The 57,671-nt window shown below is 43.7% G+C and carries 49 protein-coding genes and 5 pseudogenes (1 of these 54 only partly in view); 47 read left to right on the top strand and 7 right to left on the bottom strand.

The window, feature by feature from the left end; translation table 11 throughout:
• Positions 1 to 160 precede the first annotated feature (160 nt).
• The 6 genes from G9U52_RS23810 (at position 161) to ggt (ending at position 7,258) form a co-directional block, all read left to right on the top strand.
• Positions 161 to 1,729: an ABC transporter substrate-binding protein gene (locus G9U52_RS23810; RefSeq protein WP_166153138.1), complete on the top strand. Its 1,569-nt coding sequence runs from the start codon at positions 161 to 163 to the stop codon at positions 1,727 to 1,729.
• A gap of 19 nt (positions 1,730 to 1,748) precedes the next feature.
• Complete coding sequence (locus G9U52_RS23805) at positions 1,749 to 2,702, top strand: ABC transporter permease (RefSeq protein ID WP_166153137.1); 954 nt, start codon at positions 1,749 to 1,751, stop codon at positions 2,700 to 2,702.
• Between the two features lies 1 nt (position 2,703).
• Positions 2,704 to 3,615, top strand: a complete 912-nt coding sequence (locus tag G9U52_RS23800; protein WP_243767517.1) for an ABC transporter permease — start codon at positions 2,704 to 2,706, stop codon at positions 3,613 to 3,615.
• 29 nt (positions 3,616 to 3,644) lie between these two features.
• Positions 3,645 to 4,652, top strand: a complete 1,008-nt coding sequence (locus G9U52_RS23795) for an ABC transporter ATP-binding protein (protein WP_311764912.1) — start codon at positions 3,645 to 3,647, stop codon at positions 4,650 to 4,652.
• A complete protein-coding gene (locus G9U52_RS23790) occupies positions 4,636 to 5,598 on the top strand; it encodes an ABC transporter ATP-binding protein (RefSeq protein ID WP_166153136.1) in 963 nt (320 codons plus the stop codon). The genes G9U52_RS23795 and G9U52_RS23790 overlap by 17 nt, the downstream gene beginning before the upstream one ends.
• Positions 5,599 to 5,704: 106 nt before the next feature.
• Positions 5,705 to 7,258: a gamma-glutamyltransferase gene (ggt, locus tag G9U52_RS23785; protein ID WP_166153183.1), complete on the top strand. Its 1,554-nt coding sequence runs from the start codon at positions 5,705 to 5,707 to the stop codon at positions 7,256 to 7,258.
• A 195-nt stretch (positions 7,259 to 7,453) separates the two neighbouring features.
• Here the strand turns inward: ggt and G9U52_RS23780 are convergent, their stop codons facing one another.
• Positions 7,454 to 8,305, bottom strand: coding sequence for an aldo/keto reductase (locus G9U52_RS23780; protein WP_166153135.1), 852 nt, complete (start codon positions 8,303 to 8,305; stop codon positions 7,454 to 7,456).
• Between the two features lie 410 nt (positions 8,306 to 8,715).
• Complete coding sequence (locus G9U52_RS23775; protein WP_166153134.1) at positions 8,716 to 9,633, bottom strand: AraC family transcriptional regulator; 918 nt, start codon at positions 9,631 to 9,633, stop codon at positions 8,716 to 8,718.
• A 174-nt stretch (positions 9,634 to 9,807) separates the two neighbouring features.
• Here G9U52_RS23775 and G9U52_RS23770 point away from each other — a divergent pair, with 174 nt between their 5' ends.
• Positions 9,808 to 10,809, top strand: coding sequence for an aldo/keto reductase (locus G9U52_RS23770; RefSeq protein ID WP_166153133.1), 1,002 nt, complete (start codon positions 9,808 to 9,810; stop codon positions 10,807 to 10,809).
• A gap of 185 nt (positions 10,810 to 10,994) precedes the next feature.
• Entirely contained in the window at positions 10,995 to 11,975 is a 981-nt protein-coding gene (locus tag G9U52_RS23765; protein WP_166153132.1) for an aldo/keto reductase, read from the top strand.
• Positions 11,976 to 12,592: 617 nt separating this feature from the next.
• Here G9U52_RS23765 and G9U52_RS23760 read toward each other — a convergent pair.
• Positions 12,593 to 13,150, bottom strand: coding sequence for a TetR/AcrR family transcriptional regulator (locus G9U52_RS23760; protein WP_166153131.1), 558 nt, complete (start codon positions 13,148 to 13,150; stop codon positions 12,593 to 12,595).
• Positions 13,151 to 13,358: 208 nt separating this feature from the next.
• On the opposite strand from G9U52_RS23760, the gene G9U52_RS23755 reads away from it, so the two are divergent.
• From G9U52_RS23755 to G9U52_RS41445, 6 genes and pseudogenes are all read left to right on the top strand, one after another.
• Entirely contained in the window at positions 13,359 to 14,045 is a 687-nt protein-coding gene (locus G9U52_RS23755) for an NAD(P)-dependent oxidoreductase (protein WP_166153130.1), read from the top strand.
• Between the two features lie 665 nt (positions 14,046 to 14,710).
• Complete coding sequence (locus G9U52_RS23750) at positions 14,711 to 15,199, top strand: DinB family protein (protein ID WP_166153129.1); 489 nt, start codon at positions 14,711 to 14,713, stop codon at positions 15,197 to 15,199.
• Between the two features lie 33 nt (positions 15,200 to 15,232).
• Positions 15,233 to 15,310: pseudogene (locus tag G9U52_RS41785) on the top strand (hypothetical protein); the annotation flags it as partial.
• A gap of 234 nt (positions 15,311 to 15,544) precedes the next feature.
• The gene (locus G9U52_RS23740; protein WP_166153128.1) at positions 15,545 to 17,329 is read left to right on the top strand and encodes an RNA polymerase sigma factor; all 1,785 of its coding nucleotides are present in this window, start codon (positions 15,545 to 15,547) and stop codon (positions 17,327 to 17,329) included.
• Complete coding sequence (locus G9U52_RS23735; RefSeq protein WP_166153127.1) at positions 17,326 to 18,459, top strand: extracellular solute-binding protein; 1,134 nt, start codon at positions 17,326 to 17,328, stop codon at positions 18,457 to 18,459. Before G9U52_RS23740 ends, G9U52_RS23735 begins: the two co-directional genes overlap by 4 nt.
• A gap of 628 nt (positions 18,460 to 19,087) precedes the next feature.
• Positions 19,088 to 19,198 (top strand): annotated as a pseudogene (locus tag G9U52_RS41445) (MBL fold metallo-hydrolase); the annotation flags it as partial.
• Between the two features lie 15 nt (positions 19,199 to 19,213).
• Here the strand turns inward: G9U52_RS41445 and G9U52_RS23725 are convergent.
• Positions 19,214 to 19,555, bottom strand: a complete 342-nt coding sequence (locus tag G9U52_RS23725; RefSeq protein WP_375790279.1) for a winged helix-turn-helix transcriptional regulator — start codon at positions 19,553 to 19,555, stop codon at positions 19,214 to 19,216.
• 947 nt (positions 19,556 to 20,502) lie between these two features.
• Between G9U52_RS23725 and G9U52_RS23720 the strand changes: the two genes are divergently transcribed.
• The 16 genes and pseudogenes from G9U52_RS23720 (at position 20,503) to G9U52_RS23655 (ending at position 32,492) form a co-directional block, all read left to right on the top strand.
• Positions 20,503 to 21,024, top strand: a complete 522-nt coding sequence (locus G9U52_RS23720) for a nuclear transport factor 2 family protein (RefSeq protein WP_166153125.1) — start codon at positions 20,503 to 20,505, stop codon at positions 21,022 to 21,024.
• A 139-nt stretch (positions 21,025 to 21,163) separates the two neighbouring features.
• The gene (locus G9U52_RS23715) at positions 21,164 to 21,889 is read left to right on the top strand and encodes a DsbA family oxidoreductase (protein WP_166153124.1); all 726 of its coding nucleotides are present in this window, start codon (positions 21,164 to 21,166) and stop codon (positions 21,887 to 21,889) included.
• 174 nt (positions 21,890 to 22,063) lie between these two features.
• Positions 22,064 to 22,723, top strand: a complete 660-nt coding sequence (locus G9U52_RS23710; RefSeq protein WP_166153123.1) for an NAD(P)H-dependent oxidoreductase — start codon at positions 22,064 to 22,066, stop codon at positions 22,721 to 22,723.
• 132 nt (positions 22,724 to 22,855) lie between these two features.
• Positions 22,856 to 23,125, top strand: a complete 270-nt coding sequence (locus G9U52_RS40195) for an SDR family NAD(P)-dependent oxidoreductase (RefSeq protein ID WP_243767516.1) — start codon at positions 22,856 to 22,858, stop codon at positions 23,123 to 23,125.
• A gap of 974 nt (positions 23,126 to 24,099) precedes the next feature.
• The gene (locus G9U52_RS23700) at positions 24,100 to 24,750 is read left to right on the top strand and encodes an HAD family hydrolase (protein WP_166153121.1); all 651 of its coding nucleotides are present in this window, start codon (positions 24,100 to 24,102) and stop codon (positions 24,748 to 24,750) included.
• 209 nt (positions 24,751 to 24,959) lie between these two features.
• Positions 24,960 to 25,589, top strand: a complete 630-nt coding sequence (gene yqeK, locus G9U52_RS23695) for a bis(5'-nucleosyl)-tetraphosphatase (symmetrical) YqeK (protein ID WP_166153120.1) — start codon at positions 24,960 to 24,962, stop codon at positions 25,587 to 25,589.
• A gap of 332 nt (positions 25,590 to 25,921) precedes the next feature.
• Positions 25,922 to 26,143, top strand: coding sequence for a glycosyltransferase family 2 protein (locus G9U52_RS23690; protein ID WP_166153119.1), 222 nt, complete (start codon positions 25,922 to 25,924; stop codon positions 26,141 to 26,143).
• A 17-nt stretch (positions 26,144 to 26,160) separates the two neighbouring features.
• The gene (locus tag G9U52_RS23685) at positions 26,161 to 26,721 is read left to right on the top strand and encodes a glycosyltransferase family 2 protein (RefSeq protein WP_166153118.1); all 561 of its coding nucleotides are present in this window, start codon (positions 26,161 to 26,163) and stop codon (positions 26,719 to 26,721) included.
• A gap of 34 nt (positions 26,722 to 26,755) precedes the next feature.
• Positions 26,756 to 27,391, top strand: a pseudogene (locus tag G9U52_RS40190) (glycosyltransferase); the annotation flags it as partial.
• Between the two features lie 141 nt (positions 27,392 to 27,532).
• Positions 27,533 to 28,585: a glycosyltransferase family 2 protein gene (locus G9U52_RS40185; RefSeq protein WP_243767525.1), complete on the top strand. Its 1,053-nt coding sequence runs from the start codon at positions 27,533 to 27,535 to the stop codon at positions 28,583 to 28,585.
• A pseudogene (locus G9U52_RS41780) lies at positions 28,585 to 28,707 on the top strand (hypothetical protein); the annotation flags it as partial. The gene G9U52_RS40185 and the pseudogene G9U52_RS41780, both read left to right, overlap by 1 nt.
• Before the next feature lie 17 nt (positions 28,708 to 28,724).
• On the top strand, positions 28,725 to 28,886 hold the full coding sequence (locus G9U52_RS23675) for a hypothetical protein (protein ID WP_166153116.1): 162 nt from the start codon (positions 28,725 to 28,727) through the stop codon (positions 28,884 to 28,886).
• 444 nt (positions 28,887 to 29,330) lie between these two features.
• Positions 29,331 to 30,953, top strand: a complete 1,623-nt coding sequence (locus tag G9U52_RS23670) for a sensor histidine kinase (RefSeq protein ID WP_207953160.1) — start codon at positions 29,331 to 29,333, stop codon at positions 30,951 to 30,953.
• A 340-nt stretch (positions 30,954 to 31,293) separates the two neighbouring features.
• Complete coding sequence (locus tag G9U52_RS23665) at positions 31,294 to 31,746, top strand: GNAT family N-acetyltransferase (RefSeq protein WP_166153114.1); 453 nt, start codon at positions 31,294 to 31,296, stop codon at positions 31,744 to 31,746.
• A 25-nt stretch (positions 31,747 to 31,771) separates the two neighbouring features.
• A complete protein-coding gene (locus G9U52_RS23660; protein WP_166153113.1) occupies positions 31,772 to 31,918 on the top strand; it encodes a hypothetical protein in 147 nt (48 codons plus the stop codon).
• Positions 31,919 to 31,940: 22 nt separating this feature from the next.
• Positions 31,941 to 32,492 carry a 2'-5' RNA ligase family protein gene (locus G9U52_RS23655; protein WP_166153112.1) on the top strand — a complete coding sequence of 184 codons (552 nt, stop codon included), beginning with the start codon at positions 31,941 to 31,943 and terminating at the stop codon, positions 32,490 to 32,492.
• A 470-nt stretch (positions 32,493 to 32,962) separates the two neighbouring features.
• On the opposite strand, the gene G9U52_RS23650 is transcribed toward G9U52_RS23655, so the two are convergent.
• From G9U52_RS23650 to G9U52_RS23640, 3 genes are all read right to left on the bottom strand, one after another.
• A complete protein-coding gene (locus G9U52_RS23650; RefSeq protein ID WP_166153111.1) occupies positions 32,963 to 34,339 on the bottom strand; it encodes a sensor histidine kinase in 1,377 nt (458 codons plus the stop codon).
• On the bottom strand, positions 34,332 to 34,997 hold the full coding sequence (locus G9U52_RS23645) for a response regulator transcription factor (protein ID WP_166153110.1): 666 nt from the start codon (positions 34,995 to 34,997) through the stop codon (positions 34,332 to 34,334). Before G9U52_RS23645 ends, G9U52_RS23650 begins: the two co-directional genes overlap by 8 nt.
• Before the next feature lie 147 nt (positions 34,998 to 35,144).
• Positions 35,145 to 36,032, bottom strand: coding sequence for a hypothetical protein (locus G9U52_RS23640; protein ID WP_166153109.1), 888 nt, complete (start codon positions 36,030 to 36,032; stop codon positions 35,145 to 35,147).
• A 343-nt stretch (positions 36,033 to 36,375) separates the two neighbouring features.
• Between G9U52_RS23640 and G9U52_RS23635 the strand changes: the two genes are divergently transcribed.
• The 17 genes and pseudogenes from G9U52_RS23635 to ppsA all read left to right on the top strand — a co-directional run.
• Positions 36,376 to 36,579: a hypothetical protein gene (locus tag G9U52_RS23635; RefSeq protein ID WP_166153108.1), complete on the top strand. Its 204-nt coding sequence runs from the start codon at positions 36,376 to 36,378 to the stop codon at positions 36,577 to 36,579.
• Between the two features lie 243 nt (positions 36,580 to 36,822).
• On the top strand, positions 36,823 to 37,011 hold the full coding sequence (locus tag G9U52_RS23630; RefSeq protein WP_166153107.1) for a transposase: 189 nt from the start codon (positions 36,823 to 36,825) through the stop codon (positions 37,009 to 37,011).
• Positions 37,012 to 37,130: 119 nt separating this feature from the next.
• Positions 37,131 to 38,870 (top strand): ABC-F family ATP-binding cassette domain-containing protein, encoded by a 1,740-nt coding sequence (locus tag G9U52_RS23625; RefSeq protein WP_166153106.1) that lies wholly within the window; start codon positions 37,131 to 37,133, stop codon positions 38,868 to 38,870.
• A 21-nt stretch (positions 38,871 to 38,891) separates the two neighbouring features.
• Positions 38,892 to 39,909 (top strand): annotated as a pseudogene (locus G9U52_RS23620) (transposase).
• Positions 39,910 to 40,592: 683 nt separating this feature from the next.
• Positions 40,593 to 41,051, top strand: coding sequence for a chemotaxis protein CheW (locus G9U52_RS23615; RefSeq protein WP_243767515.1), 459 nt, complete (start codon positions 40,593 to 40,595; stop codon positions 41,049 to 41,051).
• The gene (locus G9U52_RS23610) at positions 41,048 to 43,048 is read left to right on the top strand and encodes a chemotaxis protein CheA (protein ID WP_166153105.1); all 2,001 of its coding nucleotides are present in this window, start codon (positions 41,048 to 41,050) and stop codon (positions 43,046 to 43,048) included. Before G9U52_RS23615 ends, G9U52_RS23610 begins: the two co-directional genes overlap by 4 nt.
• A gap of 13 nt (positions 43,049 to 43,061) precedes the next feature.
• Positions 43,062 to 43,520 (top strand): chemotaxis protein CheW, encoded by a 459-nt coding sequence (locus tag G9U52_RS23605; RefSeq protein ID WP_166153104.1) that lies wholly within the window; start codon positions 43,062 to 43,064, stop codon positions 43,518 to 43,520.
• Between the two features lie 24 nt (positions 43,521 to 43,544).
• A complete protein-coding gene (locus G9U52_RS23600) occupies positions 43,545 to 46,964 on the top strand; it encodes a methyl-accepting chemotaxis protein (protein WP_243767514.1) in 3,420 nt (1,139 codons plus the stop codon).
• A 22-nt stretch (positions 46,965 to 46,986) separates the two neighbouring features.
• Positions 46,987 to 47,835 carry a CheR family methyltransferase gene (locus G9U52_RS23595; RefSeq protein ID WP_243767513.1) on the top strand — a complete coding sequence of 283 codons (849 nt, stop codon included), beginning with the start codon at positions 46,987 to 46,989 and terminating at the stop codon, positions 47,833 to 47,835.
• Positions 47,832 to 48,872: a protein-glutamate methylesterase/protein-glutamine glutaminase gene (locus tag G9U52_RS23590; RefSeq protein WP_166153103.1), complete on the top strand. Its 1,041-nt coding sequence runs from the start codon at positions 47,832 to 47,834 to the stop codon at positions 48,870 to 48,872. The genes G9U52_RS23595 and G9U52_RS23590 overlap by 4 nt, the downstream gene beginning before the upstream one ends.
• A 17-nt stretch (positions 48,873 to 48,889) precedes the next feature.
• Complete coding sequence (locus tag G9U52_RS23585) at positions 48,890 to 50,539, top strand: sensor domain-containing protein (protein WP_166153102.1); 1,650 nt, start codon at positions 48,890 to 48,892, stop codon at positions 50,537 to 50,539.
• Positions 50,532 to 50,891 carry a response regulator gene (locus G9U52_RS23580; protein WP_166153101.1) on the top strand — a complete coding sequence of 120 codons (360 nt, stop codon included), beginning with the start codon at positions 50,532 to 50,534 and terminating at the stop codon, positions 50,889 to 50,891. Before G9U52_RS23585 ends, G9U52_RS23580 begins: the two co-directional genes overlap by 8 nt.
• A gap of 177 nt (positions 50,892 to 51,068) precedes the next feature.
• Positions 51,069 to 52,904 (top strand): sensor histidine kinase, encoded by a 1,836-nt coding sequence (locus G9U52_RS23575; RefSeq protein WP_166153100.1) that lies wholly within the window; start codon positions 51,069 to 51,071, stop codon positions 52,902 to 52,904.
• Positions 52,889 to 53,554: a response regulator transcription factor gene (locus tag G9U52_RS23570; protein ID WP_166153099.1), complete on the top strand. Its 666-nt coding sequence runs from the start codon at positions 52,889 to 52,891 to the stop codon at positions 53,552 to 53,554. Before G9U52_RS23575 ends, G9U52_RS23570 begins: the two co-directional genes overlap by 16 nt.
• 631 nt (positions 53,555 to 54,185) lie before the next feature.
• A complete protein-coding gene (locus tag G9U52_RS23565) occupies positions 54,186 to 54,947 on the top strand; it encodes a 3-oxoacyl-ACP reductase family protein (RefSeq protein ID WP_207953159.1) in 762 nt (253 codons plus the stop codon).
• 199 nt (positions 54,948 to 55,146) lie between these two features.
• The gene (locus tag G9U52_RS23560) at positions 55,147 to 55,743 is read left to right on the top strand and encodes a TetR/AcrR family transcriptional regulator (RefSeq protein WP_166153098.1); all 597 of its coding nucleotides are present in this window, start codon (positions 55,147 to 55,149) and stop codon (positions 55,741 to 55,743) included.
• A 544-nt stretch (positions 55,744 to 56,287) separates the two neighbouring features.
• A protein-coding gene (gene ppsA, locus G9U52_RS23555) for a phosphoenolpyruvate synthase (RefSeq protein ID WP_166153097.1) crosses the window boundary here: on the top strand, positions 56,288 to 57,671 show its 5' portion. Its footprint extends 1,235 nt past the window's final position; 1,384 of the gene's 2,619 nt are visible here — the first part of the coding sequence; the start codon lies at positions 56,288 to 56,290; the stop codon falls past the right edge of the window.

The following is a 57,671-nucleotide window of genomic DNA, read 5'->3' as shown; positions in this document are numbered from 1 at the left end:
ACTAGTTAGATAATGTAACATGTTAATCGTATTGGATAGTATGGACCTGCAGGCCATTTGATTTTACTGAAATGAAGGTAATACAGCATCAGTAGTGGTTATGATGTTATATCGACATGATCTATATTCATTAGGGAACAAGAAAAATGGAGGAATGAACATGAGAAAAAAGCCAATGGCAGTTAGTTTAACACTTCTTTTGACTGGATGCATGCTGCTTGCCGGATGTAAAACCGCGGACCAGCCTTCTGCGGGTGGAACTCCAGCTCCAGCTCCAGCTCCAGCCCAGGCTCCAGCAGTCTCCAAAGCAGGAGGAACGGTGAATATCGCCATATTCGCTTATCCAACGAAGCTCGATCCCAAGTATTCACTGACGATCCAGGAGAAAAACGTCTACCAAAGCTTGTATGACAAGCTGTTGGATATTGATGCAACAGGCAGCCTAGTCCCGATGCTCGCAGAGAAATGGGAAATATCGAACGACAAGAAGGAGTATACCTTCCACCTGCGTCAAGGTGTTAAATTTCATGACGGAACCGATTTTAACGCAGAGGCAGTCAAATTCAACTTCGAGCGCAATATGGAGGAGGATTCTCTAAGACGAAATGAGATCAAGGATGTTGAGAGCCTGACGGTTGTGGATGCCAATACGATTAAAATCGCACTGAAGCAGCCGTTCTCGCCCTTCTTATCCGTATTGACGGAAAAGTCCGGAATGATGGTATCCCCCGATGCAGCTAAGAAAGCCGGCAAGGATTTTGTCAATAAACCTGTAGGTACGGGTCCTTATATGTTCAAGGAAACCTTGAAAGGATCTTCCCTTACACTCGATAAAAATCCGAACTACTGGAAAAAAGATCTTCCTAAAGTAGACAAGCTTGTCTACAAGGTGATAGAGGATTCGAACGTCGCCTTGGTTAACCTGAAAAGTGGTGACGTCGACATCACGGACAAGGTTCCATTCAAGGAGTTGGAAGGACTCGCCAATGACAGCAAAGTCAAACTGGTCAACGATGTGTCTTTCGGAACGAGCTATGTATATTTGAACACTTCAAAGCCTCCGTTTGACAAAAAAGAATTCCGCCAGGCTGTGGATCTGATGATTGACAGGGACGCCTTGGTGAAAATCGCCATCAATGGAGCGGGCACACCGGCGCATTCGCCATTCTCCTCCAGAAACTTTGCTCATGGCAATAATGATCAATATGAAAAACCGAATCTTGACAAAGCCAAAGAGCTTATGAAAAAGGCTGGTATGGACAGCGCCTCATTCTCGCTCAAGGTCGGTACCCTCCCTAAGGACCAGCAGGTCGGACAAATGATTCAGAACATGCTGAAGCCGCTCGGTGTTGAGGTAAAGCTGGAGAAGTTGGAGTATGGCAGTCTAGATGAGCAAATTATCAGCGGTAATTATGATATGGGACTCACAGCCTGGAGCGGCCGCCAAGATCCAGACCAGAGCATCTATGACTGGTTTATTACCAAGGGACCGAGAAACTTCGCGCGTTACACCAATCCGGAACTGGACAAGCTGTTGAATTCCGGTCGTACAGAAGTCGATCAAGACAAAAGGAAGCTAGTTTACGATCAAATTATGAATATCCTGCATGAGGATGTACCTGTCGTATACCTGTACCATGAGAATATTGTCTTCGGCATGTCCAAGTCGATTCAAGGATTTGAATATGTGCCTGATTTCATCATTCATACCGCTAATCTGGGCAAGTAAGTAAAGAGGTGGTTTTTTTATGGCGACAATTGTTAGACGGTTGTTATTGACCTTACCGGTCGTAGTATTGGTCACTTTGATGGTATTTTCATTGTTGCATATGCTGCCCGGAGATCCAGCTTCCGTGATTCTGGGCCAGGAAGCGACACCTGAAGCGATCGCCAACATGAGGGAGACACTTGGTTTAAACAAACCGATCGTGATGCAGTATTTCGATTGGCTGCTGGGTGTGCTGCAAGGAGACCTGGGCCATTCCCTGGTTGACGGTTCTCCGGTATCCGGGTTAATTGCACAATCCTTGCCGGTTACGCTGGAATTAACGGCTGGCACCTTTCTGATCGTTCTTCTGATTGCTATTCCTGCTGGTATTCTGGCAGCTTCCCGCCCTCGTGGCTGGATCGATTACTTGTGTACCATCTTTGCGCTCGGAGGCATGTCGATTCCCCATTTTTGGCTCGGTATGATGTTTATTGTCCTATTCGCCATGAATTTGGGGTGGCTGCCCGCTTCAGGCTATATACCTTTCAGTGAAGATCCATTAGGCAATATAGCGGCTATGATCATGCCGATGGTGGCAACAGGCCTGCGTGAGGCGGCGGTGCTGATGCGTATGATGCGCAGCAGCCTGCTGGAGGTCATGGGTGCGGATTACATCCGCACCGCATACTCCAAAGGATTAAAGGAAAAAAGCGTGATTGTCAGCCATGCGCTGAAAAATGCGCTAGTGCCTGTCATCACAACCAGCGGTCTGATGATAGCCGGCTTGCTGGGCGGGCTCGTCATTACCGAAACGATATTTTCGATTCCCGGCTTTGGCAAGCTGATCGTATCGTCCATCTACAAACGGGATTTTGTGACTGTACAGGGAGCGATTCTTGTATCCGCGCTGTTGGTTGTATTGATAAATCTTGTCGTTGATCTATTGTATGTGATCGTTGATCCGCGGATCAAGCTAGGAAAGGGGACAGGTTGATTTGAGCCAGACTTCCGGCATGACTACGGGCTTGAACTCGCAGCAGCTTCACGATATGGAGAAAAAAGAAAACAGATGGCTGGGCTTTCTACGTGACTTTTCCAAAAACAAGCTGGCCATGGCTGGCGCCCTGATCATTCTGCTGCTGTTGGTGCTCGCTATTTTTGCACCGCTTTTGGCTACACATGATCCGATAACCGATCAAGACTATTCGGCCACCTTGCAAAAGCCGATGGCCGGACATTGGTTAGGCACCGATGATCTGGGCCGTGACGTCTACTCCCGCCTGCTGTATGGTGCCCGGCTTACGATTCAGGCAGCTGTTATATCGGTAGGTATCGCCGTATTGATAGGTGTACCGATTGGTTTGATAACAGGCTACTTCCGGGGAGCCTGGGACGAATGGGTGGTTATGCGAGTCGTCGATGCGATGCAGGCATTTCCTTCATTAATTCTCGCACTTGCGATGGCTTCTGCTCTTGGGGGCGGATTCTATAATGCGATGGCTGCCATTGGAATCGGGTTCATACCTTCCTTTATCCGGATTACCCGTGCCCAGGTGATGAGCGTATCCAATCTGGAATTTGTCCAGGCCGCCAAAGCCATCGGTGCGAACGACTGGCGAATTATGTTTCGACACGTACTGCCCAACTCGATGCCGCCGATTCTCGTGCAGATTACGTTGGCGATGGCATCTGCCATCATCCAGGAAGCGGGGCTGTCCTATCTGGGTCTGGGTGCCAGACCGGAGGAGCCGTCCTGGGGATCGATGCTGTATAATGCGCAGGGATATTTAAACATTGAGCCCTTGCTTGCCTTGTGGCCCGGGATTGCGATATTCCTGGTCGTGCTCAGTTTTAATCTGTTGGGTGACGGAATCAGAGTCGTACTGGACCCTAAGACGAACCGGTAATATTCCGGCAAGAAAATGAGGTGGGATCTGTGGATAATCTCCTGGAAATCAAAGGACTAAAAACCGAATTTATTAGCAAAGGGCGCATCATTCCGGCTGTTGATGGGATCGATATGTCAATCGCCAAGGGCGAAATCATCGGAATTGTCGGTGAATCCGGCTGCGGCAAGAGCGTGACCTCACTGTCCATTATGAGACTGCTGCCCAAAACAGGTGTTAGCATTAAAGAAGGCGAGGTGCTCTACAAAGGCATTAACCTGTTAAACCTGACGGATGAAGAGATGCGCAGGATGCGGGGTAATGAGCTGGCGATGATTTTTCAGGACCCGATGTCCTCGCTTAATCCTGTACGCACGATCGGCTTCCAGCTTTCCGAGGCGGTCATGCTGCATCGCGGGTACTCCGGCAAGCAAGCCCGGATACACGCGATCGAAATGCTCAAAAAGGTTCACATTCCAAGGCCTGACAAAATTATCGACGAATATCCGCACCAGCTCTCAGGCGGTATGAGGCAGCGGGTGATGATTGCGATGGCGATGTCCTGCGAGCCGGATTTGCTGATAGCCGATGAGCCTACCACGGCGCTGGATGTGACGATCCAGGCGCAGATTCTGGATCTGATGCTGGAGCTTCGTAATCGGCAGGGCACCTCGATTCTTTTTATTACGCATGACCTCGGGGTTATTGCGGAGCTGTGCGAACGGGTGTTTGTTATGTATGCGGGACAGATCGTCGAGGAGGCTAATGTCAGCACGCTTTTTGACAATCCCTCTCACCCGTATACGCAAGGGCTGCTGAAGTCAACACCGAAGCTCAATCGTGTACAGGAACGTCTCGACTCGATCACGGGTAATGTGCCTTTGCCGGGTACAGTCAAGCAGGGCTGCCGATTTGCCTCGAGATGTCCTCACACGAAATCGATTTGTCTGGAGCAATCGCCGCCGCTCTTTCAAGTGGCAGATGGACAGCGGAGCCGCTGCTGGCTGCATGCAGAATCGCAGTCGAAGGAGGATCAACACTATGAGTACACTTCTTGAGGTTAAAGGCCTGAAAAAGTATTTTCCGATTCATAAAGGCGGATTCGGTAAGCCGCAGAGCTTTGTCAAAGCGGTCGATGAGGTTTCGTTCGATATTCAAGTCGGGGAAACACTCGGCATCGTCGGCGAGTCAGGCTGCGGTAAATCGACAACAGGGCGGACCATCCTTCATTTAACAGATCCGACCGGTGGGGTCGTGATGTTTCAAGGGCAGAATCTCTCGACTCTGAAAGGCAAGGAGCTCAGGGCGATGAGGCGTCATATGCAGATTGTATTTCAGGACCCGTACTCCTCATTGAACCCACGTATGACGATTGGCGATACACTGGAAGAGCCCTTAAAGCTGCATGGGATCGCAACCGGTGCCGAATGCAGAGATCGCGTTAAGGACATCCTGGAAGTGGTTGGTTTGTCTAACTATCATTATCATCGTTATCCGCATGAATTCTCAGGGGGACAGAGGCAGAGAATTGGTATTGCCCGTGCATTAATTACGAATCCGAAGCTTATTGTAGCCGACGAGCCCGTATCGGCATTGGATGTATCGATCCAATCACAAATTCTTAATTTACTGAGGGATCTTCAGGATCAATTCAAGCTAACCTATATGTTTATATCCCATGATCTGTCGGTAGTCCGGCATATTAGCGATCGTATCGCCGTCATGTACCTGGGCCGTATTGTGGAGCTGTCGACCAAGCATGCCTTGTATGACAATCCACTACATCCTTATACACAAGCGTTGTTATCTGCGGTGCCCAATCCGGATAAACGATTGAACCGCGAACGTATTGTCCTCTTAGGTGATGTCCCGAGTCCGGCCAATCCGCCTTCCGGCTGCTCCTTTCATACCCGCTGCCGTGCCTGCATGGACATTTGCAAGATAGAGAGACCGGAGCTTAAACCAATCGCAGCAGGGCAATATGTTGCCTGCCATCTGTACTAAAGCGGATATGGACTGATCCGCAAGCAGCAAGCCTGCAACAATCTCGAACACGTCAGGTGGTGACTATCCATTGATCCAGCAACAATCGATTACCGGCACCAAGGCTATGGTTGTCAGCCCGCATCATTTGGCAACTGCAGCCGGGGCGCGTATATTGGCCAAGGGAGGCAGCGCTATCGACGCTTCGATTGCCGTCAGTTCCGTTTTGGCGGTTGTTTACCCGCATATGACGGGAATCGGCGGCGATGCTTTTTGGCTGCTGTATGATCGGCAGGACAACCAGGTCAGAGCCTATAACGGGAGCGGCCGATCAGGCGCCGAGGCCAGCCTCGATGCCTTTGACGGAATGGCCTCGATTCCAAAGCGCGGAATCCTTAGCGCCATTACAGTCCCCGGCATGATCGATACCTGGTATGCCGTGCATAAAGAATATGGAAGATTGCCGATGGCGGACATTCTAGAAGCGGCGATTTCTTATGCCGAGCACGGCTTTCCTTTATCGCGTAACCAGATCGAGCATACAGTGACCGAATATGAGCTGCTCGCACAAACGCCGTACACCTCGGATATTTACCTGCCATCAGGTAAACTGCCGAATCCCGGAGAGTCATTCGTCCAGACCCATTTGGCCGCTACCTTAAAGGAAATTGCCCGTGAGGGCAGGGATGCCTTCTATAAAGGCAGGATTGCCGGTGAAATTGCCGCTTTTCTGGGCGAAGCGAAGGGATTATTGACCAAGGACGATTTTGCCGGACACCACGGCAACTGGGTAGCTCCGATTTCAAGCACGTATAAGGGCTACGAGGTTTATCAGATGCCCCCGAACTCGCAGGGCTTCAGCGGTCTGATGGCGCTTAATATTCTGGAGCCGTTTGATCTGGGACAGCGCGTCATACACGGCTCCTTCGAATATTATCACCTGCAGATCGAGGCCCTGAAATTAAGCTTTCGCGACCGGAACCGGTTCTTGACCGATCCCGAGCATGCGTCGGTTCCACTCGAGCGGCTGCTTAGCAAAACCTACGGCTCTAAGCTGGCTTCCTCCATTCGCATGGATCAGGTCTGCTCGATAGAGAGCGAGCCCAAAGGAAATGATACAGCTTATGCCGCTGTCATCGATGAGGAGGGCAACGCTGTCTCGTTTATCCAAAGCCTGTTCTACGCATTCGGCTCGGGTGTAACTGCAGGTGAGACGGGTATTATGCTCCAAAACAGAGGCTCCTATTTCTCACTGGACCCGGGGCATGTGAATGTTTTGAAGCCTAACAAGCGTACTTTCAGCACCTTGATGCCAGCAATGGCCTGCCTGCAGGGCAAGCCTAGTATTTTATATGGTACTCAGGGGGGCGAAGGACAGCCGCAAACGCAGACCGCGATATTCACGCGAATGGTCGATTACCAGATGGACCCGCAGCAGGCGATTAATGAGCCACGCTTTGTATGGGGAACGAATTGGGGAGATACACCAAAGCAGTTGAAGGTGGAGAGCCGGATAGATCCGGGTGTAGTGGATGCTTTGATGCACGCCGGACACAGCGTGCATACTGTAAAGGCATATGATGGCGCGATGGGGCAAGCCCAGGCCATTCGTATCGACGAAAACCGACTTATTAAAGGGGGCTTTGACCCTCGGAGTGATGGAAGTGCCATAGGCTGGTAGCCGATCCGATTAAAAGCATCCCGCTCTTATTTTCATGATAGGATCTGGGTCCTCAGTAGTACTGTAAACGAAATAGGAGCAGATTTCCTAAGTGCATCTGCTCCTTATTTAACGACTAATTGTAAAATACTGATTTATTTCTCGGTTCATTTTGCGTAATCAGAACCTGCCGGTTGTCTTTCGAAATAGCGATTGTTAGATATCAAGTTTACGGTTACCGATCCATTTCACCATTTCAGGATCCCGATGTGAAAAGAACAGGCTCTGTTTCGTATCTAACGTAGGAATCGACTCCATGTCCTCTTGGCTTAATTCAAAATCAAAAATATTGAAGTTTTCAATAATTCTTTCTTTACGAACAGACTTTGGAATTACAACGACTTCTCTTTGTGTCAACCACCGTAAAACCACCTGAGCAACGGATTTATTATATTTTTTAGCTATGGATACCAGTACTTCATTCTGGAACAAGTTATTTTTTCCTTCAGCAAAAGGCGCCCAGGATTGGATTTGAACATGGTTCTCTTTCATGAATTCCGCACTTTCGATTTGCTGATTGAAAGGGTGCGTTTCAACCTGGTTTACGGCAGGAACTACTTCATTATGAATAATCAAATCGATCAGACGATCCGCATGGAAGTTACTGACGCCAATTGCACGGACCTTTCCTTCGCGATACAATTCCTCCATAGCGCGCCAAGAGCCATACACATCGCCAAATGGCTGATGAATTAAATACAAATCCAAATAATCCAATTGCAATCTTTCCAGTGATTTTTCAAATGCTTTTTTTGTGCGCTCATAGCCAGTATCCTGAACCCAAAGTTTCGTAGTGATAAATAATTCCTCTCTTGCCACACCACTCCGTTTGATCGCTCTGCCAACTGCTTCTTCATTTAGATAAGAGGCAGCTGTATCAATCAGTCGATAGCCTGCGATAATAGCGTCATAAACGCTTTGTTCACATTCATTTTGATCTGTAATCTGAAAAACACCAAAACCGAGTATAGGCATCTCAACACCATTGTTCAACATTACTTTTTGCATATAAAATCCTCCTGTTTTTTAAAATTATTTGTAAATCGAATTCATCATAATCTGAGATTATGAATTGTGACGTACCGACCAAAAGCTTATAAGGGTCAGCATGTAAATTTCCAAGTGTTGCTCATAGCAATGTATTCTCTCCGGCTTATCCCATCCTTATTATGCACCAGATGACAAAGCGACCGTTATCCCATTCGTGTCAAATGTTTGCCTAATCCTCTCACTACCACTTATGTAACAGACAAATATCATGATAATGAATGATATGGGATGGAGAAGGGAGGGTTGACCGCCATAAGCCAATGTGGAGATCCATAGGTGCAACCACTCTACCTTAAGAGCCATTTTAACAGAGGATGGTCTAGTTGGAGATGTTTTTGCGCTTTCTGTAGCCCTTCTGGGCAAGAGGGTCACGCGTGGACGTTATGGTCATATTTTTCCTTGAGACGCTTTATGTCTGCTCTGGGAGGAGAACCGAACATCCGAGAATATTCACGGCTGAATTGGGATGCACTTTCGTAGCCTACCCGGAATGCTACATCAGCGGCATCTGCTGACTCGGCTAGTAAAAGGCGCCGAGCTTCCTGCAATCGCAGCTGTTTTTGAAACTGAATAGGGCTCATAGCGGCTACCTCTTTGAAGTGTCTGTGAAATGAAGAAATACTCATACTGGCCGTTTCTGCAAGCTCTTCAATTCGCAAAGGCTTCTCACAGTTATTCGTAATTTGTTCGATAGCGTCCCTGATTCGATAGGTGCTGCTTCCTTCCATTGCGATTTGTGCCAGTGCAACTCCATATTGCCCTTGCAGAAGCCTGTATAGAATTTCCCTTGTGTAGATGGGAGCAAGGTACGGAATGTCTTTGGGCTGTTCCAGCAAACGAGCTAATCTGAGTATCGCATCCAGTATAGGTAACTCGATCTGTCCGACATACATAGCTCGCTTAGCGTTTTCTTTCGGGGTGATTTGAATCTCAGAGTCATTTAAAACCTCTAAAATTTGACTCTGTGTAAATTCAAGTTTGAAACTCACATACGGAGCGTCGGAAGAAGCCTTTATGACCCGGCCGATCACCGGCAAGTTCATGGATGAAATCAGGTAGTCGGCAGGGCCATACTCAAAACGCTCCTGTGCCAATAATATCTCTTTTAGACCTTGAGCTATGAAACATAAGCAAGGCTTGTAAACTCTGTAGACGGGTCTGGTCACATTAGAGCGGTGAATAAAAAATAAAGATGGGATAGCGGTCTCGTAAACTCCCTCCAGACCCGAATGACGCTCAATTAGTTTGGCGAGCTCAACCTGCTGTTTTAGTATTTCCTCACTCATAGGCTCCTCCTTGTTGTTGTATCCTTTTTCAATTATAAGGCATGTACGTCTGTAACGTAAGTGGGAGTGAGAGAATTAGGCAATCATTTAAGACAATTGGGATACCGATCTTTTTTTATTTATTACATAATAAGGTTACGGCCTTAACATAACAAGTAAGAGAGGGGAATTGTGATGAAAATCCATTCACTTGGAAGAACGGGTTTACAAGTGACGAATCTTTGTTTAGGAACGATGACGTTCGGCAATCAGGCGGACAAAAAGACCTCTTTCGAGATTCTCGATAAAGCTTTTGCTGAAGGTGTGAATTTTATCGACACAGCCGATGTGTATCCAATTGGGCGGGCATCGTATGCAATCGCGGGTGCAACGGAGTCAATTATCGGAGAATGGCTGCAGGGCAAACGAGATAAAGTGGTTCTCACAACAAAGTGTTTTGGCGCGATGGGACCTGGGTCCAATGATAGGGGGTTGAGTCGGAAGCACATCATGACCGCCGTAGACGACAGTCTTCGCCGGCTAAAAACGGACTATCTCGACCTCTATCAAACCCACCAATTCGACCCAAGCACACCCATGGATGAAACGTTGCGCGCGTTTGATGATCTCGTTGCTCAAGGCAAAGTGCGTTACATTGGCGTATCGAATTGGCGTGCTTGGCAAGTGGCGAAGGCAAACGGAATTGCGGACAGAAAAAATTACGCCCGTATGGTTAGTGTTCAGCCGCGCTATAACCTTTTGTTTCGAATGATTGAGGACGACTTGGTCCCGATGGCACTTGACGAGGGGGTTGGAATTATTTGTTACAACCCCCTCGCTGGTGGCATGTTGACCGGCCGTTACGGGAGAAACGCGAGTGTCCAAGAGGGGACTCGTTTTGGGCTCGGGAACCATGCGGGTTTATTGTATCAGGAGCGTTATTGGCAAGAGGCGTCGTTTGACGCTGTTGAACGATACCAATCTTGGTGCCGAGAGCACAATTTTGATCCGGTCACGACGGCCGTACGTTGGGTCACACAACAACCAGGAATCACCTCTGCGATCATTGGTGCAAGTCGTCCAGAGCAATTGGACGCTAGCCTGCGCGCTGCCGACATGGATGAATTAACGGAAGAGGAGTTGGCGTGGCTCGATGGGCTATGGTTCTCATTACCTCGTCGTCGAGAGTTTAGTTAAGAGCAGTTTAAGAGCAGTTTAAGAGCAGTTTAAGATCAGTTTAAGATCAGACCACCTTCCCTCGTCATTAGAGAGTGTGATGGGCTTTACAACAAGCGGGCAATCAATGGCTCGGTAACCGTAAAATTAATATTTAATGCTCTTGTTGAACGAAGCCCTATTATTCGAAAGTGAGGAACAATCAAATGGAATATGTGAAACTTGGAAACACCGGTTTGGATGTATCACGGGTTTGTATTGGCTGTATGAGCTTTGGTGTAGCAGAGAGGTGGCATCATCCATGGGTGCTTGATGAGGATCGCAGTCGTCCTATTATTAAAAAAGCCCTTGAGTTTGGTATCAATTTTTTTGATACGGCGAATGTGTATGCAGACGGAACCAGTGAGGAAATTGTCGGACGGGCTCTAAAGGATTATGCAAATCGGGATGAAATTGTCCTGGCGACAAAGGTTCACGGGCTTATGCATCAAGGTCCAAATGGTGCGGGGCTTTCCCGAAAGGCAATCATGAGTGAAATTGATAAGAGCCTTACACGCCTGGGAACCGATTATGTGGATTTATACCAAATCCACCGCTGGGATTATCAAACACCAATCGAAGAAACGATGGAAGCACTTCATGATGTTGTGAAGGCGGGGAAAGCTAGGTATATTGGCGCTTCTGCCATGTACGCATGGCAGTTTCTGAAGGCGTTACATGTAGCGGATAAAAATGGATGGACCCGGTTTGTATCGATGCAGAATCATCTCAACCTCATGTACCGTGAGGAGGAGAGGGAGATGCTGCCGCTTTGTAAGGAAGAAAAAATCGGTGTGATTCCGTATAGCCCGCTTGCAAAAGGAAGATTAACGCGTGATTGGGAGGAAACGACACATCGTTCCGAAACCGATCAAGTGCAGAAAACCCAATACGATCCGACTGCAAATGCCGATCGATTGGTGGTAGAGCGGGTTGCGGCAATCGCAGAGAAACGTGGTGTCCCCCGGGCTCAAATTGCGTTTGCTTGGGTTCTGCAGAAAGAACCGGTAACCGCTCCGATTATCGGTGCTACAAAGATATCTCATCTTGAAGATGCGGTAGCAGCTCTTTCAATTAAGTTAACACCTGAAGAAATTGCGTTTTTAGAAGAGTCGTATGTACCGCACCCAATCATTGGTTTTAAGTAATCGTGTGCAATGAGGTTTAAAGTAGAAAAGGGGGCAATGCAGACGCAGTAATCTGGACCCCATGTCAAGGACACTTAAAAAAAGAGTGACGTTGATCAAGCGGACAATAGATGATTCCTGTATTGAACAGGGGTCATCTTTTAGCGAATAAAACGATCAATTTCAAGCTTAACCTCTTGTATAGAACGGCAACTGCGGTAATCATGGCTGCACTGATCCGAGTGGATAACCGGAATGGATGTGACCGGTATTGAAGAGCAAATCATCGCGTTATACGCCAAAGGCGTAAGTACCCGGGATAAGTGCAGCCATACTTTACCTAAGTAACCATTTTCTTATGAGATGTGGCTAAGGAAATGTTCTTTTGTGCTTTTTCTAGCCCCAACTATTTCTTCAGTTTCAACTTGATTCCATCAAAGCGTTGTCATCACCGTTTGTAAAATATCGAATATCTAAGAATAAGCGAGATTTCATGAGTAAAGTTACTCTTCATAGAGGGAGAATAGTGTAATAAGTGTGTACTTGGAAATCCCTTTTTACGGTTCTTTAACTTGTCTATTCTAAATAAATTGACTAAGTCGTAAAAATGAGAGAATCACCTTTAAAGGTGAGATCAATTATAAATTCCTTTCTAACAATGCCCCTACTCGTTGTGCCATGAAGTGAGGTGGGTAAGGCTTTCCATTCTTGAACCACCATTCCATTACCCCTACGATAGCCGCTCCTAAAAATTGAGTATCAACATCCTCACCGTCAGTTAATCCTTGATTGTTCCCTTCGGGCATATCGTTCTCTTTTTTCTTTAACTCTTGGAGGAAAAACTCAAGGAATCGATTGCGGAAAAAAGAGCTCCCTTTACTCGCTAGCATCGCGGAGAAGAATAAATAATGACTCTCAAAATACTCGAACCATAACAACACCGCATCCATATAATCGGCGTCATTGCCTGCCGAATCGCAGAGTTCCAGCAGCTTGTCAATATGTTCTTCGATGAGCTTATCCAAAAGATCAAATTTGTCCATGTAGTGAAGATAGATGGTTCTTCGGCTAACATCTGCCCTGTCGGAAATATCTTGTATCGTAATTTGATCAAAATTTTTTTCATTCATCAGTTTAATAACAGCCATTTTTATTGCTTCTTGGGATTTGCGTATCCTTCGATCGATCTTTGACACTTGAGAATCACCAGCTTTTCTGAAAATAAATACACAATTATAAAGGATTTGTAAACTAATGCACGGAACCTGCCTTTTTAATAATTGTAGACTTTCTATTTCTGTTTACAATTATACATAGTTGCTTCTTAATACACTAATGTGTATTTTATGTGCACATAAGCGGATAGAGTTAAACATAATCACCAATCGAAGGAGGAACATCTCAATGAAAATCGCGGTTATTGGAGCAACAGGGGCAACTGGGAGGAAAGTGATGGAGCGGGCTCTTGAATTGGGACATGAGGTTGTAGCCGTGGCTCGCCGGCCGGAAGTCATCACCCCCGCAGAGCGGCTCAGTACCCGGCAGGGGGATGTATTCGACGCGTCGAGTATGGCCAAAGCCATTGCCGGAACAGATGTGGTAATCAGTTGCATAGGTCCAACCAAAAACTTCTCGCCGGGTACCTTCATGTCCGAGGGAATCCCGAATATCCTTGCGGCAAACTTCTCGCCAGGTACCGTCATGTCGGAGGGAATCCCGAATATCCTTGCGGCCTGTCAGCGTACTGGAGTTAAGCGCCTAGTCATGCAGAGCGGCATTGGTCTGAGCGACGGGAAAGAACTTTCCGCAGTCAATCGGTGGGCAATACGCATTAACCGGCGCATCTTCTCGAAGGCGATCAAGGACAAGGCCATTGCCGAGCGTGCGGTGCAACGGAGCGACCTTGATTGGGTTATTGTACGACCGGCCGGACTTCGTGATGTGGCTGCCACTTTGAAATATACGGCAGAACCCTCAGCCCGCATCGCTCCGTTTCAGCCGCTCCCCTTCTCAGACTGTGCGGACTGCCTCGTACGGGCGGCGACGAGTGAGCCAACCTGGGTAAGGAAGATCGTTAACGTAGGGAGGTAATGGAGTTGACTTATAGGGAGCGCTAGTTCTCGTCGAACTCAACGCGATCCATGCTGCTTCAGAACGGCCGTGCTGCATTACTCCAGTGCCTTTTGCTCCGACAGCAGTTTCCAGATGTGATCGTTCAAGCTCCTCCAAGAGGAGGTAATCATTTCCATAGTGACACACAACCAGACCCATTCACTTTTTTGGGATATTTTTTGTTTGAGGAAAGCAAACCGTCTTATCAAATGGGGATGAATCTGATTTTGCGAAAGAGTTTTGCTGCGGGGACCGCGACTGGGGCTCGAAATGAGTGAGTATTCATGTATCCACACGGCGATTGAACAAACGAGCACGTTAGTTGAATAATTAGGGAGCAGATTGCCGTGGCAGCTGCTCCCTTTTTTTCATAGAGGGAGTATAGTGCAATAAACAGAACCGAACTATAGTAATATTAGGTGATAATTACCAAAAAAATTATTGATACTGTGGTGTGGACCTTCTTAACTTATCCGTCGGGTGTAACAATATAAAAGATCACTTGCCAGCCCCCTAGGATGACGGAATGTCTTTACTCCTCGAACACCGATTTTCTCGATTTCCGCAATCCGTAAGAAACGTTCGCTCGCATGGCGTGATAGGATTGAGATGATGAACGGCCTTGGCCAGAGGAGGATATTATTATGAACGTTATTGAGGATTGGAGCGGCGAATTGAAAAGGGAAGCCGAGTCGACGCGGTCGCTTCTCGAAAGGCTCCCGGAAGACAAATTCGCTTGGAGACCTCACCCGAGATCGATGTCATTAGGACAGCTCGCCCTACACGCTGCGGGAGTGCCCGGAGGGCTGGCTCTATTGCTGGACGAGGCGGTCAGCGAAGTTCCGGTCGTTCCGCTGCCGGAGCCGTCCACCCGGCAAGAACTGCTCGAAGCGCTGGAATGGAGCGTGTCTCTCGCCGAGAGCAAGCTTCGGGAATGGGGAGAAGACGGGCTAAGGGATACCTGGAAGCTCGTCAGCAAGGGGGAGACCGTCTTGGAATCGCCACGGATCGACATGGTGCGCACGCTGATGTTCAATCACGTTTATCATCATCGGGGTCAGTTGACGGTCTATCTCCGACTGCTCGGAATACCGGTTCCAGGGATGTACGGCCCCAGCGCGGACGAACAATAACGGTGATTCAGTGACCAGGACGCAGCCGCCACTCTAGAGCAGGTCGCACGCGTGGCGGTGGTCGGCACCGGCACTTTCTACCGTCACTTCCCGACGCGACGGGCAGATTAGTTTATATAAAAGGTTATAAGCAGTCTTGATAATTCTATAAGAGGTTGTTCAAAATTTTGATCACGAAGTCTCAGGAAGCTTATTTGGCATCGTAAAATATATTTTTAAAATATTATTTTTGAAAAAAAGCAACATTTTGGTTATTTTTGTGTACAATTTGTTCAATGAATCGATTCAGCTGGCATCTTAAGTATAGAAAGACCCAAGTAAGCTTGGTATTTAGGGGGCAGGCAGGTGCGTGAGCGTATGGAACGATTGGAAACGGGTGAACGGGTACAACAAATTCCAACAGGGCTTAACGAGCAGATGCTTGTGGAAAGGGCAAAACAAGGGGATACGGAAGCTTTTGGTGATTTGATACAGGCACACCGAGGTCGGGCAAAGGGTTGGGCGGAGCAGATGACCAGAGATTCGCATCTGGCGGATGACATCGTACAGGATGCACTCATTCGTGCCTTTCTCCACGTTGGTACATTGGCAGACACGAGCCGTTTTCTCCCTTGGCTGCACCGAATTGTGCACAATCAGGCCAATATGCGCTTGAGGCGCGGAGGTCCGTACAGAAGGGAGCGACCCGTCAGCGGGTGGACGGATGCGGATACTGCTGCAAGCGGGAAGATCGATTGGGAAAATCTTGACAGCATCCTGCATCATTTGAACGCGACGTATACGAAAGCAGCCGCTGAGGAGAGTGACCCTGCAGAGCTGCTGCTTCGCAAGGAGTTGAACGAGACGATCCACACGCTCCTGCATTGTCTGAACCGCAAGGAAAGGGGCATATTTGAGGCCCATTTCTTTCGGCAGCTGTCACCGGTTGAGATTGCCGAGATGTATCAGACAACGACCGGATCCGTATATACCTACCTCCATCGTTCACGACGTAAGCTTCGTCAGGCACATGTTCGCGTCATGCTGGATCTCCCTCCCAACAAAGGAGGAGTCGAATTGAATACAGTACAAAAAGTTCCCTTGCCTGAGTGGCCGGCAGCAGGTTCAGTCATGACGACGTTCGTTGACCGGATCGGACACATGCTTGCGGCAATGGGTGACAGGCGGACAATGGTCGAATTGATGGGTCGTTCAGAATTTGCTTTTCGTATGAAGATTTCAAATAAAACCTCGTATGCGGACGGGATTTATGTTTTTGACTGGAGACAGACGCTTCGTTCGTTTATGGATGAGCTTGGTTATGAGGTAAGCATCGTTTGCGGTCAGTTGTCTCATGCACCGGTGCCTTTGCTGGCGGCGGCAGAACGGTTTCCAGTCGTATTGCCGATGGAGGAGGCGATCCTTCCTTTTATTCGCAGGTATATTGATGAAGGTAAGCCGGTATTGTATTTCGATACTCTAGCGATATCTCCGCATATTCATGAGTGGGCGCTTATTTATGGGTACGACGATACCAAGCAGGAGGTCCATGTGACGGACGTCATGTTGCCTGAAGGGAAGCAGCTATCCTATGAAGATTTGGCGGAAAATCCACTGCGATTTGTGGCTGTGATTGATAGTAGGAAACCGCTCGCGGAAGCTGGTAATCAACGGTCTGAGGTGGGGCAAGCACTGCGGAAGCTGCAGGAAGTTGTACGTTATGCTCGTTCGGGTTGTTCCTATACGCCAATGACCGTCTACTTATGTTATACCTCAGGGCTTGCTGCGTATGACCGATGGATTGGGTTTTTGGAGAACTCGACGCTGCTGCCGAACCGCTATGGGATGGGCCATTTGACTGCGGTGTATGCAGAAGCGAAGCGCTATGCCGCGAAATATTTGAAGACCGTACCTCTGACTGGAGAACCGATGCGTCTCGTACTGCTGGCAGCTGAAGCTTATGAACAAGCTGCCGAATCACTGGAATCGGTGGGAGAGAGAGTTCCTTTTATACGAACTACGACCCCGCTCACGCAAGAAACCATGGTCATATGTGCGTCACTTTTGAGGAAAGCCAAAGAGTTTGAAACTGCTGGAGTCGGTTATTTGGAGAATGCGTTAAACTTATGGAATCGGGAGGAACATGAATGAGTAAACGGGAATTAAGATTTTTAACGCAATTCGAGAAAGTAGATCATTTAATGAGAGCCAAAACTTCTTTTGAGCAGGCATATCCTGATGTGGAGATCATTGTCGAACAGGCTGCAGATAACTTTGAATCGCTTCGGATGTTCAAGGCCGATGCACCGGACATTATGGATTCGGGCGGCTGGGGGTTATTCAATCACAAAGGCGTCTTCATCGATCTGCTGCCATACGTCAGGGAGACGAGGGGGCTTGAAGATGATTTGAATCCCGGAATTATGCGAGTAGCAACGAAGGATGGAACGCTGCCAGGTCTCCCAATAGATGTGTCCCTCCCCTTAATCCTCTACAAAAAATCGATGTTAGATGCCGCTGGGCTTGCTTATCCAACTGAAGATTGGACGTGGGATGAAATGATGGCAATGGCCAACAAGCTCACCATTCGCGGTGAGACCGGTGTCGCGAAGCAATTTGGTTTTGCTACGGGACCGGATATTGAGAACTACGAACCTTTTATTATGCGTAATGGCGGAAGCTATCTCTCCCCAGACGGAGCGACAGCCAGAAGCTATATCGATAGTGAAGCAACCATCGAGGCATTTCAGAAAATGATCGATATGTATCGCGAGCACCAGGCAGTACGCAAGCCGGGAGAGCCTTCGGAAGCTGGTCATTTACATCAAGGCTTTGCTCTCGTTTTTGGTTTTACATGGTTCGTAGGCGGATTGGAAAACAATGATCTGTCCGACCAATATGGGATTGTCGGATTGCCGCAGATGCCGGGCGGGACTGAAGCCAATATGATTTACATGGGCGGGTGTGGAGTTACGACGAAATCCAAGCAGCCTGAGCTGGCTTGGGCATTTATCCAGCATTACATTCTACAGCAGCCCCATAATTTCGAGCAGACTCGGGTTTTGCCGATCACAAAAACACTGGCAGAGCAAAGCGGTATGAGCGGCCACCGGTTATGGTCCCGATTTCTGAAGGAGCTGGACACGGTTCAGGTTAGCGGCTTTTATATCAGTGATAAATGGAACACGTCCCGCCAACTTATCAACGAAGATATCGTCAAAATGATAAACGAGGGTGCCGATGTGCGGCAAATGTTGAAGTCTTGGCATCGATACGCGTAACCTTTAATGAAAAATGGGTGGCCTCCTTCCTTTGGGATTGAGGGCTCCATTTGTTTATTTCAATTTATTGGTGATGCTTGTCCGACAATGCCTTGTACTGTTCGATGAAGCGAATTTAAGCAGACAACCCTGCGAAGCCTCCCTGTCGCTACTCGAGCTTAGCCTCTCGGGCCCGTGAAAATAAGAACGTTAGGCGTAATTCAATATTAGCTACGGATTAATATCCCCATGTAAACCGTTTTATCCCCCCTTGCTTTTTAATACAGAACACACATTCATAATACTCAAACCCATGTCAGACAGCTTTGACATACATATGAATCATTTTTGTGGATTTTAGGGTATAGAAAAGTTGGCATACACTGATATAGAAATCGTTGAAATAGCTTGGAACTCTGATGCGAAATACTTAATTTACACAATTTAATGTATATGTCATTGAATATGCTATCAGGGGGGCGATACTCAGAGCATGAGAAGTAACAACATGATCTTGTTCTTTGTGGGAGTTAAAGGCTTACCAACGCAGTAGACGCTGCAGTCCATGATGTTGATAAAAATGAGGGATCACCTAAACGACGATCGTAGAGAGGAAATCCGTTCTTTAGGATTGACAGGAGGACTTTATATGAAAATTCATTTTCTAGGTACTGCAGCTACAGAGGGCTTTCCGAATGCATTTTGCGGCTGTGAGCATTGCCTCCAAGCACGTAAGCTTGGAGGCAAAAACATACGTACACCATAAACTATCTTATTAAAATGATTTTTGGACGGGAGAATCCCATTCGGTTTTCCATCGATTTATTTCCGTAAACACATTCGAAAAGGCTTGTCCTTTTTCAGTAATTGAATATTCAACTGTCACTGGAACGGTAGGAAATACTTGACGTTTAATAATTTGATGTTCTTCTAAATTCCTTAATGTATCTGTTAAACCTTTTGTATTAATATTACCTAAATTTCTTCGCAATTGATTAAAACGCTGAGGCTCCTTTAAAAGCTCTGTTATCACTAGAAAAGCCCATTTTCCTGAAAAAAATTGCAAAACTTCAGAAATCGATGATATACAATTACTTTCAAACTTGGAAGATTCCAATTTTTTCATCTCCAATTCATTTTATGATTAGACCTAAAAATAAAGTAAGTGTTTTGAATTGCATTATAGTAAAAAATGTTTTGAAATGTCACTATGATGAGCGGGGGACGAGCCAGCGATTTGGTCAGAAGAAAACGCGTATTATTGATGGGTTTAACGGTCTTCGCGCTCGCTCCCTTGGCATGAATCCGGTCTGGGGGAGCGGCAGCAGGATCGGTCGTCGGGCGTTTGCTATAGGATTCCGAAACAATCCATTGCTATCCTCGAATTGATTTCCGTATTGGCAGGTATTTTCGCTTTGGTCTACGGCATTTCAATGCCGGATGTCGACGGAAGCTGGTCGGCGGCGAGATCGCCATGTTGATTATCGGGATATTGGTATTGGCCGTTTTCATGATGATTGAAAGATATGCTAAAAATCCGTTGACGTCTAGTATTATCGGGTTTTTGAAGTTTTCTTATACGACTAGCTTCAACTACTTCTTGACATTGTACTTCCATGAGCTTGGCTATTCGTCTTTAACTATCGGTTTGGCTTTCTTGCCGCTGGGGCTGACTTCCATCGTCGTAACACAAGTTACGCCTTTTTTTCATGCGTAAATTCAGTGCAAAAAAAGTTCTAATCGTCACGCAGACCATTTTAATTTTGAATAGGAGACACCACATATGATTCTTCGTGCCGCGCGTAACTTTATTTTTATAAAGCATATATAAAAAAATTGCCTTCTTATGAAAAAGATTAATACCTGCTATAGTTGGTTCCGAGGCAATTGATGCTTCAATGCATCCTAAATGAGAAGAGGTTATTCACTTATGTAGACACAGAATACTCAACCACTTCCTATTATTTATCTTTCGATACCCAACTTTTTGAAAAGTATCTTGGAGAAATTAACAAAACGAAGGATCGATCGTTTTAATAAAAAATAAGAAGGAGAGACATCTATATGACAAACAAGCAAGAAGTTATAAATGAGCAAGAAGTTATAAATGAGCAAGAAATTCTACTTGATAAAATCAATAAACTTGAACAAAGATACCAACGTTTGGAGGACATCGAAGAGATCAAAAAACTAAAAGCACGTTATTTTCGCTTTGTGGATGAAAAGAATTGGTCTGAGTTAGCAAAAATTTTTACGGATGATGTGAAACTTGAACCAGATGGACATGTGTTCAAAAACGGGGAAGAATTTAGCACAGTGATACGTGACCTTGTAGGAGCAGCGCCTACTGTTCATCATGGACATATGCCGGAGATTGATTGGATCGATGAAAATCATGCTAAAGGTATCTGGGCGATGGAAGATTTGTTGACTTTTCCTGACAAGGAGGGCGCTCCAGAAGGGCATAACGGGTATGGCCAATACAGGGAAACGTATGAGCGTGTAGAGGGTGTCTGGAAAATCAGCAATTTGGTTTTAACCCGATTCCGGATGGATCCTCTCGCTAACTGGAACACATCCCAATAAACTATCTCTTACGGCTGATTTCGTCCGTGCTGCTAAGGCGTCACCATTCATCTAAACGTTACGATTATGACAGCATCAAGCAGAAGCAGGGGGGCTTGCTTGCCCCTCAACAACTCTTGGAGCAAAGGAGAATGTGATTATGAAAGTAGAAGTTTGGACAGATATAATATGTCCGTTTTGCTATATAGGCAAACGTCGTTTTGAAGCAGGTTTAGAGAAGCTTGCTCATCCAGAGTCAGTGGAAATCGTTTATCGAAGCTTCGAACTAGATCCACATATGCAGGTGAATCCATCGGATGATGTCGCTGGGCTGGCTGCTGCTAAACAGGGATCGACTCGCGAACATATGAAGGCATTGCAGGATGATATTTCGAGGCGTGCTGAACAGGATGGTCTGAAATTTAACTACGATAAAGCCAAACCCACTAATACATTTAACGCGCATCGCCTGCTACAGTATGCCATGCAGTTTGGTAAAGCGGATGATTTGCTGGAAAGGCTGTACCGGGCATATTTCACAGATTCTTTGTACTTGGATGATCTGAATACCTTAGTTGACCTTGCCGTACAATCAGGTTTGGATGCTGAAGATACGACAGCGATGTTGGCAAGCGATCGATTCCGTGATGTAGTAATGGCTGATGAATGGGCTGCGAAACGAGCAGGGATACGCGGCGTTCCTTATTTCGTCATCAATGACAAATATGCCATCTCCGGAGCTCAACCAGCGGAGGTATTCGCAGAAGCGTTAGAGCAAGCTTGGAAGGAAGAAAACCCGATTATTCCATTTAAATCATCTTCTGTTGATCCTAAAGCTTCTCTTTGTGAAGATGGGACATGCGAAGTACCGAATAACGGTGATTAAATAACAATTATAGGGGCTCCAGGATCGGATCATAGGGTTAACTAGAGCAAAAGAAATCATAATCTCTTCTATCATTGCTCATTAGGCTATTTGAGCTTTTTGATCTCTTTGTTCGGGGTTGTGATCACGATAATCAATATCCCTGAGCACTACTTTTAGAAATTGGGAGGAAACATGGATACCACAATAAGAAGATTAGAGATGATAGAGACTTTCAACTACCGACATGCAACAAAAGAGTTCGACCCTGAGAAGAAAATTTCAGAAGAAGATTTCCGATTTATTCTAGAGGCTGGCCGGCTGTCTCCTAGTTCGGGGGGGAATGAGCCTTGGAAATTCCTTATTGTACAGAGCACCGAATTTAGAAGTGAATTAGCTCCGCATGCGTACGGTGCAGCGCGACAGCTTCCTTCATCAAGTCATTTCGTTTTAATTTTGGCCAGAAAAGGTCTCACTTTTGATTCTCCATATATGATAGAACATCAAACCCAAATACTGCAGATGCCCTTGGAAATTTTCAGCGGAATGGGAGAGGCTTATAAAAAATTTTATAATGACCTGCATCTAGATTCTGAAAGAGCTTTGCTGGACTGGTCATCAAAACAAACATACATTGCACTTGGAAATATGATGACGGCTGCAGCACATATTGGAGTAGATTCATGTGCCATTGAAGGATTCGAATTAGACGCCGTTAATGACCTACTTCAAAAGAGAGGGCTACTGGGCGAGGATGAATTTAGCCTTAGTGTCATGGTGGCTTTTGGTTATCGGATACGGCAAGGACGCCATAAGAAAAGACGCCCGATGGAAGATATCGCATTATTCGTTTGAGAAGGGGCGTAGAGTATACTCTCATTAAATAGTAGAGAATGGATTTCTCCTAAAATTCTTAACAATGGAGGAAGATACAAATGCAAAAGAATAATAACGAAGTAACGAAACAGACGCCTATTCATTCAGGATTTGGTCCTCGAACGACGGCGAGTCATTATTCCAGCGCGTACACCAGAGAAAACTCAGGCTTCAGTTTCCAGTATTCCTGGAGTTGAATTAGAATCATTGGATCTTTTAGATCCATCCTCCATTGATGCATTCGCCCAACGCTTTCTTAATTCAAACCGTCCATTGCATATTCTTGTCGATAGCGCTGGGATAATGGCATCGCCGCTTGCGCGTGATAACCGCGGGTACAAATCCCAGTTTGCTACTAACCATTTGGGCATTTCCAATTAGCAGCTAGACTTTGGCAAGCTTTAGTCAAAGCAAAAGGGGCTAGAGTTGTATCTGTCTCGTCACGTGGACATGTGATTAGCGGCTTTGACTTCAAAGATCCCCATTTTGAAACTCGTGAATACGACAAATGGATTGCGTATGGTCAATCCAATTGAAAGTGATTCGAAGAAGACAAGGGCATCTGATAACAACGGATTCCCGCTGCGGCTCGGCTACGCCGAACCTTGGTCTGCCTGAAGCATTTCGGAGAAGTAGAATCAGAGGCAGACAACCCTGCGAGGATAAGTCTTCGACCCGCCGCTATGCGGCTTAAGCCTCTAGGGCTCGGGAATACAACAACGTTAGAAGAAATATCGGCGATTTATAACATGTGTGTGAGCAGTTCAAGAAGCAAATGTTAAAAAACTTATTACTTTGGTGTATACTGGATGTATAAGTATTTGGAGGTACCACTATGGATTTTGTTGAATTTCTCAAGTCAAAAAACCAGAATAAATTAGAAACGCTTAACGAAGTGATATAGAACATTGGATTTTACAACATCAGGTCTAACAGCTTGATGTTTTATTTTTTTGTAAGTAGTTCGAGGTAGGCCGATACATCTTCTAAGATCGTGTTCCCACTGCGGGGATTGATGAGATTTTTGATTGGATACATATAGAACGATTTGGAATGAGATTAGTAAAGAATATTGGTTCAGGTTATAAATTCATTATATTTGATATTGATTCTAAGGAATAAAAGCGAAGTGGCGGTACATTATCTACGCTGCGGTCTAACGGCCTTGGTCTGAGAGAGGGATTTCGAGGAAGCGTATTCAGAAGACAACCCTGCACGCCTAACCACGTTGCGGCAGGCCCAGTCGGGCCTTAAGTCGGTAAGACGTCGGGAACACAACAACGTTATCCGAAATTTCCTATAATGACTTTTTTAATGATCTTTAGCATTTCATGGAAGGAGAGAAAGATGACACAATGAAAGCAGTAATATTTGATATGGATGGAGTTATTATAGATTCTCATTCGGTTGCTTATCAACTTTTGCATGAAACAGCAAATAATTATGGCTGTAATCTTTCCATTGAAGAGATAAAGCGATGGGGGAGTTTAAGTTCACGTCAATATTGGCAAAAGGTTAAACAAGAATTCAAATTGTCACAAGATCTTTCTGAATTAATTAACACGTACGATGTAGATCGTGAAATAAGTTTGTATGGAGGAATTGGTTTAGTACCGGGTGTAAGATCGTTACTAGAAGACCTACAAGAAAATGAAATACATACCGCTTTAGCTACAAGTGCATCAAGAAAGAGAATGAACGCTGTATTGGATATCTTTAACATTGGTCGATTGTTTGATAAATGTCTTTGCGACGAGGATGTATCATTATCAAAACCGGATCCTGAAATATATGTAAATGCAAGTAGTAAATTAACCTTAAGACCAAGTGAATGTGTTGTAATTGAGGACTCCAATAACGGAAAAATTGCTGCCCAGAGGGCAGGAATGAAATGTATTGGATTTAAGGGCTTAAAACACGTAAATGAAGATATGAGTGGGTGTGAATTAATCATAGAAGATTTTGGAGAATTAGATACAGATAAGTTAAGGGCACTTTTCCAGTGATTCGAAGAAGATGCAACATCGGATAACACCATATCTACGTAGCGGTCTGAAGGCCTCGGTCTGCAAGAGGGATATCGAAGAAGTCGATTAAGTAGACAACCCTGCGTGCCTAAGTCCTGACGGACCCAGCCGCTTCCCTCCTTTAAGGCTCTCGGGTTTGCAAATACAACAACGTTAGCAGAAATTAATGTAAAGCGAGGATAACAACCATGAATGACATGTTTAGCTGTTACACGAGACGTCTCGTTTTCACAGGAGATTTAAGTAAAGATATACATACTTTCTTCAATTTTAATAATGATTTACGGACGTTAAATCATACATTAGAGGTTGCCGAGGAAGCTAATCGTATAGCCAATTTGTATGAAATTAAGCCTTCTAAGGTCGTATCTGCAGCTCTTTTACATGATATTAGTAACGTAATTCCAATCTCTACAATGCTGGAAATGGCCAAAAAACTGTCAATTGAAGTGCTTGAGGAAGAACAAAAATTTGATAGAAGCGTACATCAGAAATTATCAAAGTACATGGCTCAAGATATTTTTGGAATTACTGATGATGAGATATTAAATGCAATTGAAATTCATACAACCCATAAGCCAAACTCAAATATGACTGATAAGATATTATTTGTTTCTGATAAGATCTCGTGGAAATTACCTGGAGAACATCCTTACTTACAAGAAATGAGAGAAGAAGTAATTAAACTAGACATAGATAAGGCAATATTAATATATCTCAATCACATTTGGGACCAACGCAATATATTAAAACTTGTACACCCATGGCTAATTAAGGCGAGAAAAGAGATTTTGGAAGGTTATTCAAGAGGGCATTAACATCTGCTAGCAAGCTATTGAAGGAGAAAGGGGATTGTGAAATAGGCTAGTTGCAAAAAGGCTGCGCGGGGATATTCCTAATGCAGCCTTTTTTTGTGTGCGGAAAAGCGGATCTATGGATATGGGAGAAGATTCTAGCAGGTGTCTAGTCATGTCCAGATTCAGCTAATTTAGTTTAATAGTACTACTTGAATATCGTTTATAAAAAATGTGGATAATATGGATTCTTGCGGAAGTTTTAAGGTAAAATATGTTTATTAAATAATGTAGATTTATAAAGAGTTTTTAAAGTTGTTTTTAGAAATAGCAAAACATTACTAGAAAGTAGCTTTATGCAGATCAGTATCATTATATTGGCTCAGCAGGAAAAATTGTTGAAGCAATGCTTATCTAGAATCCGGTTGTACACAGAGGGTTCCTATGAATTAATTGTTATCAATGATGGAGCTTCACCAGAAATTGCCCGATGGTTGAATATGAGCGACGATATTAAGATCATAACCAATGCACAATATGTTGGCGTAGCCAGGGTTATAACCAAGGTGAGGCGATAGCGAGCGGGACTCGTTTGGTGTTCATCCGGGATCATATGGCTGTATCTGCGGGATGGCTGGGCAGCCTTGGTGCGTCTTTGGATAAATTCGGTGATTCAGCTTTAGTAGGTCCAGTAAGCAATGATATTAGTGGGAGGCAAAGAACTTCTTTTTATAGTGACAATATGGAGCAATTAAATAATGTTTCTAAAGGGTTAAGTGTTATGAACAAAGGTCGTTATCGAAGAGTGACGAGAATTATCAGTAATTTATTTATTATAAATAAGGGATTATTTCTGGAATTGGGAGGATTTGACGAAAGATTTGCCCTTGAAAGCTACGAGGACGATGACCTCTGTTATCGAGCTCTCCAAGCTGGATGTAGATTATATGTAGCCGAGGATTGCTTTGTCCAATATGTGGCACCACCTCCCTTGGTAAAGGAGGTTCCCAATTGGTATGCTCTGCAATTAGGCCGTAATAGAGCCATTGCATGGGATAATCTTACTGAAGCCTTATTTAATTGGAAGCAGCCAGTTACAGTAAGCTTATGTATGATCGTTACGAGTACTGCCTCACATGTAAGAACTAACTCGTAGCTGGAATTTAAATGAATCTTGGAGGAGGTTTCTAATGAAGACAAGCATTATAGTATTGGCTCAGCATTTTAGCATGGTTGGACAGTGTCTTGAGAGCATTCGGCGATCTACTACAGGCTCTTACGAATTAATTGTCGTAAACGATGGAGGCTCGGATGAAATAGCCGAGCTATTAAGCATGGACAAGAAAGGGATAACAACGATCACAGTACCAGAACGAAGTGGGGTAGCATCAGGCTACAATCTTGGCGCAGCCAATGCAAGTGGCGAACTGCTTGTGTTCTTGCGTGATAACATGACGGTCTCTAAGGGCTGGCTGAAGTCGTTAACCGGTTGTATGAAACGTTATCCAGATGCAGGAATGGTTGGTCCAGTAAGCAATGATGTCAGTGGAGAGCAGTGTATTCCCATTTCCTTACCCATTAGCAGTATGGGTCAGTTGAGTGCTGTAGCTAGAATGTTTATTAAGGAATATGCAGAACAAGTTCAAAAAGTGACAAGGCTTCTTAGTCAAATGCTAGCTGTTCGCCGGAATGTATACGACCAGCTAGGCGGGTTTGATGAGCGGTTCGGATTGGAATCGTTCGAGGATGATGACTTTTGTTATCATGCCATGCAGTCTGGTTATGGTTTGTATATAGCTAAGGATTGTTTCGTCCGCTATAGTAAACCTCCAGATTTGTTTCCGGAAGATCCCTATTGGTACGGAAAGTTGCTTCATGTCAATAAAGCGAAAGCGACCGAAAAATGGGGATTAGATATTTCACAAGCTTTGCTTAATTGGAAGAAACCGATAACGGTAAGTTTGTGCATGATTGTCAAAAATGAAGAGCAAACCCTTGAACGTTGCCTGTCCAGTGTTCGAGGGCTGGTTAATGAGATTATTATCGTAGACACGGGTTCGAATGACACCACGAAACAGATCGCGCAAATGTACACGGATCAAATATTCGATTTTGAATGGGTTAATGATTTTTCCAAAGCAAGAAACTACGCTTTCAGTAAGGCTACCCAAGAATATATCTTATGGCTGGATGCAGATGATGTGATCTTACCTGCAGATGCTGATAAATTAAAAGAGCTTATTGCCGAATTGGAATGGAATGTGGATTCTGTTTCGATGAACTATGTTCTTTCTCGTGATGAATATGGTAATGCGGTAACAAGCCTGCGTAGAAATCGACTGGTAAAACGGGAAAAGCATTTTCAATGGATAGGATACGTCCACGAATATTTACATGTGGCAGGAAACATCCAATATGCGGATATTAGTGTTACACATGACAGGATGCATGGCAACTCGGATCGCAATTTACATATTTATGAGAAGCATGAAGCGGCGGGCGAGATCTTTTCGTCACGTGATCTGTTCTATTATGCCAATGAGCTTGCTGATCACGGACTTTGGAAACCTGCGATTGAGAAATACGAGCAGTTTTTGCAACGGCCTGATTGTTGGGTAGAGGATCGAATACGAGCCTGCGGCCGTGCAGCAGACTGTGCAGCGGAGCTGGGGCAAGTAGATGGAGCAAAAGCCAAGGCTTTGCAATCGTTTGTCTATGCGCTGCCACGTGCAGAAATCTGCTGCCAGCTTGGATTTCTTTATATGAAGGAAGGTCAATATGAAGAAGCCATATTCTGGTACAAGCTGGCGACTGAGCTGAAGAAACCGACAGATAGCTTTGCGATGCTGCAGCATTCCAGTTGGACCTGGGTTCCACACCTACAGCTATGCGTATGCTTCGATAGGCTTGGGCAGCATGAAGAAGCCTTTCGCCACAATGAAAAGGCAGCCGGTTTTGTTCCGAATGAACCAAGTGTGCTTGCCAACAGAAAGTATTTTGAGAGCTTGGGCATTAGGTAATGAAATGTGTGTATATAGTGAGGAATCGCTGGTTTGAGGCAGAGCCTATAAAGGTAAGTGGTCTTACGGAAATGGTAGCGATAACGGCAAGCTCTGCGGATCATAATCTGGCACTAAAAAAAGATGGGTCAGTGTGGTCATGGGGTCGAACGAGGCTGGTCAATATATACTGGATAAGGGCTATTCCCATGGTAAAACATCTGCTACAGTTGCTGGATATAAAGGACGGGATTTGCTTACCCGAGCAGAAGCGATTCAGTTCGTCAGGAATGTCAAGGAAAAGGGAATGACGATTAAATAAATGACATTCCCAGAAATTCGGGATTTGTTGAAGGTGACAGGCTTTGTTGATTGTGAAATAACGGGTATCTTTAATTCTATTTCACAAGAAGAGAACCATATCCTTCAGGTCTTGGCTGTAAATTGCGGCCTTTTTTTTGTTATGTCTTTAGGTAATTTGAATTATTCTTGTTATAATTGAAGTGACTTGTCCATCTATAGTCCCGGTAGTGTTGAATTTTCGCCAAAAACAATCATTTTGTTACAAAATTTGATATAATGCACGATGACAATCAATTTCTGTCCACTTTTGTTTAGCAATTACATGAAGAGGATGACCCATATGAAATTAATGAAACATGTCCCTATAAAAACCTCTTTATTATTTCTTATTATCTTGATTCTTTTGAATATATCGTATTATATACATTCTAAAGAACTGCTAAATGAAAATCAAAGGGAAAAGATGACTTTGCTTTTTAACAGCATTAAAACGAATATTGAGCAAACTGCCGAAGGAGAGAAATTTGTTGAAGATATGATCGGTCACAATCTTCAAACTGCCGCTATCGCTGCAAAAATGAGATTAAACCCCGATATCAATCAAATAGACAATAAAGAACTGGTAGAGTTAAAAAAGATTATTGGTGTTGATGAGATAACTTTGTTTGTACAGTCCGGTGACGATATTATTGGAGCCAAATCTTCCGACCCTAAAGAAATTAATGTAAGCGCTAAAGGATGGGATACGATCTTTGTAGCATTTAAACAATTGTTTAACATGGAAGAGGTTAATGTCGGCATGGGACAAACCTTGACACATTTCTGGAGCGGCCCCATTGATACAGCAACAACGAACCCTGAACAATTGAACAAGTGGGGATATTATTACGATGGAACGACGAACTATCTCATTAATCCTTTTGTACATGACACGAGCTTTCGTAATTATCAACAAATTACAGGTATTGAGGACGTTATTAAAAAACTGATAAAGGATAACCAGGAAACGGCGTTGGAAGTATCCGTTTTGAACACGGACAAATTTCTGGAACGAAAACATCCTGTGATCAATCAGGCTCCGAGTAACTGGTTCTCGGAAAGGGAGGTTTTATTTGGGACTTATAGGTTCCGTGATCCTGAAGAAAAGAAATATGCCGAAACAGCTTTAGCCTTGGATAAGACCGTTTTCTACCAAACAGAATCTCAAGGGAAATCCATAACGAAATCGTTCACACCGTTACATATTGATAACATGAAATATAGCGGCTATGCTACCATTCCTTTGATTCAAATTACTTCTGATAATACCGAAATCGACAAAATTATTAACCAACAATTATGGAAAACCATTTGGTTTATGGGTTCGTGTACACTTGTTGCGTTAGCTATAATGGCTGCGACTTTATGGATTTTCAAAAGAAACAAGGAACTTGCTCTTCAGGATGTTCAAGAGGCTTATGTTGGAAATATTGAGACGTTATTTCAATCCGTCAGAGAGCAACGTCATGATTTTATCAATCATATTCAAACCATTCACGCCTTTTTGGCACTGAAGCATTATGATGATCTGCAAAAATACACCAATGATCTCGTAGGTGAGATTCGGGTAATCAATGAGTTGATCAATATTAATGATCCGGCACTGATTGCGCTCATGCAAGCCAAGATCACGCAAGCGGAGTCGCTTGATATTTTGTGTGAGTATGAATTCAAACATATGGACGAACTTAGGCTGAGTCCAATTAGAGCTACGGACATCGTCAAAATACTCAGCAACTTAATTGACAATGCCTTTGATGCAGTTATGGAAATAGAACATGAAAACCGGATTGTTGAAGTAATGGGCAGCATTTATAACAATCAGGTACAGTTCATTGTACGCAATACAGGCCCTGAAATTCCGGAAGCACTGCGCATCAAAATGTTTGAATCCGGATTTTCGACCAAATCCGGAGGGGGAAACAGCGGATTAGGGCTCCATATTGTCAAGCAGTTGGTTATCCGGTATAAAGGCTCCATTCAAGTTATGAGCGAAGAAGGTTCAACAGAATTCATTGTTTTGATTCCAATATTAAAGACATCATAAATTTACTGATATTGATGCTTTTCGACATCCGGCTCTACTGAGGCAGACGTGGATCACATCTCAGCTTCGTTGAATCGGATTGACTATATTGGTACAATAAGTATAATTATGGTAAGTTTTTTTCGGATATCTCAACGGAAAGAATCGGGCAGTTCCCCTACGGGAATCTGCCTTTTTTAATTACATAGATTGATTTTGATAATCATTGGAAGGGATTTTTTGGAAGATGTCGAAATATAGTGGAGGAAGCAATTATGATCGTTATCTGACGTTGGAGTGCAGAACGATTATGTATTTTATTACCATTTGGGGTTGAGGTCATTAATAAGAAGGAGCCATTATGACTAACATAGCTGCACGATTAATTCGTCAGAATGAATTAAGTGAACTTTTAAGATTATATAAACACATGCACGAACAAGACCCTGATTTAATTTTTGATAATAAACTTGAGGAACTTTGGAATGAAATATTGAATGACAAGTACATGAAGATCATTGTTGTGGAGAAAGATGGGACGATAATATCAACTTGTGTATTGACGATTATTAAAAACTTGACTAGGAATGCAAGACCTTACGGACTCATAGAGAATGTAGTAACACATAAAGAAAATAGGAAGAATGGGTATGCTCGAATGGCCTTAGATAAAGCAATTGAAATTGCTATCGAACATGAATGTTATAAGGTCATGCTGATGACAGGATCTAAGAGAGAAGAAATACACAAATTTTATGAGAAGAGCGGATTTATTAAAGGATTGAAAACAGGATTTATAAAGAAATTTGACTGATTTTGTGGGAGTACTCAGGTTAGAGGTGGCATCATATAACACCGTATCTACACGGCGGCCTGACGGCTTGGTCTGCCAAAGGGATTTCGAGGAAGCGTATTCAGCAGACATCCCTGCACAGCCTAACCGCGTCGCGGCCACTCATAAGGTGGTAGTTTCATGGAAGAATTAAAACCAATCGGAGTTGATCGATAATGTATGCTATAGAATTGTTCTTAGATTCTGATGTAGAGGGGTATGTTAGAAGAGTATGGACAGAATTGCATAATAAAAATATCTCCTCATTTATGTTCAACATTGAAGAATTAAGACCACATATAACATTAGCAGTATATAAAGAGTTGGATGATCTAGCGACATTCAAGAACAAATTTAAAGTACACTGCAATAACCATAAGAAATTGGATATAAAGCTTGATATGATTGGAACTTTTCCAACTTCAGGAACTTGTTTTCTGGCACCTACAATAACCAAAGAGCTATTGAATCTACACTCAGAATTCCATAAGAAATTTGAAGCGTATAGTCACTATGCCAATCCTTATTATACGCCAAATAATTGGGAACCACATTGTACACTAGCAACGAAGCTGACTCATGAGAAATTAGTAGAAACAATAAATTATTGCACTAAGGATTTTAAACCATTCAAAAGTACTATAACAGAAATAGGCATTGTGGAAATAACCTTCGAAGGAGATCAGTGTGTAAGCAGCCCAACAATATATTCAGAAAGATGTATGTAAGCAAAGTCAGAGAAGGCAGCAACCGCGTCCTATTAATGTGTCCAACAGCCTCCATTCTTTGAGTAACAGCATTATAGTATTACACAAAATTCTGTAGTTATTCTTGCGAGGATAACCTATCTTGGCAAGGATTTCTATACTCACACGTCGCAGGCTTAAATTAGCCAACATCTTATAAAGACGATGAGGGTCAGGTAAGCTGAAATTACAACTAAAATATGGAAGATCGACGGGCTGCAAAAGGCGACCAGAGGGAATAAGCCGTCTAACAGCACTTCCGCGATTATCGGCTCAGGGAGCCAGGGCAGTTGCTCAAACAGGTACATCAACAGGGTACCCTATAAAAAATCGTCGATGTTCGTAATAGTGGAGGAGGTGTGTATGTTCCTGATGGATATGTGGCAATATTTAAATAGGCGATGATCTGCTTGACAAAGAACAATAAGGCTTCGTAAGGTGATCCTTATCATTTAGTACCGGTCGCTTGGTTCATCCGGAACAGGGATTTGAACCGTAAACGTGCTGCCTTTTCCCAACGTGCTATCAACATTGATCGTCCCGTCGCTTAATCGGACAATCCACTTCGCAATAGAAAGCCCCAATCCATGTCCCAGTACAATTTTCGATCTTGATCTATCCTGCCGATAGAAACGATCGAAAATCCGCTCTTGATCCTTGGCATGGATCCCGATGCCTGTGTCCTTTACGACAATCGTTAAAAACTGATTCTGTTTTCGCTGATCCTTTCTTACCTTCACCTCCACACTTCCTCCGGCAGACGTATATTTAATGGCATTATCAATCAGAATCACGAGCAGCTGTGTTAACCATTGGATGTCTCCGTAGACGAGCAGTTTCTTCTGCATTTCCATTTGCAGCAAGACCTTATTGTCCGAAGCGATCGGCATAAGCGAACGTACAGCTTTCTCTGCAACAGGACGGAAATCAAACCATATAAGATTCAAAGTGACCTCATCAGAATCAGATCGAGCAAGACTAAGTAGCTCTGCGACTAACCGGGTCATCCGTTTCACTTCATCCTTCATGTCGTCCAACAGATTGCTTACAAACCCGTTTTCCTCGATTTGAACTTCCATTCTCAGCAATTCGATCGAAGATAACATCACACTTAAGGGAGTACGAAGCTCATGAGAGGCGTCAGCCAAAAATTCCCGTTGTCGAAAATAGACCTCAGAGACGGGAATCAAAGCACGATGAGACATCAAATAACTAATAAAGAGTGCTAAGAGGAAAAAGGAGAGCACAATACCACTGAGGACACGAATCAACCAATCGAAGAATATTGTAGTGTGTGAGAAATCCTTTCCAATGTAAAGCGATCCTACAAGCACGCCATCCACATAGATCGGTCTACTTGTGACCAGAAAATCGGCTTCTTGAGGTACGCTGTCTGAAATCCCCCCTTCTTTCGGAGGTTGGATGGAAATTTCCAGCGGTACTGTGACCACCTGATCATTTGCTGTCGAACCATTCTTCTCTATCCAAGACAAAACCTGCCACCTTATTTCCGGTTGTACCTCATCTCCCATGACGAACTTACCTTGATTATCCAACCAATAATAGAAAAATTGTTCGGTACTAAGCAGGAATAACTTAGAAGAGATTTGTTCAGATTTGTTTTCCTCAAGAATAGTCTGAATAAATTCGGTTTCGCTGCGAATAAGTATGCCCAGTCGCACTTTTTCATCTTTAAATATCGCGTAGTAAAGCAAACCGTAGACGATAACAACGAACAGGATGAGAAACAAAATAAGAAGCGCACTATATTGTAACGTTAATTTTCGTTGGGTACGCTGAAACATGCTGCCTTTCAGCCACTTAGCCATCGATTTTATATCCCACTCCTCTTACGCTTTGAATGAATTCCTTACCAAGCTTCTTGCGAATATGCTTTACCGTAGCGTCGACGATTTTTTCATTTACATCTGCACTCAAACCCCAGATTCGATCTAATAAGAGATCTCTAGTCAGCACACGGCCCGGGTTTTGCAGAAGAAAATCCATAAGTTGAAATTCACGCGGCGATAACTGGATCGCGTCCTTCTCATTACAACACACGGTCTGGTTGGAACGATTCAAGGACATTCCTTGTACGGTTATGACCTCATCCTGAAGCGGAGCGAAATTGCGTCGCTGCAACGTCCTCAATCTTGCGATAAGCTCTTCAAACTCAAAAGGTTTAATCAGATAATCATCTGCCCCTGATTCCAATCCTTCCACTTTATTTTCAAGCGTATCCTTTGCTGTCAGCATTAGAATGGCTCCTTCATACCCTTTGTTTCGCAGCTTTTTGCATGTTTGGATGCCGTCGCCGCCCGGCATCATCCAGTCGAGGATAATGACGTCATAAGTTGACGAAATTGCATACTCGTAGACATCTTCGCCTGTCGTCACCCAATCCGTCAAATAACCTTCTTTTTTCTTTAACATTTGACTAATTAGTTTGCCCAGTCGCGGGTCATCTTCCGCTAAAAGTATTTTCATTCTTCACCACCTATTTGGTTTACTGTCATTATTTTGCTTGGTTAAAGGTTCATTTATTCAAAAAAATAACCTGAAGGTCAGATGCATTAAATGGCATCAGTCCTGCAGGTCATGGTTAAAATATTATTTTAGAACGTTATGCGAACCTTATTGAAAATATTGTCCATTCTTGTTAATCTCTTTCTCAATTGCTTTTTTTGCAAGTTTTTCAAGGCTTGCGATCACATCACCTTTTAAATCGACGTCTTGATTTTTGCTGATCACTTCAATTGTCTTACCTTTATTCAATTGCTCTTTGAAATTGCTCTCCGACATATCAAGCTTATCGGCAACATTCTCTAAGTATCCACTCTTTTCAAAGTAAACTTTATCTGCCGCAGTCATGCTGTTTTTACCGCTCCATGATTGCTTAACCAAATCGGCAATTTTTTGTTTTTCTACCTTTAGGACGGCAGCAGTTACCTTCTCATCATCGATTCCTATAGATTCAGAAATGTCATCAATATCTTTTCCGCTTTTTACTTTCTGAATAATTTTACTAATATCCATATCTAGCAGTTTGGCTACTGCGGCTAATTTATAATTTCCGCCCATCGCAGGAGTCTTTCTTTCATCCATGTATTTTTGGGCTTGATCCTTATTTCCAGCTTTTCTTTGATTATATTGGTCTTGTGTCATTTTTCCTGCTTTAAAGTCTACATCCAACTGTTTGTCATTCGTTTCTAAGAGGGTGTCCCTCACTTTGTCTGGATTGACGTTTTTGTCTTTAGCCAAATCTGATAGCGATTTACCGGCTCCAAGTTTTTCATTTATCTCCTCTTTACTAAAACCAAGAACGTTCTGTAGTGAAGTATTTGCTGCTAATTGATCCAGGTTCCCATTCATTTGATTTATATTTTGGTTTTGGTTTACTTGAGTTTGATTTTGCTTGGTAGATTGAGAAGCAGGGGTGGCAGCAAAGGCGGAACTAGCAAAAACAAGAGACAAACCTAACGTTATTGGTAGTACCTTTTTCATTTTTGGACTCATATTCATTATCTTATCTCTCCTCATGGTGTTGTTTTTGTCGGCCTGACATCTATAACTATAAAGGAGTATAAAGAAAAAAAGTGACAATCGTTCTTATAGGTACATGGAAAAAAATGGATCTGGTGCGATGACGCTGTAGTTCCAGTTTTGTGCATGTCCCATATCAGGGCAGCCCTTCCCTAACCGCCTCTGCGATGTTGCGTAAATGATAAAAATGGCCCAAACCCGTTTGTAGATAGGGCTTAAGCCATCATGATGGCCTGTTGAGTAACCACTAAATGGTAGAAAAAGAGCCGCCAACTCGGTAAAATGTTTGTACCCCTACAAACTCCCGAAAGGTGGCGACTCCATGAAAAAGTCTACCACGATTCTTTCCATCCTTCAATCCGTTATAACGCCGGAGGAAGTCAAAACCGTTGTTCAAATTGCCGATTACGAAGACAAAGCTCGCAAGTTTACGGTGTACCATCTGCTTCAATATTGGTGTATGGCAGCATTCGGGGAGTGGGGTAGTTATCGATCTGGCGTCGACCACGCGGCTTCCATTGGCTAACCACATGTGCATGATTCCAGCTTTTCAGGTAGAGCTGCCGACGTTCCATTTTCGGTATTCAAAGCGTTATTTCACTTGCTTGTGAGCAAATGCAATCGATCGGAAAACAAGCAGAAAATTGGCGTTTCCTAAAGAGTTGCTTCTCATTGACTCTAAGACCGTAACGGTGTCGATCTAAAGAACGCCACCACGTAGTGGTCTTTTCAGGACTTTGAAGGTCGAGAAATCCAAGTCGTTACGGACTTGATGCAAGTCACCGCCGAGCAAATTGCACAGATGTACAAAGCTCGTTGGCAAATCGAGGTGTTTTTCCGCTGGATTAAGCAGCATCTGAATATTCCCACTTTGTTTGGCACATCATCTGTACGATCAACCCCAAACTCTTATCATATAGTTCTAAGTTGTATTTTTCGATTTAACGAACAACTTTAATGTGAATTGATTGAAGTTGGTTGTAAAAAGTGTTATTCTAACAACGGTAAACTCGAAATCTATGTTCTTCAATACATCTAATAATAGTCACTATTTTAGTTATAAAGAAAGGTAATACTATGATAAAAGTTGAAAACTTATCCTTCTCATTTCCGCAAAAAGAACTATATAAAAACATTTCATTTACGCTTGAAGAGGCACAACATTGCGCTTTTATAGGAACAAGTGGCAGTGGGAAAAGTACACTGATCGATATACTGATGGATCCAGAAAGATATTTGTTTGATGGCATGTTAGAGATGGACCCAACTTGCAAAATCGGGTATGTAAGTCAGTTCTCACAACCAGACAAAACTAAAGAAACAACTGTTTTCGAATATATCGGAGAAGAATTTATTAAGATTCAAAATGAAATACAATCTATTTGCACTGAAATGGAAACATCATCGGATATTGACTCGTTACTAGAAAAGTATCAATTAGCTTTAGACGCATTTGATTCAATTGGTGGGGATGATTTTGAAAGCAACATTAATAAGAAACTAAATCTAGCAAACCTCATGAAGCGAAAAGATCTTAGGGTATCCGACCTGAGTGGTGGGGAATTCAAACTTATTCAAGTGATGAAGGAAATGCTTAGTAGTCCAGACTTAATGATTATGGACGAACCAGATGTATTTTTAGACTTTGAAAACCTAAATGCGCTTAAAAATCTTATTAATTCTCACAAAGGAATATTGCTAGTTGTTACGCACAACCGATATCTATTGAATCATTGTTTCAACAAAATCATGCACCTTGAAAATATGGACATCCAAGAGTTTGATGGGCGATATATTGATTATAACTTCTCATTACTTCAAACTAAAATTGAGTTACAAGAACTCACAATCGCTGATGATGAAGAAATTGAGAGAAACGAGAACATAATCATTAATCTTAGAAATATCGCAACGTATAATTCAGAAGCATCTAGAGGGAAAGCGTTAAAAGCTAGAGTTAAATTTCAAGAAAGATTGGAAGCGCGCAGAATTAAAGCGCCATTTGTAGATATTAAGCAACCGAATATCAGTTTAGATATTGATAATGAAATTGAAGAAATCAATGTTTTAAATGTCAATAATTATAGTGTTGCCTTTGATGAGTTGCTTTTAGAAAATGTTAACTTTGAGATAAAATCTACTGATAAAGTAGCCCTTATCGGTCCAAACGGTACCGGGAAAACGACTTTACTCCGAGAAATCTTTAAAAATAATCATGATTCAATTGAAATAAATGCTGATGTCAAAGTGGCTTATTTATCTCAGCTTCAAGGCGAAATGCTAAAGGATTCTAATACAATACTAGAAGAATTCATCGATGCTGGATTTAAAACTTATGAAGAGATTAGATCATATATTTCAAACTATGGCTTTGAAGGAGAAATCGTTAATCAAAAGATAGAATTTTTATCTGGTGGAGAAAAAAATGTGCTTCAATTGGCTAAAGTTTCTGCCAGTAAAGCAAACGTATTGCTTCTTGATGAACCGACAAGTCATTTGGACACCTATACACAAATAGCACTGGAGAAAGCCATTGAAGACTATAAAGGTGCGATTCTCATGATTTCTCATGATTTCTATTCTGTGGTAAATGGTATGGATTATGTTTTAATCATTGACGATAAGACGATTAGAAAAATGACTATTCAAAAATTTAGAAAGATGATTTATGCTAGTCATTTTGATAGAGACTATTTGGAAACTGAACAAAAGAAAAAATCAGTTGAAACGAAAATAGAATTGGCTTTAAAAGATACTAATTTTGAACTTGCAAAAGTATTGCTTGATGAGCTAGAAGAACTGATTAAGTTGCTTTAAATCATAACCCCTCTGATTGAAATGATTACAAGAGTCAATTTATTGTACTGGGAATTACGGCTACTCCGGATCGAGGCCACTGAAAAACTCCATAAAATCAAACAGGCAACCTTTGCGCAATCTATTGTGCGAAAGTTGCCTGTTTTCTTGTGCCACGACAATGGATGGAATACGATCGACCCGATCTGCCTATTCAAATACTTGTTGCTAAAATCGATCTTTGATTTGTCAGATATCGATATCGTGGAACGCTCCAGATACGATATGTCCTTTAAATACTTCCTGAACATGGCTCCTGAAGATAACGTGATGAATCCGAGCTCGCTTACGAAATTTCGTAAACTTCGATTAAAAGATGTAAACCTGCTCGATCTGCTGATCAATAAAACGGTTGAAATTGCGATGAAACGATGAAGGCAAAATTCCCGCCAAAGACGACTACGGATTCAATCGAGGACGAACTTGACTATAGCCCAAAATTAATCGATATCATTGAAAAAGAAGAGGCGATTCGTGAATACCCGAAAGTAAAAGAGGAGCTGAATTTTTTAAAAGAAGTCGTAGAAGACCATCATGAACAGCTTCAACTGTCGAACGACCCTGATGCACGGGTTGGGCATAAAACAGCTGACTCCTCATTTTTTGTATGTTATGCAAAGCTGGACACATGGCCATTCAAAGAGCACGTACGGGAAAAAAAGGAACCAATAAGAATCAAAAGCATACCTATTATTTTGATATTGAAACGTGCAAGAGCTGTCCGTTCAAAGCCGGCTGCTACTAAGAAGGGGCTAAAAGCAAGACCTATTCGGTGGCGATTAAATCAGGCGAACACCAAGGGCAGATGCAGTTTCAAGAAAGTGAATATTTCAAAGAAAAATCAAAAGAGCGCTATAAAACTGAAGTGAAAAATAGTGAATTAAAGCATAGACACGGGTACGATGTAGCGTCCTCCTCGGGTCTTATTGGCATGCAGATGCAAGGGGCAATGGCCATATTCGCCGTTAACCTCAAACGAATATTGAAATTAATGGATTAAAATATACCCTACGAGGCTCTAAAACTTAATCAAAAAAGACGATTTCCAATTAAAAATCGATTTGAAAGTCGTCTTTTTTTCGAAAACCACCAAAAGTCCTAAGTTTATCAGTGGCCTCGTATTGCACAGGGGTCATCTTTTTTAATCCCCATTGATGTCGATTATCTTTGATACCCTATTCAGTTAAAGTATCGGCCTTGCATATGATTAAAGCACTTTATTTGACCTAACCAAAGGCTTCGATGTGATCACCTCTATCCTTTAAAGCCCCTTGGTACAACAGTACAGGGAGATCCGGATTGTTCGGAACTGTCCTGTCATCCTCAAAATAAAAACAGTCAAGCTCAAACGATCCATATAATTGCTCCTCCTTTAAATGGGCTGATAAAACTATGGTAGGTATACCATTATTCCCTTCATTTGAATAGCTTCGTTGTATCATCTCTATGCGCTAGCGTAATTTTTTGTTATAAAGTTGAAAAACAGAAGTATACATTGGCGGAAGCACGCAAAGGCGTTTGCGCGTCCCCGAAAAATATATTTGCGGTTACCAAAATTGATTTATCGTTTACTATAACTAAAGAAATACTACTTATGAACTATATTCGTTAAACTAAATTTAACAAAAAGTAGTAATAAAGGTTCATCGGCTAGATTAGAATGGCAATTCATTTTTGGGATGATTGGAAGGTGATTTGGTGGAGGCGTTACAGGCGCATCAATATATCGTTGTTGAATTGGGTCATGAGAAATATGCATTAAAGATTTCTGAAATTTATGAAATTATCAAGCTTCAGAAAATTACGGCCGTTCCTAATAACAAATCGTTTCTAGAAGGAGTCACAAATCTGCGAGGCAAAATCGTACCTATCATCAGCTTACGCAAACGCTTTGGGTTGGAAAGCAGCAAAAAAAGAAAAGGTGAACGAATAGTTGTCGTTCAATACAAGGAGGAAATGATTGGCGTCATTGTTGATGGTGTCAGCCAGGTTACGCGGTTTACGGATATTCAGTCTTCCGAGGACATCGTTTCGGGCTTCGATGGTTATTATTTCTCCGGGATCGGCCATTCGGAAGAGGGTTTAATTAGTATTTTAGATGTTGAACACATTTTAGATGGAATGGAGGTGAATGAGCGATGAACCGATCAGAATTGATGCAGGCTTTTCTGGCCGAGGTAGATGAACAGCTTCAGCAATTGGAGCAGGACATCTTGCATCTAGAGCAAGAGGGTGAGTCGGATCGTGTTATTCAAAATATTTTTCGAACCGCCCACACGCTAAAAGGCTCTTCTGCGGCTATGGGCTTTCAGGGAATGAAGAGCCTAACCCATGAGATGGAGAATGTGTTGGATAAGATTCGCAATCGGAAGCTGCTTATCACCCCTCAAGCTGTCGATATATTGTTTGAATGCTTGGACTGCCTAGGTGTACTGAAACGAGAAATTGAAACCATCGGAACTGCGAACACGGATACGAGTGATATCGTACTCAAGCTACGGCAGCTCGCAGACGGTTCCTTGGCTCCCAAAGTAAGCCAGTCCTTCATATGTCAAGTAGTCATCTCGCCTGTCTGTGAGATGAAAACCGCACGTGCCTATATTGTTTATAATGAATTGCTGGAATACGGAAAGGTGCTTTCTACCGAACCCAACATTCATGACATAGTGGATGAGAACAATATCGAGTGCATCACCTACGTTATCGAGTCGGATTTAAATGCCGAATTGCTTGAGAGCAAAATCCGCGGGTTGCTGGATATTGAGCAGGTCACCTGCTACCCTGCTAATTCAAAACCCCAGAATGTACTTGCTCCAGTGAGTTTAGAACTGATGTCTATGTTGTCAGAAACAAGCGAGCTGCAAGCAATATCCTCCAAGAAAGAAGAGGAAGGCTATCGCAAAAGTGGGCAAACGATCAGAGTGGATGTCGAGAGGCTAGAGACCTTGATGAACTTAGTCGGGGAGCTCGTGATCGATCAAACACGAATTAGTCAGGTGAGCGGAGTTCTCCGGGATAAGTATAATTCCGAAGAGGCGCTTGACGATTTGGAGCAAGTATCGAATCATATTACAAGAGTGATAAGCGAGCTTCAAGAATCAGTAATGAAGACACGCATGTTACCAATTGAGCAGTTGTTCAATCGTTTTCCAAGGATGGTTCGTGATTTGTCACAAACATTAGGCAAGGATATTGAGCTTCTTATTTCCGGGAAAGAGACGGAGCTTGATCGGACAGTCATTGAAGAGATTGGTGATCCTTTGATCCACTTAATTCGTAATTCCGTAGATCATGGCATCGAATCAAAGGAAGTGCGGCACCAAGCGGGAAAGCCGGTGAAGGGTACTGTGAGGATGTCAGCCTCCCATCAAGAAAACCAGGTGGTCATCACGGTGGAGGACGACGGAGGTGGGATTCGCGCTGATAAAATGAGGGATTCCGCTGTTGAAAAAGGTGTGATCAGCACACAAATGGCTGAAGGGTTAAGTGACAAAGAGAGTGTTCAGCTTATCTTCGAGCCTGGCTTTTCCACTGCTTCTGAAATTAGTGACGTTTCTGGCCGTGGTGTGGGCATGGATATTGTCCGAAGCCATATCGAGAAGCTTAATGGCTTAATTGATGTGGATACACGACCGGGTGAGGGAACGAAATTCACCATTAAGCTCCCTTTGACCTTAGCCATTTTGCGTGGATTATTGATTAAATTGAATGAGCTTACCTACGCTCTACCGATGAGCAGTGTTATAGAAATTGTTCGCATTCCCCATAATGAAATTCACTCCGTTAAGAGCCAGGCTGTAGTGAAATTCAGGGAGAAGGCGCTCCCGATCTTATGGCTCCACGATCATTTCGCCATTCCTAGAAACAAACGGAAATCCGAGAATGTGTTTCTGGTTGTGGTAGGAGCTGGTGAGAAAAGACTTGGGTTGATTGTGGACGAATTAATTGGCAATCAAGAGATTGTGGTGAAATCGATAGGCTCCTACATTGGTAAAGTCGAAGGCGTGTCGGGAGCGACGATTCTTGGGGATGGAAGTGTGGCATTGATTCTTGATATTACTGGCATATTGAAGCTGGCATCTGTACAGGAAAGTGCCTTACACGAAAGGGAGGAAGTTTTAATCGCGAAGGTTGTATGAAAGGAGGGATCGTATGGCGAAAGGTATTGAGCAATTGGTTACCCTGCGAGTAGATGGGGAGCATTTCGGAATACCTATTACGCAAGTCTATGAAATTATTTTTGTGTCGAAGCTAACTGGAATCGCGAGGGCACCTAGGTCAATCATCGGTGTCATCAATTTGCGAGGCCAAATCATACCCGTAATCGATTTAAGGCTACTATTCGACAAGCCTAAGGCGGAACCGACGAAACGTCAGCGTATTGTTGTTACACAATCACAAGGGAAAATCATCGGTTTATTGGTAGATGAGGTTACTGAGGTACTGCGAATTCTAGAGGGCAATCTGGAGGCAGCACCTGATACTTTAATGACTACATATACATCCTACATCGATTCCATCTATAAGCTGGAAGACCGTATCGTGGTACTGCTGCAGATGGATCAATTGTTAATTAATTCTGAAATGGATTTCATTCACAGCGCGTTATAACGCGACTTATAGGAGGAACAATTAATGGTTATGAAGCAAACTTTAGGCATGAAGTTAATGAGGCGTTCAAGTGAGTATAAACTATGGATCGCTCAATCGTTAAGGGATTCCTCGACACTGGAGAGCCACTTAAAGGATCTTGGTAGCATTACACAGCAAATTGCTGAAGGGACATCGCAACAGGCGGCATCACTTGGTAAGGGCAGCTCGGTGGCACGTGAGCTTACAGCTTCCATTAATGGAGTAAATCGTAATGCCCAAAATTTATCCGCTTCGGCGAAAGAAGCAACGGATACGATTAATGAGCTTGTCGCTTCGGTGCAGCAGGTTTCGGGCAATGCGGAAAAAACAACAGAATCGGTTGAGCAAATATCTGCCTCGGTTGAGGAAATCAGTAAATCGGTAAAGGGTGTGGCCATCAATGCTGAAAGCTTGACTGGCTCAGCGGAAGAAATGTCTGCCTCGATCCAAGAGATGGTAGCCTCCGTCCAACAGGTAGCAGGCAATGCGGAGAGTACGGCCAGCTTCGTCGAGCAAATCTCCGCCTCTATCGATCAAGTTTCTAAGTCAGTGGTAAGCGTTAAGGATAACGCTGAAAGTTTAACAGCTTCGGCCGATGAGACTGCAGCAGCGATTCAAGAGACCGTTGCCTCCATTCAACAGGTCGCAGGAAATGCAGAAAGCACGGTAAGCTCGATTGAACAAATTTCCGCAGCACTCGAAGAAATGGGTAAATCGATTCAAGGAGTGTCCGATAATGCAGAAAGCTTGAAGGCGTCGTCCGAAGAAACCGCAGCGGCTATTCAAGAAACCGTTGCTTCGATCCAGCAGGTGGCAGGGAACGCATCCAGCTCTGCCAGCTCGGTCGAACAAATCTCTGTTTCCATCGAACAATTAGGCAGCTCAGTGAAAGGCGTAGCTGGCAACGCCGCAAGTTTAACAGCAACCTCTGAAGAAATGGCATCTGCCATTCAAGAGATGGTAGCCTCCGTTCAACAGGTAGCAGGCAATTCGGAGAGCACTGCGAGTTCAGTTGAGCAGGTGTCCGCTTCCATTGAGCAAATGGGTAAATCGATCAAAGGCGTAGCGGACAATGCTACCAACTTATCGGGTTCTGCTGAAGAAACCAGCAAAGCGGTAATTGAGCTTGCCGCTTCGATCCAACAGGTGGCGGGAAATTCGCAAAGTACCGCAGGCTCAGTCGAGCAAATGTCCGCCTCAATTGAACAAATGGGCAAATCGATCAAAGGCGTAGCTGGTAATGCCGAGAATCTTACCGCATCAGCCATGGAAACCACCGCCGCTATTGAAGAAATGGTTGTATCTATTCAACAAGTAGCTGGCAACGCAGAAAGTACAGCGAGCTCTGTTGAACAAGTGTCCGCTGCTATTGAGCAGATGGGCAAGTCGGTTCGCAGTGTCTCCGTTAATGCGGATGAGCTACAGAAGACTACTTCGAATACGTCAGCAGCCATTCAGCAAATGGCTGTATCGATTGAGCAGGTTTCCAAAAATGCACAAACGGTAAATGGTTTGTCTGAAAAGGTGCAAACGGATGCTTTAGACGGCCAGAAGGCGATCAACCAGTCTATGAACGGAATGAAAGAAATCGGAGAAGTAGTCATGCAAGCAGCGGGTGTTATGAATAATCTGGGAAAGAGCTCTGAAGAGATAGGCAGCATCATTGAAGTGATTAATGATATCGCAGAACAAACGAATCTTCTGGCTTTGAATGCAGCCATTGAGGCTGCAAGGGCAGGTGAGCATGGCAAAGGCTTTGCTGTAGTTGCCGATGAGGTTCGTAAGCTTGCCGAGAGGAGTGCAAAAGCAACAAAGGAAATCGCACTCTTGATCAAAGGTATCCAGGGCGAAACAGATGCTGCGATTAAGGCCATTCAAGTAGGTAATGAAAAGGTTGAGCAAGGAAATCGATTGGCGGATGAAACAGGCAGGGCTATTGATAAAATCGTGACTGGCGTCCAAGGAATTACCATAGAAATTCGTCAAGTGATGACAGCAACCGTAGAGCAGACAAAAGGCAGCGAACAGTTGGTAAAGTCTGTGGAAATATTGACAAGTCAGACTGAAATGGTGACACTAGCTACCAAAGAACAAGCGCTTGGTGTTGATGATATTCTAAAAGGTGTAGGCAACGCCAGGGAGCAGATGCGTCAAGTAACCAAGGCCACTATTGAGCAAGTGAAGCAATCCAAAGACATTGTTAGGTCAGTTCAAGCTGTGACAGCACAGTCCGAACGTGTAACCATTGCTGTCCGTGAACAAGCAATTGGCGTTGAGGAAATTATTAAAGGTGTGGCCAATGCACGCGAACAGGTGCGTCAAGTTACAGTGGCGACAGGCGAGCAAGCCAAGCAGGGGAAGGAAATCGCGATTTCTGTCGAAAATGTAACAAGGCAAGCTACGATGGTTACACTAGCGGTTAAAGAGCAATCCGCGGGTGTTGAAGAAATTATTATCGGGATTGCAAATGCAAGGGAGCAGGTTCGCCAAGTAACATATGCGACAGGCGAGCAGGCCAAGCAGGGAAAGGAAATCATTCGTACTGTGGTCAGTGTAAGAGATCAAGCGGCACTTGTCTCGGTGGCGATGAAGGAACAAACCCTGCAAGTAGAAGAAGTTATCAAGGGTATTGTAAATGCAAGAGAGCAAGTACGCCAAGTGACAATAGCCGCCAGTGAGCAGGCGAAGCAGGGACAGGATATTGTTCGTTCCGTTGAGAACGTAGCGAAGCAAGCAGCGATGGTTACCCTCGCCGTTAAAGAGCAAGCTGCCGGAGTTGAGGAAATTATTCAAGGCATCGTCAATGCGAGAGAACAGGTAAGACAAATAACAGTGGCAACTGGTGAACAGTCCAAGCAAGGAAAAGACATCGTTCGAGCAGCGGATAACGTATCAAAGCAAGCAGCAATGGTCACACAGGCTGTAAAGGAACAAGTTATCGGGATTGAAGAAATAGCCAAAGGAATTGTCAGTGCGCGTGATCAGGTTCGTCAGGTGACCACGGCTACAATTGAGCAGGCGAAGCAAGGCAAAGAAATCGTGCGTTCCGTAGAAGTCGTAGCTAAGCAATCATTGATGGTTACCCAGGCAGCGAAGGAACAAGTGACAGCATTCGAGGAAGTTGTGAGAGGTGTCATCAATGCGCGGGAACAGATGCATCAAGTAACGACTGCAACGCGGGAACAGTCACAGCACGGAAAAATCATTGTGAAGACGATGCAGGGTGTCACGCAGCAAGCCTTGGAGGTAAATGATTCGATCAACCAGCAAGCAAGTGAAATGAAAAATCTGGACTTCTCTCTCTCCGAAACGGATCGTATTGTGCAGCAGAACATTCGAGATGTCCAACGTACGGTAGTAACCACAAAGGTCCTTACCGAACAAGCCATTATGATTAAGAATGCTTTCATTGCACTTCAATAAAGTTCTAAAGGAGAGAGAAGTCATGGGTGAACAACAATCAAATTTGCATGATGATGAACAGAATCCCGTATTATTGGAGCTGTCAGCAATGATTCATAAGTACTGCGGAATCAAGTACGACGACAATTTGTTTTCGCTTAACTCGAAGGTGCAGCAAAGGCTGGGAGCCTTGCAGGTATCCCTTAGAGACTATCTGCTGTATTTGGAGGCGACTCCGGGAGAATGGGATACGCTAGTAGAATCGATTACAATTAACGAAACCTATTTTTTTCGGGAAGAGATGCAAATGCAAGAGATGATGAACAATGTACTTCCGAAGCTGGCAGCTAACGATTCGATTCGAATTTGGAGTGCGGCTTGCTCAACAGGAGAGGAGCCTTATACGATTGCGATGTCCATCGCTAATTCCCATGTAATTCCCCTTTCCAAGGTTGAAATTTACGCAACAGATATTAACAGAAAGGTGCTTCAACTGGCGGAACAAGGTTGGTATAGTAAAACCTCTATGTGCTTCCGGCGAACGCCGCAGGAGATGAAGAACAAGTTCTTCATTAAGGATGAGTTGGGCTATCGATTACGCGACAGCATCCGTGAACGTGTGCAATTCAGCCACATCAATCTAACTGATGAGGATCGCAAGGCTTCCTCTCAGGATCGGCCTTTAATGGATGTTATTTTTTGCCGAAATGTATTGATCTACTTTGACCAGCCGACAGTTCGCCAAGTCATTCAGCATTTATCACAATGGTTGAAGCCTGGCGGGTATTTATTTCTTGGGCACGCGGAGACTATAACTGGAATGATTGAGGAATTTCAGACCATAAATACGGCAACAACACACTATTATCGAAAGAGTGGGGGTTCTCAATGAAACAATACGGTGTTTTGATCGTTGATGACTCAGCTTTCATGAGACGTGCCGTCAGTTTATTGTTCGAAAAGGATCCAGCTTTCTATATTGTGGGCATTGCCAGAAATGGCATTGAAGCCATTGAGAAGCTCCAAAGGTTTAAGCCAGATGTCATCACAATGGACGTAGAAATGCCGGGCATGGGCGGTATTGAAGCACTTGAGTTGATCATGAAAGAGCACCCCGTTCCTGTAGTTATGTTAAGCAGCCAAACCGGCGAGGGGACACAAGCAACCATTCAAGCTCTACAGCTGGGGGCAATTGATTTTTTTCTGAAGGAATCCCTCATTCACGAGTCATTAGACAGCTTGGTATTAAACGACTTTTTGGAAAGAATGAAGATTGCAGCTACAGCCAAAATTGCAAACCGATCTATCCAAGAAACCGTGGTGGATTCACCCATCTTGAGAGAAGGCCATAGTTTAAATCCCTCTTACGATTTATTGGTTATTGGCTGCTCAACCGGGGGGCCGTCAGCATTACAGACAATCTTGCCACGGTTTTCCCCTGATTTTAATGCTAGCATCATCGTGATTCAGCACATGCCCCCGGGATTTACGGGTCCGCTCGCCGAAAGATTTAATAATATTTGTCAGATGCGTGTAAGGGAGGCGCAGGATGGAGATCTATTACAGCCAGGGACGATTTATATTGCCCCTTCCGGGTACCAGACATTGATTCGTAAATGGCCGGACGGTAGTAAGACCCTTAAGGTGACGGAGGAGCCAGTTATGCTATATAAACCGTCGGTAAACGTCACATTAGAATCCGCAGCACCTATCTTTGAAGATAAGCTACTGGCAGTGGTTCTGACCGGGATGGGGAACGATGGGTTGGAAGGCTGTCGGATGGTTCGTAAACATCAGGGGCGCATACTTGTAGAGGCAGAAGAATCATGCATTGTCTATGGCATGCCGAAGGTTATTTTTGAAGCAGGGTTGGCTGACAGGCAAGTAGCGCTTCCTCGCATATACCAACACATATTGTCGTTTATGTGAGTGGAAGGGTGTAGGGTATGAGGGAGTGGCCATTAGATGTATCCGCGTTAGCTTTTCTTCATTTGTTCAAGCATAGCTTTGATGGGATCGCACTCCTGGGTCCTACGGGAAAGATTGTCGAAGTCAACGATGCTATGCTATATATGACAGGTTACCAAAGAATAGAGATAGTCGGACAAACCATTGAATTTCTGTTGCGCTCAAGCACGATGTTGGATGGACGGGATAGTGCAATCGTTATCCATAAAGCCGGGCGTTTCATTCAAGCCAATATGTTTAATATCCCGATTCCATTAGACGGAGACTTGGTGTATAGAATGGTGCTTCTTCAAGACATTACAAGACAGAAAGAAGCGGAACACATCATTCACTATATGACCTACAACGATATTTTAACAGGATTACCCAACGGGATTTATTTTCATGATGTAGCGAATGAGGCGGTAGCAACGGCTACGATGTACGGAAAGAGATTTGCTATTCTTTACATAGGCATCAATCAAATTAAAGAAGTTAATGACAAATTTGGACAGGGACAAGTTGATTTGTTGCTTGTTGAGGTGAGCAAAAAACTTGTATTGTGTTTGCCGGAGAATGGCTCCTTATTTCGAATTGGCGGACATGAATTTGTTGTACTGTTAACGGATACAGGCTGCGAAGAAGCGGTCTCCAGTCATATCTTCCAGACACTTGCCTATCAAACTATCCGCATACAGGGGCAACCTGTCGAGGTTAATTGCAGTATCGGAATCAGCGTATATCCAAAAGACGGAATGAATCCTGAGGAGTTGTTGAAGAACGCCGATATTGCAAGGGATAGTGCAAGGAGAACGGAGGAGCCTTATTGTTTTTTTAATCCTGAGTTGCTTCAATCAGCTATCAGCCATATTGAAATGAAGTATCGATTGAGGGAAGCGTTAGAGAATGAAGAATTTGTTCTCCACTATCAACCACAAGTGAATATCGAATCCGGTCGTGTTATCGGCGCGGAGGCATTGCTTCGCTGGCAGCATCCAGACTTTGGGCTAGTAATGCCAAATGAATTTATTCCTCTAGCAGAGCAAACGGGTATAATTGGGGATATTGGGGAGTGGGTACTCCTAACCGCTTGCCATCAAAACGCTCGTTGGCAACGACAAAGTGATTCGAAAATACGCGTGGCAGTGAATTTAAGTGCAAGTCAGTTATTTCAAGCTGGCTTCGCCGACATGGTTTCTGGTGTCTTAAGGAAGACTGGACTTGATCCTGACTGCTTAGAGCTGGAAATTACAGAAAGTATGATGATAGACACTGAAAAAGCCATTAAAATATTAAATGAGCTCAAATCTATTGGCGTTCACATTTCGATAGACGACTTTGGAACCGGCTATAGCTCGTTACAGTATTTAAGAATTTTACCCGTCGATAAGCTAAAGATCGACCGGTCATTTCTGACCAATGTGAAAGATCATTCTTCGGATACCGCGATCGTGTCAGCCATTATTGCTATGGCTCAGCATTTGGGCTTAAAGGTAATTGCGGAGGGGGTAGAAACAAAAGAACAACTGGAATTTTTGCGTAAAGAACGCTGTGATGAAATCCAGGGCTTTTTAATAAGTAAAGCAGTGCCTGCAAACGATTGGGAAAAGCTGTCCTTACTATCATACAAGGGAGGCATATATGGCTAGAGTACTGATAGTAGATGATGCGGCTTTCATGCGGCTGATGTTAAAGGGAATTTTGATTAAGGCAGGTCATGAAATTGTGGGGGAAGCGTCGAATGGGATGGAAGCAATAGAGGAATACAATCGATTGCAGCCCGATATTGTTACGATGGATATCACTATGCCGGTAATGAACGGGATTGATGCAGTTAAGAAAATAAGGGAAAACCATTCGAAGGCAAAGATTATTATGTGCTCGGCCGTAGGTCAGCAGCAGATGGTTACCATGGCAATAGTAGCTGGTGCCAAGGATTTTGTCGTTAAACCCTTCGAGGGCGATAGAGTGATTAAAGCTCTCGAAAACGCGCTTAAATAAGTTGCGAGGCTCCTTTTGGAGCTTTTTTCATATAAATATTTATCATTTCAAAATGTTAGGAATACTAACAAATGCTAATTGTAAAGCTAATCTACAACTTTTACTTGTATGGTAATTTATAGTAATAACAAAATCTTTAAAGACAACCAGATGAAATGCTCTCAGGGGGATAGACAGTTGAAGGATAGTGAATCTTTAGCGATTGAAAATCAACACCTACAAGAAGAAGTGAACCAACTGCGGAAGCGGCTTTCCAAGAGTGAAAATAAATATCGACAAGTGATCGAGCAAAGTAGGCGATCTATGGACATCAACTCTGATTATTTAATCGAGTATTTGAATCCAGCTGGCCTAAGAGCATTAGGAGCGAGCTGTCGTATAGAGAATTACAACCGTTTCGACAAATCGTTTCAATTAGCTTTTAACGATATGATCCACAGAAAACAATTGGAAGAATCTTTGATGAAGAGCGAAGAGACATATCGCCGTCTTGTCGAGCTATCGCCAGAGCCGGTTCTTGTTCATCAGGATGGCATTTTCTTATATATGAACAAGGCTGCGCTAAAGCTATTAGGCGGGGAACAGCCGTGTCAGTTCATAGGGCAGTCCATATGGGAGTATTTAAGCCAGGAATATCTGCCTATGCTCAAGAACAGGATGGAACGCATCCTGGATGGTGAAGAGACAGACCTAACGGAGTTTGTTATTATTAGAATGGACGGTAAGCTAGTTTATACAGAGTCTAGAAGCAGCTTGATTTACGTTAACGGCAAGCCTTCCATCCTTACTTGCTTGCGCGATATAACGTTAAGGAAAAAAAATGAAGAGCTTCGAGAAGAGAAGCAGCAAAAGCTACGTTATAGCGAAGAACGTTATTATCGGCTGCAGCGCAGTCTGGATCGATTCTCGCGAGATGTGCTTAGCGTTGTAAATGTAGGGGAGCTGGAACGAAGGCTTATTAAAGAAGTGAAAAAAATCTTAAAGGTAGACGCTGTAGCAATCGTAGAATGTACGCCTGAAGGCATACTCGTTCGTTGTGGTTTATCGAGTTTATCCAAAAGGCTAGAGAAAGCGCTGAATGCGCACAACCAAATGATTATTACAGCTAATGCTTTATTCCATATTCATGGGGGGTGGTTTGAGAAAATCGGAGAAAGACAAGGAAATAATATCTACTTATGTATCGACGAATCGGCAGAGATACTGATGGTTCAACCCAAACAGGTGTGGCTGCAAACACTGGCTCGTTATGTTCATGTTCTATACGATAATTTTCTCGTTATTGATAATCTTAGTATGGACATTGAACAAATCGTTGGGCAGCCCGAGGCTCCGCCATGGATGCTCAGAATGCAATTTACACTTTCGGAGAATGAGAGAAAACGGCTTTCTCAGGATTTGCATGATAGTGCACTTCAAGAGCAGATCGTGCATTACCGCCAGTTGGAGGCCATTATTAACGATTTTGAATTTGATCCGCCAATTGCAGCCAAGCTAGAAGAAATTAAAGAAGGTTTGCTTGATGTCATCTATCAAATTCGATTAACGTGCAACGAACTTCGTCCGCCGCTCCTGCAAGAGTTTGGGTTGGTCGCTTCCTTGGAGAGCCTTGTTCAAGCTGAACAACTGCGCAATGATTATGTTATCCGTCTCACTGCTAATTACCCCACCGAGCATAGCGATGACCTGACTGTAGCTATTTATCGAATTGTCCAGGAGCTATTGTCCAACGCTTCGAAGCATTCCAATGCGACCGAGGTGACACTGCGTTTAAACACAGGAGATTTCTGTATTTCCTTGGATTATGAGGATAATGGTATCGGTTTAAATTTGGATAATCTTCAAAATACCTATCACAGTATGGGTGTGTATGGCATTCGTGAAAGAATTAGGAGCCTGAACGGAACGATTAGCTTTTCCTCCGCACCAAATAACGGATTGAAAATAGGGGTCAAATTGCCAACGTTATTGGAAATATATGAAAAAAAGGAGAATTTATGCTACACATCTTAATGGTCGACGATCATCCATCGGTAATGGAAGGCACGAAAATGATGCTGGAGAAAGAATCTGATTTCCAAGTCTCCTTTTGCTTCCCAGAGGATGAAGTGGTTCAAATCGTCACGAGCAATGCTTTTGATGTCATGTTATTTGATCTAAATATGCCAGGGATAAACGGAATCGAGCTGACGAAGATGGTGTTGGCAGCTCAACCTAAAGCAGTTATTCTTATATTTACCGGACTTGACATTACTCCTTATTTCCATCAATTAATTGAGCTTGGAGTGGCAGGGTTTATTTCTAAGACCGCTACCCAGGAGCATCTAGTAAGTTCTATTCGTTGCGCGATTCGTAAAGAAGCGGTCATACCTCTCACCTTACTCCGAGAGTTGAATAAAAACAAATATAGAGACAAATTGAAGGCTGGTGAAGATAAAGGGGGAGACGAAGCGATGCAAATGATTCCTAGAGAAATTGAGATTATTAAGGAAATTGCCAAAGGAAAAACGAATAAAATGATTGCCGAAATGATGCTAATGAGCCAAAGATCTCTTGAATACGCACTTACTCAGGTGTTTCAAAAGCTTCAGGTGCATTCCCGGCTTGAAGCTGTAACGAAATCCAAAAGGCTGGGTATCATTACAGATGGGGATTTCCTGTAATTTTGAACTGACACTATTTTCATTATTGATATGCATGAAATATCCAATAAAGTTGTTATTGTAAAATAAAACTAGTAAACGCTCGGCAGTACCGCGGTTTGACACTGAGCCTCCCCCAGTCTGATAAACGTGCGGTGCTCCGAATGCTTCCGCACGGAGTCGACAGCCAATCAGGCCCTCCCCCTCCTTGTAAAGCCGAGGACTGGCTCCTGTACATTTTCAAACGCTCATGGTAATCAACCGAGGCATAACGGCTGCCACTATCTGAATAGTGTAACACGTCGCCTTTGTTCGGTTTTTGACGACTATAGGCTTGCCTCGAGGAAGAACGTCCTTGCCTATTGCCAAAGATGCCCCTATTTTTCTCCTTCGATCTGGAATGGGATAATACTACTACTTACCTATTGAGCCATATTCAGGATTAATTTTATCCAACGAATGAATATTGACCGCTAACGAGCATAAAAAAACTTGCAATTATGAACCTAACAGTTCATAATTAAAAAGCGAAAGCATTTTTATTAAACTGTTCACCCTGTTCAACGAGAATAACTGAGCAGCACTCAAGTAACCGTATCACGCCTAATTTTGGACCTAAAGGTACAAATTTAAAATGAGAGGAGTTTTACATTTGAATACGACAAGCACAATGAATAAACCCTTAGCCGGCAAAAAAGCATTAGTCACCGGAGGAGCTCGCAGCATTGGCGCAGCAATCGTGAAGAGGCTTGCAGCAGACGGTGCATCGGTTGCTTTTACTTATGTCAATGCGCAAAGCAAGGCAGAGGAACTGGTACAAGAAATTAAAAGCGCAGGTGGTCAAGCTTTGGCGATTCGTGCGGACAGCGCCGATGTCGAGGCATTGAAAGGCGCCGTCGAAGAGACGATCCAAGCATTTGGCGGTATTGATATTCTTGTAAATAATGCTGGCATTTCAATGTTGAAGCCATACGACCAGTTTGCCCTTGAAGAATTCGATCAAATGATTGCTATTAATTTGAAGGCGGTATTCGTTGCCGTTCAAGCGGCCGGTCCGCAAATGAAACAAGGCGGTCGCGTCATCAATATTGGTAGTATTGCCGCCGAAAGTAATCCATTCCTTGGAAACAGCCTGTATGTCTCGACAAAAGCTGCGGTAGCCGGATTGACACGGGCGCTGGCGCGCGATCTGGCGCCTCAAGGCGTTACAGTCAATAACATTCAACCGGGAATGATCGATACGGATATGAATCCGGAGAACGGCCCCTATGCTTCGGCCGTACAAGATGCGATTCCGCTGGGAAGATACGGCAAGGCGTCCGAAGTTGCAAGCATGGTGGCTTACATCGCTTCACCTGAAGCCAGCTATATTACCGGGGCAAGCCTGAATGTCGACGGAGGTGGGAGCGTTTAATCACGAGCGGTTTCCCAACGAAGCCCGTATGAACGAGGAACCGGTTATGCAAGCAAAATGATCCATACTGCCAGGAGGTCGGGTTGCCGCCGATCTTTCCGGGCAGTCTGGATCTTTTTCATATTTTCCGAAACCATTACAAATTCCAAGCCGTGTAGTATAATATCAATTATCTGTTTTACGAAAAGGGGGGATGGTTATGGCAGCCGGACGTCCTCGGGCCTTTGACATTAAACGAGCACTTGAGAGTGCCCTGGAGATTTTTCGGCAAAAGGGGTATGAAGGGACTACGTTGTCCGACTTGACCGAAGCCATGAAGATCAACCGTTCAAGCTTTTATGCGACTTTCGGTAGCAAAGAGAAACTGTTTCATAAGGTGCTTGATTTATATATTAACGAAGGGCCGATTCAAGCTTCGGTGGCTTCGCTGAACGAACCGACAGCTCGAGCTGTCATCGAAAAACTTCTTCGTGCAACGGCGGATGCGGTGGTCAATCCCGCTCATTCTCCGGGCTGTTTAACGGTCAAAGGAGCCATTGCGTGCAGCGAGGAATCCGATCCGGTCAAACAATTGTTGACCAATCTACGCGTTCAAATCGAAAAAGCGCTAAGTACCCGGTTGGAGCAAGCCAAGAAGGATAGAGATTTGCCCGAGCACGTCGATCCTGTCGCCCTGGCCCGGTATATCGCAACCCTCGTGGCCGGTATGTCGATCCAAGCCGCGAACGGGGCCAGCCGTGAAGATCTCGAAGACGTGATCACTATCGCTCTGTTCGCATTGTCAGCATATAAATAATCGTACGTCGATGCAACCGGCAAATATTGAAAAACCATCTACAAAACCCCCCTCGCCACGCGTCCGTCTGCGAAGGGGGTTTTAAGTTTTTTACTGGAGGGTACCGGCGCTGGTACCGCCTGCCGGAGGGAGAAGGGTTCCCACCCCTTTGTCCAAATTACTTATAAAGTGGCATAAATTGCAGTTTTTTTTGTTATCTTCACTCGCTAAGCTAACTGGGAGCGTTAATGAACCTGATGCTTTCTCCACTAATTGGCGTCAATATAGATAACGATAATAATCGAGTGCTTCAAGCAAGCTCACCTGAAATTTTAGAATGCAGATTCTTTTCAAGAGATGATCTTCCTAAACAGATCAAAAAAGAACCTGGGGAGTTTTATCAGGTTCTTTTTTATTGCATATAAACAGACACGATGATATAATCAGATTACGAATTTATAAAGTCACATGGACATAGTTATTGAATCTTATACTTTAATGTTACCATGCCAGTAAGCTCTTGTCAAATGTTTTTTCTCAATTTAATGGTTAGGAGAGATATTGAATGAGTTCTTTAGTTCTCGATTTTCAGGAAATGGAAAAAACGCAGCTTTTGCTCGTTGGCGGAAAAGGGTTAAATTTAGGAGAATTATCAAAAATTGAAGGAATACAAGTACCAGAAGGATTCTGTGTTACAACAGTGGGATATCAAAAAGCCATCGAACAAAACGAAACTTATCATGCTTTGTTGGATCGACTAACAATACTAAAAGTAGAAGATCGAGATCAAATTGGTGAAATCAGCCGGAAGATTCGACAAATCATTATGGAAGTAGAAATTCCTTCCGATGTTGTGAAAGCAGTTACTCAGAGTCTCTCCCAGTTTGGTGATGAACATGCTTATGCAGTGCGTTCTAGTGCGACTGCTGAAGATTTACCACATGCCTCTTTTGCTGGTCAACAAGACACCTATTTAAATATCATCGGCGTCAATGCCATCTTGCAGCATATCAGCAAATGTTGGGCTTCCCTATTTACGAATCGCGCGGTAATCTACCGTATACAAAATGGATTTGACCACAGTCAAGTTTATTTATCTGTTATCATTCAAAGGATGGTATTCCCACAGGCTTCAGGGATTTTATTTACCGCTGATCCAATTACCTCCAACCGAAAGCTGCTATCCATCGATGCCAGTTTTGGACTTGGAGAAGCGCTAGTCTCTGGCTTGGTATCTGCCGATTGTTATCAAGTACAGGAAGGGGAAATTGTCGATAAGAGGATAGCAACCAAAAAATTGGCTATCTATGGACTAAAAGAAGGCGGAACAGAGACCCAGCAGATCGATCCCGATCAGCAAAAGACTCAAACACTTACTGAACAACAAATTTTACAACTGGCACGCACAGGGAGACAGATCGAAGCTTATTTTGGTTACCCACAAGATATCGAATGGTGTTTGGTTGATGATACATTTTATATTGTCCAGAGTCGACCAATCACGACTTTATACCCGATCCCTGAAGCGAATGATCAAGAAAATCACGTTTACGTATCTGTTGGTCATCAACAAATGATGACCGATCCCATGAAACCACTGGGATTGTCTTTTTACCTGTTAACGACTCGTGCACCCATGCGTAAATCTGGTGGAAGATTGTTTGTTGATGTAACACAAATGCTGGCTTCGCCTGTCAGCAGAGAAATGATATTAAATGCCTTTGGAAAATCCGATCCGCTCATAAAAGACGCACTTATGACCATTGTAGCGCGAGAAGATTTTATAAAATCGTCACCAGATGATGGTAAAAAAATACCTATGCTCAGTAAAAGCAATGAAGATATTTCGTCTTCGGATTTTCAAGCACAAATCGAAAACGATCCGACAATCGCTTCTGATTTGATTAAGAGTAGTGAAACATCGATAGAAGAGTTAAAACAAAACATCC

Origin of the sequence: Paenibacillus agricola, assembly GCF_011440305.1 — a bacterium.
Taxonomy (GTDB): Bacteria; Bacillota; Bacilli; order Paenibacillales; family NBRC-103111; genus Paenibacillus_S; species Paenibacillus_S agricola.
This window is presented reverse-complemented; position numbering and strand designations above follow the sequence as displayed.

What these genes read in the sequence shown, in the direction of transcription:
- G9U52_RS23810 (WP_166153138.1), top strand. Translation starts at nt 161, where the DNA reads ATGAGAAAAAAGCCAATGGCAGTTAGTTTAACACTTCTTTTGACTGGA.
- G9U52_RS23805 (WP_166153137.1), top strand. Translation starts at nt 1,749, where the DNA reads ATGGCGACAATTGTTAGACGGTTGTTATTGACCTTACCGGTCGTAGTA.
- G9U52_RS23790 (WP_166153136.1), top strand. Translation starts at nt 4,636, where the DNA reads ATGAGTACACTTCTTGAGGTTAAAGGCCTGAAAAAGTATTTTCCGATT.
- ggt (WP_166153183.1), top strand. Translation starts at nt 5,705, where the DNA reads ATGGTTGTCAGCCCGCATCATTTGGCAACTGCAGCCGGGGCGCGTATA.
- G9U52_RS23780 (WP_166153135.1), bottom strand. Translation starts at nt 8,305, where the DNA reads ATGCAAAAAGTAATGTTGAACAATGGTGTTGAGATGCCTATACTCGGT.
- G9U52_RS23775 (WP_166153134.1), bottom strand. Translation starts at nt 9,633, where the DNA reads ATGAGTGAGGAAATACTAAAACAGCAGGTTGAGCTCGCCAAACTAATT.
- G9U52_RS23770 (WP_166153133.1), top strand. Translation starts at nt 9,808, where the DNA reads ATGAAAATCCATTCACTTGGAAGAACGGGTTTACAAGTGACGAATCTT.
- G9U52_RS23765 (WP_166153132.1), top strand. Translation starts at nt 10,995, where the DNA reads ATGGAATATGTGAAACTTGGAAACACCGGTTTGGATGTATCACGGGTT.
- G9U52_RS23755 (WP_166153130.1), top strand. Translation starts at nt 13,359, where the DNA reads ATGAAAATCGCGGTTATTGGAGCAACAGGGGCAACTGGGAGGAAAGTG.
- G9U52_RS23750 (WP_166153129.1), top strand. Translation starts at nt 14,711, where the DNA reads ATGAACGTTATTGAGGATTGGAGCGGCGAATTGAAAAGGGAAGCCGAG.
- G9U52_RS23735 (WP_166153127.1), top strand. Translation starts at nt 17,326, where the DNA reads ATGAGTAAACGGGAATTAAGATTTTTAACGCAATTCGAGAAAGTAGAT.
- G9U52_RS23720 (WP_166153125.1), top strand. Translation starts at nt 20,503, where the DNA reads ATGACAAACAAGCAAGAAGTTATAAATGAGCAAGAAGTTATAAATGAG.
- G9U52_RS23715 (WP_166153124.1), top strand. Translation starts at nt 21,164, where the DNA reads ATGAAAGTAGAAGTTTGGACAGATATAATATGTCCGTTTTGCTATATA.
- G9U52_RS23710 (WP_166153123.1), top strand. Translation starts at nt 22,064, where the DNA reads ATGGATACCACAATAAGAAGATTAGAGATGATAGAGACTTTCAACTAC.
- G9U52_RS23700 (WP_166153121.1), top strand. Translation starts at nt 24,100, where the DNA reads ATGAAAGCAGTAATATTTGATATGGATGGAGTTATTATAGATTCTCAT.
- yqeK (WP_166153120.1), top strand. Translation starts at nt 24,960, where the DNA reads ATGAATGACATGTTTAGCTGTTACACGAGACGTCTCGTTTTCACAGGA.
- G9U52_RS23690 (WP_166153119.1), top strand. Translation starts at nt 25,922, where the DNA reads ATGCAGATCAGTATCATTATATTGGCTCAGCAGGAAAAATTGTTGAAG.
- G9U52_RS40185 (WP_243767525.1), top strand. Translation starts at nt 27,533, where the DNA reads ATGATTGTCAAAAATGAAGAGCAAACCCTTGAACGTTGCCTGTCCAGT.
- G9U52_RS23675 (WP_166153116.1), top strand. Translation starts at nt 28,725, where the DNA reads ATGGGGTCGAACGAGGCTGGTCAATATATACTGGATAAGGGCTATTCC.
- G9U52_RS23670 (WP_207953160.1), top strand. Translation starts at nt 29,331, where the DNA reads ATGACTTTGCTTTTTAACAGCATTAAAACGAATATTGAGCAAACTGCC.
- G9U52_RS23665 (WP_166153114.1), top strand. Translation starts at nt 31,294, where the DNA reads ATGACTAACATAGCTGCACGATTAATTCGTCAGAATGAATTAAGTGAA.
- G9U52_RS23655 (WP_166153112.1), top strand. Translation starts at nt 31,941, where the DNA reads ATGTATGCTATAGAATTGTTCTTAGATTCTGATGTAGAGGGGTATGTT.
- G9U52_RS23650 (WP_166153111.1), bottom strand. Translation starts at nt 34,339, where the DNA reads ATGGCTAAGTGGCTGAAAGGCAGCATGTTTCAGCGTACCCAACGAAAA.
- G9U52_RS23645 (WP_166153110.1), bottom strand. Translation starts at nt 34,997, where the DNA reads ATGAAAATACTTTTAGCGGAAGATGACCCGCGACTGGGCAAACTAATT.
- G9U52_RS23640 (WP_166153109.1), bottom strand. Translation starts at nt 36,032, where the DNA reads ATGAATATGAGTCCAAAAATGAAAAAGGTACTACCAATAACGTTAGGT.
- G9U52_RS23635 (WP_166153108.1), top strand. Translation starts at nt 36,376, where the DNA reads ATGAAAAAGTCTACCACGATTCTTTCCATCCTTCAATCCGTTATAACG.
- G9U52_RS23625 (WP_166153106.1), top strand. Translation starts at nt 37,131, where the DNA reads ATGATAAAAGTTGAAAACTTATCCTTCTCATTTCCGCAAAAAGAACTA.
- G9U52_RS23610 (WP_166153105.1), top strand. Translation starts at nt 41,048, where the DNA reads ATGAACCGATCAGAATTGATGCAGGCTTTTCTGGCCGAGGTAGATGAA.
- G9U52_RS23605 (WP_166153104.1), top strand. Translation starts at nt 43,062, where the DNA reads ATGGCGAAAGGTATTGAGCAATTGGTTACCCTGCGAGTAGATGGGGAG.
- G9U52_RS23600 (WP_243767514.1), top strand. Translation starts at nt 43,545, where the DNA reads ATGGTTATGAAGCAAACTTTAGGCATGAAGTTAATGAGGCGTTCAAGT.
- G9U52_RS23595 (WP_243767513.1), top strand. Translation starts at nt 46,987, where the DNA reads ATGGGTGAACAACAATCAAATTTGCATGATGATGAACAGAATCCCGTA.
- G9U52_RS23590 (WP_166153103.1), top strand. Translation starts at nt 47,832, where the DNA reads ATGAAACAATACGGTGTTTTGATCGTTGATGACTCAGCTTTCATGAGA.
- G9U52_RS23585 (WP_166153102.1), top strand. Translation starts at nt 48,890, where the DNA reads ATGAGGGAGTGGCCATTAGATGTATCCGCGTTAGCTTTTCTTCATTTG.
- G9U52_RS23580 (WP_166153101.1), top strand. Translation starts at nt 50,532, where the DNA reads ATGGCTAGAGTACTGATAGTAGATGATGCGGCTTTCATGCGGCTGATG.
- G9U52_RS23570 (WP_166153099.1), top strand. Translation starts at nt 52,889, where the DNA reads ATGCTACACATCTTAATGGTCGACGATCATCCATCGGTAATGGAAGGC.
- G9U52_RS23560 (WP_166153098.1), top strand. Translation starts at nt 55,147, where the DNA reads ATGGCAGCCGGACGTCCTCGGGCCTTTGACATTAAACGAGCACTTGAG.